The organism is Pseudonocardia zijingensis (genome assembly GCF_042657305.1).
In the GTDB taxonomy this organism is placed as follows: domain Bacteria; phylum Actinomycetota; class Actinomycetes; order Mycobacteriales; family Pseudonocardiaceae; genus Pseudonocardia; species Pseudonocardia zijingensis.
In genome coordinates this window covers 1-54,702 of record NZ_JBHSKO010000022.1, presented here as the reverse complement: position 1 = coordinate 54,702, position 54,702 = coordinate 1, and the positions used below count along the sequence as shown (strand labels likewise).

Sequence of the window (54,702 nt, the reverse complement as noted above, 5' to 3'; positions counted from 1 at the left end):
GTGCCGGTGAGCCACCGCGGGGTGGCGCACGAGATCGTGGTGGTGTCCGGCCACGTGGCGCCGGACGACCCGCGCAGCCTGGTCGACTGGCCCGCGCTCGCGCGGCTGCGCGGCACGATCGTGCTGATGATGGCCGTGGAGCGGATCGGCGCCTTCGCCGCGGCGCTGATCGACGGCGGCCGCCCCGCGGACACACCCGTCGCGGTGGTGCAGGACGGCACGATGCGCATCCAGCGCTCGCTGCGCGCCACGCTCGCCACCGTGGCCGACGAGGTGCGCGCGCAGGGGATCAACCCGCCCGCCGTGGTCGTGGTGGGACCGGTGGCGGGCCTGGGCGAGGGCGTCACCGGTTGATCGTCCCGGTTTGATCGTCAGGGCCGCATCATGACGAACGTGCCCGAGAGGTGGGTGCCCGCGTCGCTGCACAGGTAGGCGCACAGCCCGACGAGGTCCTCGGGCTGCCCGACCCGGCCGCCCGGGTACGTGGCCGCCACCCGGGCGATGTGGTCGGCGCCCGCCACCTCGCGCATGCCGGGGGTGTCGGTGAGCCCGGGCGCCACGGCGACCGTCCGGATGCCCTGGTCGGCGAGCTCCTGGTGCACGACGTTGCTGAGGATGTTCATGCCCGCCTTGCTCGCGCCGTACGCCGAGGCGCCCGCCAGCGACTGCACCGCGCCCTTGCTGGACATGTAGACGATCCGGCCGCCCCCGCCGCGGATCATCAGGGGGGCCGCGTGCCTGGTGACGAGGAACGCGCTGACGAGGTTGGTCTCGAGCAGCGACCGGAACTCGGCCGCGTCCATGTCGAGGACGGGCCGGCCGGTGACCATCGCGCCGGCGTTGTTGATCAACCCGTCCAGTCGGCCCCAGTGCGCGTCGACGCGGGCGACGGCGGCGGCGACCTGTTCCTCGTCGGTCACGTCGGCCACCACCGCGAGTGCGCGACCGGCGCCGCGGCGGCGGGTGATCTCGCCGGCCACCTCCTCGGCGGTGGCCGCGTTGCGGGTCAGGACCACGACCCGGGCGCCGAGGTCGGCCAGCCCGACGGCCACCGCGCGGCCGATGCCGCGCGCCGCGCCGGTGACCATGACGATGCGATCGGAGATGTCGAGTGGGTGCGTCACGGCGGCGACGCTAGGTCCGCCGATCACCGGCCGGGTATCCGTGCGACGTGCACCCGGATCCGCCTGCGCAGCCGTACCGTCGGGGCATGGGTACGCAGACCGGCAACCGGCTGGGGGAGTTCCTGCGCGCCCGCCGCGAGCAGGTGCAGCCGGGCGATCACGGGATGCCCGCGCCGCTCGACCGCCGCACCCCGGGCCTGCGGCGCGAGGACGTGGCCGCGCTCGCGGGCGTGAGCACCGGCTACTACGTCCGCCTCGAGCAGGGCCGGGAGCGCAACCCGTCGCCGCAGACGATCGACGCGCTGGCCGACGCGCTCCGCCTGGACGCCGATGCGCGCAGCTACCTGCACGGCCTCGTCCGGCCCGCTCCGGCGCTGCCCCGCCGCCGGGCCGACGACCGGGTCGGCGCCGGGCTGGTGGCCCTGATCGATAGCTGGCACGACACGCCGGCCCTGATCATGAACCGCTGGACCGACGTGCTGGCCGCCAACCCGCTCGCCCGCGGGCTCTACTCGTGGATCCTCGACTCCGGCGAGCGGAACCTCGTGCGGGCGGTGTTCCTCGACCCGGCGGCCCGCGACTTCTACCCCGACTGGGAGTACGCGGCGGCCAACGTGGTGGGGAACCTGCGGCTGCGCGCCGACGGCGACCTCGACGACCCCCGGCTCACCGCGCTGGTCGGGGAGCTCAGCCTGAAGAGCGCGGAGTTCGCCCGGCTGTGGTCGCGCCACGACGTGCGGCGCAAGCGCGGCCAGGTCAAGACGGTGCGCCACCCGGTGGTCGGGGAGCTCGAGCTCGACGTCCAGCCCCTCACGGTCGACGAGTCGCCCGGCCACCAGCTGGTGGTCTACCGCGCCGAGCCGGGCAGCCGGACGGCGGAGGCGCTGGCGCTGCTCGGGTCGCTGGTGGCCCACCCGGCCGCGCCGGGCGTGCGACAGTGAGCGCGTGGCCGAACCGTCGCTGCTCGACCTGACCGTCCGCGAGCTGCTCGACTCCGTCGCCGCCCGCACCCCCGCACCCGGGGGAGGCGGGGTGGCCGCGATCGTCACGGCCATGGCCGCCGGGCTCACCGCGATGGCCGCCCGGTTCGGCGACGGCGCGGTGGCCGGGCGCGCCGACGAGCTGCGCGCCACCGCGGCCCCACTGGCCGACGCCGACGCCGCCGCCTACGGGGCCTTCCTGGAGGCCACCCGCCTGCCGCGCGACGACCCGGGCCGCGCCGAGGCCGTCGCGCGCACGCGGACGGAGACGATCGCGGTGCCCGCCCGGATCGCGGACGTCGCGGCAGAGGTCGCCGGGCTCGCCGCCGACCTCGTCCTCAACGGCAACCCGCACCTGCGCGGCGACGCGGCCGCGGCCGTGCACCTCGCCGCCGCGGCCGCGGCGACGGCGGCCGAGCTGCTGGCCGCCAACGTCAAGGGCGAGCAGGGGGTCGCCGAGCGTGACCGCGCCCGGGAGCTGGCCGAGGCAGCCCGGGTGCTCGCGGCGCAGGTCGACCTGAGCTGAGCCGCGGGCGCGGCGGCGTCGCAATCCTCACGCCGCATTGACCGGCGCGCCCGGCGTGTGCTGCAGTTCTCTGCGACGGCAGTGCAGGAAGCCGGTGCGAGTCCGGCGCGGTCCCGCCACTGTCACCGGGGAGCACCCCGGGAGCCAGACACTCGCTGCCGTCACGACTCCACCGAGCAGAGGGCGCGGACCCTCGGGAGGAAACGCTGATGACGCAGCCCGTGCTGCTGCTGTCCACCGCCGACACGGAGCTGCTGGCCGCTCGCGGCTCGGGCGCGCTCTACCGCACGGCGAACCCCGCGCGCGTCGATCCCGAGGGTTTACCGGCCCTGCTCGACGGCGTCGCCGTCGTCGTGCTGCGGCTGCTCGGCGGGCGCCGGGCCTGGCCGGAGGGGGTCGACGCGCTCGTGGCGTCCGGCCTGCCGGTGGTGCTGCTCGGCGGCGAGGCGGCCCCGGACGCGGAGCTGATGGCGGCCTCGACGGTGCCCGCGGGCGTGGCGTCGGAGGCGCTCGCCTACCTGGCTGCGGGCGGCACCGCGAACCTGCGGGAGCTGCACCGCTTCCTGTCCGACACGGTGCTGCTCACCGGGGAGGGCTTCGAGCCGCCAGCCGCCACGCCGGAGTTCGGCGTGCACGGCGCGCGCGAGCAGCACCCCGACCGGCCGACCGTCGGCGTGGTCTTCTACCGCGCGCACGAGCTGTCCGGGAACACCGCGTTCGTCGACGTCCTGTGCGAGGCGATCGAGGCGCGCGGGGCCAACGCGCTGCCGGTGTTCTGCGGGTCGCTGCGCGGGGCGCAGCCCGACCTGATGGCGCTGCTCGGCCGCGCCGACGCCCTGGTCGCCACCGTGCTCGCCGCCGGGGGCACGGTCGCGGCCGACGCCGCCGCCGGGGGCGAGGAGGACGCCTGGGACGCGGGCGCGCTCGCCACCCTCGACGTGCCGGTCCTGCAGGGCCTGTGCCTCACCACCTCGCGCGCCACCTGGGCGGAGTCGGACGCGGCGCTCTCGCCGATGGACGCGGCGATGCAGGTCGCGATCCCCGAGTTCGACGGCCGGCTGATCACGGTGCCGTTCTCGTTCAAGGAGGCACTGCCGGCTCCTGAGGGGCCGGGCGACGACATCCCGGTGTACGTCGCCGACCCCGAGCGGGCCGCCCGCCTGGCCGGGCTCGCGGTGCGCCACGCACGCTTGCACGCCACCCCGGTGGCCGAGCGGAAGCTGGCGGTGGTGCTCTCGTCGTACCCCACCAAGCACTCGAGGGTGGGCAACGCGGTCGGGCTGGACACGCCCGCGTCGGCCGTCGTGCTGCTGCGCGCGCTGCGCGAGGCCGGCTACGCCGTCGGCGACTTCCCCGAGGACTCCGACGAGCTGATCCACTCGCTCATCGCCGCGGGCGGGCACGACGTCGAGTGGCTCACCGAGGAGCAGTTGCGCGCGGCCCCGGCCCGCGTCCCGCTCGCGGACTACCGGCGCTGGTTCGACGCCCTGCCCACCGAGCTGACCGGTGGGATGCGGGAGCACTGGGGCGAGCCGCCGGGGTCGCTGTACGTCGACGGGGACGAGATCGTCCTGGCGTCGCTGCGGTTCGGCAACGTGGTGCTGATGATCCAGCCGCCGCGCGGGTTCGGGGAGAACCCGGTGGCGATCTACCACGACCCCGACCTGCCCCCGTCGCACCACTACCTGGCCGCCTACCGCTGGCTCGAGCACGAGTTCGGCGCCGACGCCGTGGTGCACCTGGGCAAGCACGGCACCCTCGAATGGCTGCCCGGCAAGGGGCTCGGCCTCGCCGCCGAGGACGCCCCCGACGCCGTGCTCGGCGAGCTGCCCCTCGTGTACCCGTTCATCGTCAACGACCCCGGCGAGGGCACCCAGGCCAAGCGCCGCGGGCACGCCGTGGTCGTCGACCACCTGGTGCCGCCGATGGCCCGCGCCGACACCTACGGCGAGATGGCCAAGCTCGAGCAGCTCCTCGACGAGTACGCCACCGTGCAGGCGATGGATCCGGCGAAGCTGCCCGCCCTGCGCACGCAGATCTGGGAGGTCGTCACCGCCGCCCAGCTGCACCACGACCTGCACGTCGACGCCGCGCCCGGCGAGGACGACTTCGACGACTTCATCCTCCACATCGACGGCTACCTCTGCGAGGTCAAGGACGTCCAGATCCGCGACGGCCTGCACATCCTCGGCGGGCCGCCGCGGGACGAGGCCCAGGTGAACCTGGTGCTGTCGATCCTGCGGGCCAGCCAGGTCTGGGGTGGGCGGACGGCCCTTCCCGGCTTGCGCGCGGCGCTGGCGGAGTGGGCGGGCCTCGACGAGCAGGCGCTCCTCGCAGCCCCCGGCTCCCCGGTTCAGGAAAGCCACATTCAAGGCCGCTCCGGCCCTGAATGTGGCTTTCCTGAACTCCGGGACCGCCTCCTCGCCGTCGCCCCCGGGCCTGCCGTGACCGGGGCCGATCTCGTCGACGTCCTCGAAGGGGTCGCGCGGGCCCTCGTCGTCGGGGTGCAGGAGCGCGGGTGGCGCGAGCCCGGTGCCGTGTGCGCCGCGTTGCTGGGGGAGGAGATCCCCGACGTCGTGGCGGTGCTGGACTTCGGCTGCCGGGAGGTCGTGCCGCGGCTGGAGCGCACCACCGACGAGGTCACAGCCGTGCTGCACGCGCTCGACGGCGGTTACGTGCCGGCCGGGCCGTCCGGTTCGCCGACGCGCGGGCTGGTGAACGTGCTGCCGACCGGCCGGAACTTCTACTCCGTCGACCCGAAGGCCATCCCGTCGCGCAGCGCGTGGGAGGTCGGCACCGCGCTGGCGGAGTCGCTCGTGGCGCGCCACCTCGCCGACACCGGCGCGTACCCGCAGTCGGTGGGCCTCACGGTCTGGGGCACGAGCGCCATGCGCACGCAGGGCGACGACCTCGCCGAGGTGCTCGCGCTGATCGGGTGCCGCCCGGTGTGGGACGACGCCTCGCGGCGGGTCACCGGGTTCGAGATCGTGCCGCTGGAAGAGCTGGGCCGCCCGCGCATCGACGTCACCGTGCGCATCTCCGGGTTCTTCCGCGACGCGTTCCCGCACGTCATCACGCTGCTCGACGACGCGATCCGCGCCGTGGCCGAGCTCGACGAGCCGGCGGAGCAGAACTACCTGCGCGCCCACGTCGAGGAGGACACGGCGGAGCACGGCGACCGGCGCCGGGCCACGTCGCGGATCTTCGGCTCGAAGCCGGGCGCGTACGGGGCCGGGTTGCTGCCGCTGATCGACGCCCGCAACTGGCGCAGCGACGCCGACCTCGCCGAGGTCTACGCCGTGTGGGGCGGCTACGCCTACGGTCGCGGGCTGGACGGGCGCGAGGCGCGGGCCGACATGGAGTCCTCGTTCCGCCGGATCGCGGTGGCGGCGAAGAACCAGGACACCCGCGAGCACGACATCGTCGACTCCGACGACTACTTCCAGTACCACGGCGGGATGGTGGCGATGGTGCGCGCGCTCACCGGGCGCTCGCCCGCCGCGTACGTCGGCGACTCGGCGGTGCCGCAGGCGGTGAAGACGCGCACGCTGGCCGAGGAGACCAAGCGCGTCTTCCGGGCGCGTGTGGTGAACCCCAAGTGGGTGGCCGCGATGCAGCGCCACGGCTACAAGGGCGCGTTCGAGCTCGCGGCCACCGTCGACTACCTGTTCGGCTATGACGCCACCGCGGGCGTGGTCGACGACTGGATGTACGGGCAGCTCGCCGAGAGCTACGTGTTCGACGAGGCCAACCGCGCGTTCATGGAGAAGTCGAACCCGTGGGCGCTGCGCGGGATCACCGAGCGGCTGCTCGAGGCGGCCGACCGGGGGATGTGGGCGAAGCCCGACGACGCCGTGCTCGACCGGCTCCGCCAGACCTACCTCGACCTCGAAGGGGATCTGGAGGGCCAGGAGTGAACGGCACGTTGGTCGGGGTCGGGGTCGGCCCCGGCGACCCGGAGCTCGTCACCGTCAAGGCCGCGAACCTGCTCGCGAAGGCCGACGTCGTCTTCGTGCCGGTCGCCGACTCGGGGGAGACCGGTCGCGCCGAGCAGACGGTCCTCTACTACGCGGAGGCCTGGCGGGTGGAGCGCGTGGTGTTCGCGCTGCACGACCGCGAGCACACGCAGCGCCGGGAACGCGCCTGGGACGCGGCCGCGGCGCAGGTGGCGGCCTGGTTCGCCGCCCACCCGGGCGGCACCGCCGTGTTCGCGACGATCGGCGACCCGTGCGTCTACTCGACGTTCAGCTACCTCGCCGCGTCCGTGCGGGGCGTGCTGGGTGAGCTTGACGTGCAGCTCGTCCCCGGGATCACGGCCATGCAGGACCTCGCGGCGCGCTCCGGGACACCACTGGTGGAGGGCCGCGAACCGCTCGCCCTGTTCCCGATGACGGCGGGCCCGGAGCGGTTCCGCGAGGCCCTCGAACGCGGCGACGCCGTGGCCGCCTACAAGTTCGGCCGGATGCTGCCCGAGACCCTCGCCGCGCTGCGCGCGACCGGCCGGCTGGACGAGGCCGTCTACGGGGCCGGGCTCGGCCTTCCCGAGGAGGACATCCGCCCCGCCGCCGACCTGGATCCGGAGGAGCAGGGCCCCTACCTGGCGACCCTGATCGTCCCCCCGAAACGCCCTGCCCGAGGCCATGGCCTCCGCTGATGAGGCCGTGAGTGGAAACGAGGGCTACAGCACTCGTATCCACTCACGACCCTTCTACGAGGTCCTGCACTCGCGGCGGGACGTGCGGACGGGCTTCCGGCCCGATCCCGTCGACGACGCCGTGCTCACCCGCGTGCTGGAGGCCGCGCACGCGGCGCCTTCGGTCGGCTTCTCCCAGCCGTGGGACTTCCTCGTGCTGCGCGACCGCGCCCTCCGCGAACGGGTGCACGCCCACGTGGCGGCGGCCCGCGCGGAGTACGCCGCGGCGCTGCCCGCGGCCCGGGCGGCGGCCTTCCGCGACGTGAAGGTCGAGGCGATCCTCGACACCCCGCTCAACATCGCGGTGACCTGCGATCCCACCCGCGGCGGCCGGCACGTCCTCGGCCGCCGCACCCAGCCGCGCACCGCGCCGTACTCGGTGGTGGGCGCCGTGCAGAACCTCTGGCTCGCCGCGCGGGCGGAGGGCCTCGGCGTCGGCTGGGTCAGCTTCGGTGACGAGCGGGAGCTGGCCGCGCTGCTGGGCCTGCCGCCGCACCTGGAGCTGGTGGCCTACCTGTGCGTCGGGCACGTCGACGACTTCCCGGACGAGCCGGAGCTCGCCACCGCGGGGTGGGCGCGTCGCCGCCCGCTGCACTGGGCCGTCCACCACGACACCTACGGCCGCCGCGGCCTGCCGGGGGAGGAACCGATGGACCTGCTCGCCGAGACCGTCGCCGCGATCGGCCCGGCCGACGAGGCGGCACGCGCCGCCGCCGTCGAGCGGCTGGACCGGATGACGAAGCCGCGCGGGGCGCTTGGCCGGGTCGAGGACCTCGCCGTGACGCTCGCCGGGATCGCCGGCGCCTGCCCGCCGCCGGTGCCCGAACCCGCCGCGGTGGCCGTGTTCGCCGCCGACCACGGGGTGCACGCGCAGGGCGTGTCGCCGTGGCCGCAGGAGGTCACGGCGCAGATGGTGGCGAACTTCCTCGGCGGGGGAGCGGTGGTCAATGCGTTCGCGCGGCGGCTGGGCGTCGAGGTGTGCGTGGTGGACGTGGGCGTCGCCTCGCCCCTGGACCCCGCACCGGGCCTGCTCGCACGGCGGGTGGCCGACGGCAGCGCCGATCTCGCCACCGGCCCCGCGCTCACGCGCGAGCAGGCGCGGGCGGCCGTCGAGGTGGGGGTGGAGACGGCCCGCGACCTCGTGGCGGCGGGCAACCGCTGCCTCGTCACGGGCGACATGGGCATCGCCAACACCACCGCCGCCGCAGCGCTGATCGGTGCGTTCACCGGCGCCGACGCGGCCGAGGTCACCGGCCGCGGCACCGGCATCGACGATGCCACCCTCGCGCGCAAGGCGTCCGTGGTGGCGGCTGCACTCGCGCGGCACCGGCCCGACCCGGCCGACCCGCTCGGCGTGCTCGCCGCCGTGGGCGGGCTGGAGCACGCCGCGCTGGCCGGGTTCGTGCTCGGCGCTGCCGCGTTGCGGGTGCCCGTGCTGCTGGACGGGGTGAACGCCGGTGCCGCCGCTCTCGCGGCGGCCGCGTTCGCGCCGTACGCCCGCGGCTTCTGGGTGGCCGGGCACCGCTCGGCGGAGCCGGGGCACACCCGCGCGCTCGCCCACCTGCAGCTGGACCCGCTGCTCGACCTCGGCATGCGCCTGGGCGAGGGCACCGGTGCGCTCCTGGCCCTGCCGCTGCTGCAGAGCGCGGCCCAGGCCCTGCAGGACGTCGCGACGTTCGACGCCGCCGGCGTGACGGAGAAGCCGGGCTGACGCCGGCTCAGGGGCGCGGGGCCACCGTGGGCCCGCCGGGGGCGGCGGACGCGTCGGCGGCCTTGCGCCGCACCGCGGGCCACGACACGCGCACGAGCTGCACGGCCAGCGCGGCCACCACCGCCACGTGGAAGGCGAGCACCATCCGCTGGAGGATGCCGCCGACGTCGACGGGGCCGTACACGCCGGGCACGAGGTCGTTGAGCCTGCTGGCGACGTAGGCCCCGGCGAGCACGGCGGCGGCGATCGACAGCGTGCGCACCGTGGACACCACGGGCCGCCACTGCGGGTGCTCGGCGAGCCGGGACGCGGCGGCGAGGCCGGCGAACGACAGCAGCGCGAGGATGCCGGCGCCGGCGAACTGGTGCACCCAGCCGCCGAAGGTCATGATCCGCGGGGCGTCGTCGGCGGGGAAGACCGCGGCGAGCACGAGGCACACCGCCCACACCGCGAGCAGCACCGTGGGCCGGCCTGCCATCCGCACCCCGGAGCGGGCCATCCCGATCAGCAGGGCCAGGGTGCCGACGGCGAGCGCCACCGCGGCGGAGAAGAACAGCTGCTCGCCGCCCTCGACGAAGGCGTAGTAGCTCAGCGGCACCGAGATCGGGTTGACCTCGCGGAAGTGGGTGACCCCGAGGTAGACCATGATGATCGTCGAGCGGGCGAGTGCGAGCAGCGCGATCACCGCGAACACCAGCGGCGCCACCACACCCCACCGGCTCGTCCGCTGCACGCCCCCCATGCTGGCCCCCCGTCCGCAGATCCCCGATCATGCGAACGCGGCGCGCCGGGTGATCTGTTCCCGGAGGTCAGGCCACGGGGCCCACCGTGGCGGGCGCGGTGGTCTCGAGCGCCTCCACGAGGTGGTCCACGGTGATGGAGCCGTGGTAGATCTCGCCGTTGACGAAGAGCGTGGGCGTGCCGCGGACACCGCTGCGCACCCCGGAGTTGAAGTCGGCCTCGACGCGGTCCTCCACGAACCGGGTGGCAGGCCACAGCACCTTCTCCGGCGGGATGCCGAGCTCCTCGGCGTAGCGGCGCAGGTCCTCCTGCCGAAGCCGGGGCTCGTCACCGGAGTAGAGCTTGGCGTGCATCGGCCAGAACTGCCCCTTGAGCGCCGCACCCTCCGCGGCGACGGCGGCGGACAGCGCGAACGGGTGCAGCTCGGCCAGTGGGAAGTGCCGGAACACGAACACGAGCCGGTCGCCGAGCCGCTGCCGGACCTCCTCGATCACCGGGTAGGCGCGCCTGCAGTACGGGCACTCGAAGTCGCCGTACTCCACGAGGGTGAACTCGGCACCGAGGATGCCCTGGAGGTGGTCGTAGCTGCCGATCCGGGGTTCGAGCGGCAATGTGGCCTCCCTGACGTGCGCATCGGGGCGATCGCCGCCGATGGCAGGATCACGTCGTGACGGTGACAACGATAGCCGAGCGCGGTGACCTCAGTCGGGCTGCGCGCGACTTCCTGCGCACCGAGTCCGGCTCGGCGGTGCTGCTGCTCACCGCCGCGGTGCTGGCGCTGGCATGGGCGAACCTCTTCTCCGGCTACGAGAGTTTCTGGCACACCGAGTTCGCCCTGACCTTCGGGTCCATGGAGCTCTCGATGGACCTGCGGCACTGGGTCAACGACGGGCTCATGGTGCTGTTCTTCTTCAGCGTCGGGCTGGAGATCTCGCGGGAGATGGTGCTCGGCGAGCTGCGCGGGGCCCGGGCGCTCGCCGCGCCCGCGATCGCCGCGCTCGGCGGGCTCACCGTGCCTGCGCTGCTCTTCCTGGCGTTCAACGCGGGTGGCCCGGCCGCCGGGGCGTGGGGGATCGCGATCTCCACCGACACCGCGGTCGTGATCGGTGTGCTCGCGCTCGTCGGCCCGCGGTGCCCCGACCAGCTGCGGGTGTTCCTGCTCGCGCTCGCGATCGTCGACGACATCGGGGCCGTCGCGGCGATCGCGATCTTCTACACCGACGACGTGCAGGTCACGTCGCTGGTGGTGTCGGTCGTGCTGTTCGCGGCGCTGCTCGGCCTGCGCTTCGCGCCGTTCTGGCGCACCCCGATCTACGTGTTCATCGGCGTGGTCATGTGGCTCGCGGTGCTGGACTCCGGCGTGCACCCCAGCGTGGTCGGCGTCGTGATGGGCCTGCTGGTCAACGCCTACGCGCCGCGCCTGCGCGACGTGATGCGCGCGCAGGTGCTGGGCAGCAGCTTCCTGCTCGACCCCAGCCCCGAGCGGGCGATGGCCGCGCAGGCGGCCGTCACGGAGGCGGTGTCGCCGAACGAGCGGCTGCAGCTGCGCATCCAGCCGTGGAGCAGCTACGTGATCGTGCCGCTCTTCGTGCTCGCGAACGCCGGCGTCGTGCTCACCGGCGAGACCCTCGCCACGGCGTTCACCTCCCCGCTCACCTGGGGCATCATCATCGGCCTCACCGTCGGGAAGCTCGTGGGCGTCACGGCGGGCACGTGGGTGGCGCTGCGCACCGGGCTCGGGCGCGTGCCGGACACGCTGCGCTGGGGCCAGCTGATCGGCGGCGCAGGCCTCGCCGGCATCGGGTTCACCGTGGCGCTCTTCGTCACCGAACTGGCCCTCGAGGACGAGCAGCTCGTGACCGACGCGAAGATCGGCATCCTGGCGGGCTCGATCCTCGCGGCGCTGATCGGCTGGCTGATCTTCCGGCTGGCCGGGGAGCGGGGCGGCCAGTGCGCGCCCAGCGGCCTCCCGGTGCTCCCGCCGCGCCCCTGGCGCCCGCCCGCCTGAGCGGGAGGGGCCGTTCGGGCGCTGTCGGGGCCCGGGGCCCGGCGGGACCCTCGAGGCCCAGCCGCGCGCCGCGCGGGCAGCCGTCGGAGGTGGGCACCGGCATGGCATCGATCGCGGTCAACGGAACGAACCTCTACTACGAACGGCGCGGGACCGGGCCCCCGGTGCTGTTCGTCTCCGGTGCCACCGGCGACGCCGGGCACTGGACGGCCGTCGCCGGCCTCCTGGCCGACGAGTACACCGTGCTCACCTACGACCGGCGGGCCAACTCCCGCAGCCCACGCCCGGCGGGCTGGACCGCGACGTCGGTCGACGAGCAGGCCGACGACGCGGCCGCGCTGCTCACGGCGCTCGACCTCGCCCCGGCCGTGGCGTACGGCAACAGCTCGGGAGCCGTGATCGTGACGAACCTCGTGCTGCGCCACCCCGCGGTGCTGCGGGGCGCGATCCTCCGCGAGCCCTCCTTCCTCGGGATCACGCCGGCGTCGCGCGAGGTGGCAGGCACGGTGCGGCGGGTCGTCGGCGAGGGGATGGCCGCGGGCGGACCGCCCGTGGCCACCGAGAGGTTCCTGCGCTGGGCCACCGGGGACGCTGCCTTCGAGGGCCTGGACCCCGAGCTGCGCGACCGCATGCTCGGCAACGGGGACGTCCTCTTCGGCGTGGAGCTCGAAGGATTCGCCGCGTACCTCCCGACGCCTGAGCAACTGGCCGGGGTGGGGGTGCCGTGCGTCGTCGCGGCCGGCGTCGACAACCGCGATCCCACTGCGGCGAACCACTGGCTCCACGAGACGTCGCAGTGGCTGGCGGACTGCGTGGACGTCCCGCTGGTCGAGACGCCCGGGGCGCACTCGCCGCAGGTCACGCATCCGCGGGCGCTCGCGGAGGCGCTCCGCCCGATCTTGGGCAAGCTCGCCGCCCGCCCGTGATCAGGCGAGGCTCGCCAGCGGGTCGGCCCTCCTGAGCGCGGGGTCGTCCTCGGCGAACGTGCGGGCCCGGCCGGGGCCGGTGCTGCGCGTCTCGAACCTGATCGTGACGCGGCCGTGGCCCGCGCCCTGCACCCACCCGTGCCCGTGGTCGGCGTGGGCGACGTCGTCGCCGGGGCGCCACGGGCGGTCCGGCGCGGGCTCGGGCTCGTCCACCGGCGCGGCGGGCTCGGGCACCTCGTCGGGCGCGGCCTCGGCCTGGGTGAGCGGTTCGAAGAGGGCGGGTGGGGGGTCGTCGGTGAGCCCGGCGAGGGACACCCCGATCAGCCGGACGCCGCCCTCGGGCACGGCGGTGCGGGCGAGGCGCTGCGCGACCGCGGTGAGGGTGCCGAGGTCGGTGCTCGCGAACCCGGCCGTCTCCGAGCGGCTCGACGTGGTGAAGTCGGCGCTGCGCACCTTGACCGTGACGGTGCGCGCCGCCCGCCCGGACGCCACCAACCTGCGGTGGGCGGCCTCGGTCATCCGGGCGACGGCGTCGTGCACGGCGGCCATCGCGGTGAGGTCGGTGTCGAACGTGGTCTCGGCGCTGACCTGCTTGGCGGCGCCGCGCGGCGCGACCGGGCGCTCGTCGATGCCGCGCGCGAGCCGGTGCAGCTCGGTGCCGATGGCGGTGCCGAGCAGGCCGTGGACCTCGCGGAGGTCCATGGCGGCGAGCTCGCCGATCGTGTGCACGCCCAGCTTGCGCAGCCCGGCCTCGGCCACCGGGCCGACTCCCCACAGCGCCCGTACCGGCAGCGGCGCGAGCACGGCGCGCTCCTCCTCGGGGGGGACGACGCGCAGCCCGTCGGGTTTCGCCAGCTCGGAGGCGATCTTGGCGAGCTGCTTGCCCGAGCCGGCGCCCACCGACGCCGGCAGCCCGGTGGTCGCCCGGACGTCGGCGCGCAGGCGCACGCCGAACCGCTCCACCTCCGCGGCCGAGGCGCCGGCCAGGGCGGGCGGCTCGAGGAACGCCTCGTCGATCGAGACCGGCTCCAGCACCGGGGACGCGTCGGCGAGCACGGCCATCACCCGCGAGCTGAGCTCCTTGTACAGCGGGAACCGGGCCGGCAGCACCACCGCGTGCGGGCACAGGCGCCGGGCCTGGCCCATCGGCATGGCCGACCGCGCGCCGAAGACCCGGGCCTGGTAGCTGGCCCCGGCCACGACCGCCCGCGGCCCCAGGCCCCCGACCAGCACCGGGCGCTCCCGCAGGGTGGGACGGGTGAGTTGTTCGGACGCGGCGAAGAACGCGTCCATGTCCAGATGCAGGACCCAGCGCGCACCCACGTGACCCATTCTTCCTGGACGCACCGACGGTTCCGGCCGTACCGTCCTGGAGACGTGGCCACCGCAGAGATCAGCCGAGAGACCGCGAGCACCGAGATCACCAGCGTCGAGGAGCTGGAGGCCGTTGTCGGCCACCCCCTCCCCGCCGTCGCGCAGAAGGTCCGCCCGTCGCTCGACGCGATCGACCGGCTGTGGCTCGAGCACTCACCGCTCTGCCTCATCGGCACCAGCGACGTGGACGGAAGCCTCGACGTCTCCCCGAAGGGCGACCCGGCGGGCCGCCTCGCCCACGTGATCGACCACTCCACGATCGCGATCGCCGAACGCCCCGGCAACCGGCGCGTCGACGGGTACCGCAACATCCTGCGCAACCCGCACGTCGGCCTGATCTTCCTGGTGCCCGGGCGCGGCGACACGCTGCGGGTGAACGGGCGGGCGCGGCTGCTGCGCGACGCCCCGTACTTCGACGAGCTGGTGGTGAAGGGGCACCGGCCGCTCCTCGCCCTCGAGGTGGCGATCGACGAGGTCTTCTACCACTGCGCGAAGGCGTTCATGCGCTCGAAGCTGTGGGAGCCCGAGACCTGGGACCCGAAGGCGATCCCGTCGACGGCGCAGATCTCGAAGGCCCTCGTCAACAAGGACACCCCGCTGGAGGAGCTCGAGCGCTACTACGGGGCCGCCTACGAGGAGAAGCTCTACAAGGCCTGACCGGCCAGAAGCGCGTCCCCCCGCTGCTCGGCGATCGAGGGCCGGGCGCCGGTGCCTGCCACCGCGGCGTGGTACCCGGCGGCCGGACGGAGGTCGGCGAGCCACAGCGGGTGGGCGGGCGCGTCCTCCCCGGTCCAGTCGAGCACGCCCGGCGGGCCGAGGGTGATCGCCGACATCGGTGTGGCCAGGCCGGTGCCCACGACCTTGAGCAGGGCCTCCTTGCGCGTCCACAGCGCGAAGAAGGCGTCGGCGTCGGTCACCGTCTCGCGGGGGGACCGGACGTGCTCGGCCATCGCCGTCAGGTCGGCGAGCTCGCGGACCTGCTCGACGTCGAGCCCGACCGGCCCGCCGGGGTGCACGGCGACGCCGACGAGGTCGCCCGCGTGCGTCAGGGAGAACCCGGGGCCGCCGGGCAGCACCGGCTTGCCGTGCTGCTCCCCGCAACGGCAGGTGCGGTCGAACACGAGATCGGCCGCGGGCGCGCCGACGCTCTCCCCGAGCACGAGCCGCACGAGGGCGTGCGCCGCGAGGTAGCGGGCCTGGTCGGCGGGGCGGCGGAAGCGGTCGAGCCGCCTGCGCTCGTGGACGTCGAGCAGGCGGACCAGCCCGGGGGCGCTCGCGGGCGCCACCGGCGCCGCCCACCACACGACCGCGGTCGGGGACCCGGTGCCGGTCATGCGCGGACCTCCCGGGGGTGAACGATCTACGGACCGACGGTAGCGCGCCGGCAGCCGCGGGTCAGGCGCGGCGTGCGGCCCAGACGCTGCGCTCGGTGCGCAGCGCGAGGTCGTCGCGGCTCAGGAGGCTGCCCGGTCCGTCGGTGTCGAGCAGCCGGCGCCAGGCGGCCAGGTCGTCGGCCGGGAGCGCGTCGGCGACGGCGTCGCGCATGCGCCGCAGACCCTGCAGCGCGTACCGGCCGACCGCATCGGAGCGGGAGCGCCCGACGTGCGCGGTGATCGTGCGCTCGCCGGCGAGCGTGAACCCGGCGGCGCGCAGCCGCGGGCCCCAGTCGGCGCCCCGGTGGGGCATGTGCGCGGCCGAGCGGCGGTCGCCCTCGGCGTGCAGGCGAACCTCGAGGCCGGGCCGCTCCTCCGGCACCTCGTCGGGCAGGAACCGGGGGAAGCCGGCGAGCTCCACGAGGGCGAGCAGCCCGCCGGGGACGAGTGCGTCGTGGACCCGGCGAAGCGCGCGGTCGGGATCGGCGAGGTGGTGCACCGACGCCGAGGCCCACACCAGGTCGGGGGTGCCGAGGTCCGGCCACGCGGCGTCGAGGTCGGCCTGCGCGGTGTGCACGCGGTCGGCCACCCCGTTGGCGCGGGCCTTCTCCTGCAACCGGTGCAGGTGCTCGGGCGAGGCGTCCACCGCGGTGACGTGCGCCTCGGGGAAATGCGCGAGCAGGGCGAAGGTGCCGGCGCCCGTGCCGGCGCCCAGGTCCACGATCCGCCGCGGCGCCCGCGTGACGGGGAGCCAGGCGATGACCGACGCGGTGTGCTCGGCGAGCACCTCCGCGTCGAGGTCGAGGATCTCGGTCTGGACGTGTTCGTGCGGGGTGTGGGTCATGCCGTCAGGCTAGGTCGGCCCTGCCCCTCGGGCACACGATCTTGCCAATCCGGCACGAAGGTGGCCGGTCGCGCTGCGGGCCGGGCAGCTCAGCGGTGCCCGCGCCGCGCGTCGCGGTCGAAGATCCCGAGGATCTCGCACGGCCCGCCCGCGGTGCCGATCGCGTGCGGCAGCATCGTGGGGAACTCGGCGGCCTGGTTGGTCTCCACGCGCAGCCTGCGGTTGCCCAGCAGCAGCACGGCGGTGCCGGACAGCACCACCAGCCACTCGCGGCCGGGGTGGGCGCGCAGGCGCGACGGGTTGTCCGGCGGCGGGTCGGTCAGCCGTTGGCGGATCACGGCCATGCCCGGATCCGCGCGCACCGGCCAGCGCATCTGCGCGTGCGCCGCGTCGATGGCCGGGTGCGAGATCACGTCGTCGGTGTCGGTCTCGACGAGCTGGTCGAGCGAGGTGTCGAGGGCGCGCGCGATGTCGACGAGCTGGTCGAGGGCGAGGCGGCGGCGGCCGGTCTCGATCCGGCTCAGCGAGGACGGGCTGATCCGCGCCCGGCGAGCCAGCTCCTCCAGCGACCAGCCCTGGGCCACGCGGATGGCCCGGATCCGGGCGCGTACCAGGCGGTCCAGGTCACCGTCATCGTCGTGCGTCACGGACAGGAGACTATGCCCGCCGAGCAAGCGGACGACCGAGCAGCAGGACGCGAGCGCGCCTCACCATGCAGCACTCGTGCTGCTCGGCCGTCCGCCCGGGTGGATCACCCGGTGCGCCGCACCGGGATGATCCGGCGGCCCTGCGCGGCGCGGGCGCGTCCCGAGGAGCCGGCGTGGACCGCTCCACTCGGGCCGTTCTTGCCCGCGCGGCCGCGGCGGGCCGCCCGGTTGGCCGGCGCAGCGGCGTCGGCCGGGTTCGGTGCGCCGACCACGGCGGCGCGGAACGGGGACGGGAAGGACTTGTCGGGCACGGTGCCTCCTGCAGATGACGGGGCCGGCGCGCAGCGGAGCCGAGACGGCGTCGGGACGTGGGTCCGGCGCCGGCCGGGTGGGCTGGGACGGGGCGGCGGGGCGGGAAGCCCGGCCGCGGGTGCCGCGGTGGCCGCGGTCGTCGCTACAGGCGCATGCGAAGGACGATAAGCCGGTGCCGCGGGGCGCGCCACGGAATTACGGCGCCCGTTCGGGCCCGGCCTAGTCTCGGCCGGTGACCACCATCGACACCGTCGTGGTCGGGGGCGGGATCGCGGGCGCCTCGATCGCGTACGAGCTCGCCGCCACCCGCTCCGTCCTCCTCGTCGAGAGCGAGACCGCGCTCGCCCGCCACTCGACGGCCCGCTCCGCCGCCACCTACGTGCCGGGCCACGGCCCCGCGCCGGTGCGTGCGCTGATCGCCGCGAGCGGCCCCCGGCTGGCGCGGATCGAGTCCGAGCTGGACGCCCCGCCGCTGCTCGCGCCGCGCGGCCTCCTGCACGTCGCGTTCGACCCCGCGGGCGAGACCGAGCTGGCCGCCACGCTCGCCGAGCAGGCGGGGGAGCCGGGAGGGCCGGTCGCGATCGACCCGGCGGAGGCGCAGCGCCGGTGCCCCGCCCTGCGTCCGGGTGCGGTGCGCGCGGCGGCCTACGTGGAGGGCGCGGCCGACATCGACGCCGAGGCGCTGCACCAGGCGTACGTCCGCGGGCTGCTGGGCCGCGGCGGGCGGGTCGAGGCGGGTGCGCCGGTCACCGGCGTGCGCCGCGACGGGTCCGGGTGGCAGGTGCGCACCGGTCGCGACGGCGACCCGATCGCGGCCGCCGAGGTGGTGGACGCCGCCGGCGCGTGGGCGGACGAGGTGGCCGGGCTGGCCGGCGTCCCGCCGATCGGGCTCACCCCCTGCCGCCGCACGATCGCGCTGGCCCGGGTGCCCGACCCGGCCCGGCTGCGGGGGCCGAACGGCGCGCGGCTGCCGATGGTCGTGGGCGCCCCCGAGAGCTTCTACTTCAAGCAGGAGGGCGACGGGCTGCTGGTCAGCCCGGCCGACGAGACCCCCGTCCCACCGCACGACGTGCGCCCCGACGAGCTCGACGTCGCCCTCGCCCTGGAGCGGGTGGAGGCGGTGACCGGACTCGGGCTGCGTTCGGTGCGCACGGCGTGGGCCGGCCTGCGGTCGTTCGTGCCCGACCGGCTGCCGGTGATCGGGGAGTGGCCCGACCACCCCGGCTTCTGGTTCTGCGCCGGCCAGGGCGGCTCGGGGATCGAGACGGCCCCCGCACTCGCGGCCTTCGCGGCGGCCGTGGTGACGGGCGGGCCGATGCCGCAGGACGTCCCCCTCACCCGCGACGCATTTGCCCCCGCCCGGCTCCTCGCCCGCTGACACACCAGGAGTGGTGCTCGCACACCGACTGCAACCGGTGTGCGAGCACCACAACCGGTGTGCGAGCGCTCCGAGGCGCGTGGGGGAGGCGTCGTGGTCGCCGGTCCGAGCCGTACACGGCGGTGGTGGCGAGTGCAGTCGTGTGCTGTTCGCGCCCGGCATCGGGTGATCAGCAGTACGTGGGGGTCGTGGGTCCCGCGCTGGTGTGCGGCTCGACCGTTGGGATTTCCGGTGGCCCGGTCCTGGGGCGCGTGATGCACGCGAGCCGTACCTGGTGGTAGCGGGCACGAGGCTGGACCCGGTCCGAGGCAGATGATCAGCACGAGTCGTACGTGGTGGTCGTGGTGGGTGCCCTGGTGTACGGCTGGTGCTGGTCTCTGGGTCCGAGAAGTACATGGGTGTTGTGGGGACCGCGGTGCTGTGCTGCTCGGCTCGAGAAGGCTGCTCAGCGGGACCGGTCGCTGGAGTTCCGGTCCGCGGCGCCGAGTCGTACACGGTGGTCGTGGTCAAGCGCTGTGGTGTGCTGCTCGGCTCCACGGGGCGGCGGCGTCCGCCGCCGTGGCGTTCTGATGATCAGCCCGGGCGTGCGTGCGGCGCGCGAGTCGTACTCGGTGGTCGTGATTGGTGCCCTGGTGTGCGGCTGGTGCGGATCTTCGGAGGTGAGCAGTACCGGAGTGTTGTGGGGGCAGCGGTGGTGTGCTGATGATCGACCTCGGGTGCTGCTGCGCGAGTCGTACTGGGCGATCGTGGTGAGTGCGGTGGTGTGCTGCTCGGCTCAGCGCGGCCGGCGGCGTCGGCCGCCGTGGCGTTCTGATGATCAGCCTGAGGGTGCGTCCTGTGCGCGAGCCGTACACAGGGGTGGTGGTGGGTGCGCTGGTGTGCGGCTGGCGCTGATCGCCGGGTCCGAGGAGTACGTGGGCGTTGTGGTGGGTGCCGTGGTGTACTGCTCGCCGCTCCGGGCGGGGCGGGCGCACCCCCGAGATCGCCCGGCCGTACGGTCCCCGTCATGACGAGCGCGCTCTTCGACCCGCTGTTCGGGGCCGACCGCGTGGCCGCCCGGCTCGACGACGCCTCCTGGGTGGCGGCGCTCGTCGCCGTCGAGGTGGCGCTCGCGCGGGCGGCCGCGGAGCACGGTGTCGTGCCTGCCGCCGACGCCGAGCGGATCGAGGCGGCCGCGGCCACGCTCCGGGTGGATCCGGCGACGTTGGGCCGGGCCTCCGTCGAGGGTGGCAACCCGGTGATCCCGCTGGTCCGGATGTTGCGGGCGGCGGCGGGGGAGGCGGGGCGTTCGGTGCACCCGGGCGCCACGAGCCAGGACGTGATGGACACGGCGGCGGTGCTGCTCGTCGGGTGGGCCGGTGAGGTGGTGCTCGACGACCTGCGCGGCGCGGCCGACGCGGCGGCCGACCTCGCCCGCCGCCACCGGGACACGCCCATGATCGCGCGCACGCTCGGCCAGCAGGCGCTGCCGACCACGTTCGGGCTGGTCGCGGCCGGGTGGTGCGCGGGGCTGGACCGGGCCCGGGTGCGCCTGGCCGAGGTGATCGGGGCGCTGCCCGTGCAGCTGGGCGGGCCGGTCGGCACGCTTTCGGCGTTGCACCCGCACGGCCCGGCGGTGGCCGCGTCGCTGGCCCGCGCGCTGCGATTGGCGGACGCCGCGCCGTGGCACACCGAGCGCACCCGGATCGGGGAGCTGGCGGGCGCGCTCGCCGTCGCCGCGGGCGCGTGCGCGAAGCCGGCCACCGACGTCGTGCAGCTGGCGGGCACGGAGCTGGGTGAGGTGTCGGAGGCGGCGCCGGGCGACTCGTCGTCGATGCCGCACAAGCGCAACCCGATCGCGGCGGTCACCGCGCGCGGCGCGGCCCGCCGGGCGCCGGGACTGGCGGCCGTGCTGCTGGGGGCGGGCGATCACGAGCACCAGCGCGCCACCGGCCCGTGGCACGCCGAGTGGCAGGCGATCGGCGAGCTCCTGCGGGCCACCGGCGGGGCGGCCGCGCGGCTGCGCGCGTCGCTGGAGGGGCTCGGGGTGCACCCGGACCGGATGGCGGCGAACCTCGCGCTCACCGCGCAGGGCGAGGGGTCGCCCGGCCACGCGGGGGAGCTGGTGGACCGGATGCTCGCCGAGCGTCCCTGATCGGCGTCTCTGCTCGGACGGTCGGGGGGAGCGGGCAGACTGCGCTCATGGTCGAGCGCGTGCTGTCGGTCCGGGAGATCAACCGGGCGGTGCTGGCCCGCCAGCTGCTCCTGGAGCGCGCGTCGCTCACGCCCGAGGAGGCCGTCGAGCGGGTGGCCGGGTTGCAGACGCAGTACGCGCCGTCGGGCTACGTCGGGCTGTGGTCGCGGCTGGCCGACTTCCGCCGCGACGTGCTCACCGACGCCCTGGTGTCAGGCCGGGTCGTGCAGGCGTGGGTGATGCGCTGCACCATCCACATGGTTTCGCCGGCCGACTACTGGCCGTTCACGGAGGCGGTGCGGGAGGCCCGCCGGGAGTGGTGGCGCCGTGCTCACCGCATCTCGGGGTCGGTCGACATGCCGGCGATCGCCGCGCAGGTCCGCGAGCACCTCGCCGACGGGCCGCTCAAGCAGGCCGAGATCCAGCAGCGGCTCGCCGCGGCGGGTCATCCCCGCGAGGTGTGGCCGGGTGTGCAGTTGTGGGTCGACCTGGTGCGGGTGCCGCCCGCCGGCACGTGGCACACCCCGCGGGCCCACGTGTACGGGCTGGCCGAGCACACGGTGCCGATCCCGGAGCCCGCCCCCGCCCCCGAGGAGGGCGCCGAGCTCCTCGTGGCCCGCTACCTGCAGGGTTTCGGGCCGGCGGCTCCCGGCGACGTCGCGTCGTTCTGCGGCTGGACGGTCACCGCCACGCGCGCGGTGCTGGCCCGGATGTCCCTGTGCCGGTACCGCACGGAGACCGGTGGTGAGCTGGTGGACGTGCCGGGGGCGCCCCTGCCGCCCGCCGAGACGCCGGCTCCCGTGCGGTTCCTCGGGCAGTGGGACGCCAACCTGCTGGTGCACGCCCGGCGCGCGCAGATCCTGCCGGAGGAGCACCGGCCGCGGGTGTTCGGGCGGAGCATGCCGCAGTCGGTGCCCACGTTCCTGGTCGACGGGCAGGTGGCGGGCACGTGGCGTTACGCCGCGGCCGAGGTGCACTGGGAGCCGTTCCACCCGCTCTCCCGCGAGGTGGAGCGGGAGGTGGAGGCGGAGGCCGCCCGGCTCGCCGAGTTCCACGTCGACGGATCGGGCTGATGGGCGGCGATGGCGCGCAGATCGGCGTAGTGCCGTTCCTGGTCGCGGTCGCGGTAGGCGCCGGGGTACGCGGCGGCCGGGTCGCCCGGGCGCAGGATCGACAGGGCCACGACGGCGGCGACGAGGGCGAGGACGATGATCGCGGTGGTCATGGCAGTAATTTTGCTAGCGGCAACATGCTGCCGACAGTGGCGGAACTGACTCCCTGAGCAAAAATCCTGCCACTATGCTGTCGGCATGCTGTCCACCGTCGCCGCGCTGGTGATCCCCCCGGTCACCCCGTTCGAGTTAGGCACGATCTGCGAGGTGTTCGGCATCGACCGCACCGAGGACGGGGTGCCGCCGATCGAGCTGCGGATCTGCGGTGAGAAGGCCGGGGAACCGATCCGCACGTCGGTCGGCGTCGACATGGTGCCCTCCCACGGTCTCGACGGTCTGGCCGGCGCCGACCTGGTGGCGATCTCGGCCACCCGGGCCCGGGAGTTCTCCGACGAGCTGCTCGACGCGGTGCGCGCGGCCGCGGCGGCCGGCAGCACGCTGCTGAGCGTGTGCTCGGGGGCGTTCGTGCTCGGCGCGGCGGGCCTGCTCGACGACCGCCCGTGCACCACGCACTGGGACAACGCGCAGGAGCTGGCCGAGCGCCACCCCCGCGCCCGGATCGACCCGGACGTGCTGTTCGTCGACGACGGCAACCTGGTCACCAGCGCGGGCACGGCCGCGGGCATCGACGCCTGCCTGCACCTGGTGCGCCGGGAGCTGGGCAGCGCCGCGGTCAACCTGATCGCACGGCGGATGGTGGTGCCGCCGCAGCGCGACGGCGGGCAGCGCCAGTACATCGAGCAGCCGGTGCCGGTGTGCCGGGCCGACGGGCTGGCCCCGGTGCTGGACTGGGTGCTCGAGCACCTCGAGGTCGAGCACTCGGTGGCCGACCTCGCGCGGCGGGCCCGGATGTCGGAGCGCAGCTTCGCGCGGCGGTTCGTGGCCGAGACCGGCACCACGCCGCACAAGTGGCTCACGTTGCAGCGGGTGCTGCGCGCCCAGCGGCTGCTGGAGGACACCGACCTGGGCATCGACGACATCGCGGGGCGGTGCGGGTTCGGCAGCGCCGCGCTGCTGCGCCACCACTTCCGCAAGGTGGTGGGGGTGGCGCCGGCCGACTTCCGCCGCACCTTCGCCGCCCGCAACGCTCTCGCCGGAAGCTGATCCCCGCCCCCCGCACGTACTAGTCTCAGGTCGTGGGCGAGGACGGCGACGACACCCCCGGGAACGCCGTGCTCGCCGCCCGCGACGGCGACGGCGTGCTCACCCTCACCCTCAACCGCCCGCAGCGGCGCAACGGTTGGGCCGAGGACATGCAGCAGGCGTACGTCCACCAGCTCTCCGCGGCGGCCGCCGACGAGGGGGTCCGTGCCGTGGTGATCACCGGTGCCGGGAGCACGTTCTGCCCCGGGGCCGACATGTCCCGGCTCGGCCGGCTGGGGGAGGAGGGCGCGCGGCTGCCCCACCACCCGGTCGACGTGCAGCGCACCTTCCCCAAGCCGCTGATCGCCGCGATCAACGGTGCGTGCGCGGGCATCGGGCTGGTGCAGGCGCTGTTCTGCCACGTGCGGTTCGCCGCCGACACCGCCCGGTTCTCCACCGCGTTCGCCCGGCGCGGGCTCGTGGCCGAGTACGGCATCGCGTGGACGCTCACGCGTCTCGTCGGGCAGGAACGCGCGCTCGACCTGCTGCTCTCGGCGCGCACGTTCGACGCCGCCGAGGCGCGCGAGCTGGGGCTGGTGAGCCGCGTCGTCCCGCGCGACGACGTGCTCGCGGCCGCGCAGGCGTATGCGTGCGACCTCGCGCTGCACTGCAGCCCGCGGGCGATGGCGGTGATCGCGGCCCAGGTGCGCGAGGCCCAGGACACGACGTTCGACGAGGCCCTGCAGGCCTCCTACGCGCACGTCGACCGCTTCGTGGGCTCGGCTGACCTGCGGGAGGGGGTGGCTTCCTTCGTCGAGCGGCGTCCGCCCCGGTTCCCGCCGCTCGGCTCGTTCCCGGACTGACACTCCTCCACCACCACAGGAGATGACGCACATGCAGCAGCGACAGGCCCGGGTCGCGGTGATCGGAGCGGGCCCGTCCGGGCTGTACGCCGCCGCCGCGCTGCTGGCCTCCGGCGGTCCGATCGGCATCGACGTGCTCGACCGGCTGCCGGCGCCCTACGGCCTCGTCCGCTACGGGGTGGCGCCCGACCACGTGAAGATGAAGTCGGTCATCCGCGTGTTGCAGAAGCCGTTCGACCCGGCGCAGATCGAGTTCCTGGGCGGGGTGCACATCGGCGAGGGCGGCGTGCCGCTCGACGTCGTGCGGCAGCACTTCCACGCGATCGTCCACGCCACCGGCAGCTCCGTGGACCGGGCGCTCGGCGTCCCTGGCGAGGAACTGGCCGGTTCACTGGGTTCGGGCGCGTTCGTCAGCTGGTACTGCGGCCACCCCGACCACACCGGGCTGCAGCCGCCGCTCGACCACCCGGGCGTCGCCGTGGTCGGCGCGGGCAACGTCGCTCTCGACGTGGCCCGCGTGCTGGCGAAGACGGCCGACGAGATGGCCGCGACCGACGTCCCCGACCCCGTGCTCGACGCGCTGCGCTCCAGCGCGGTGCGCGACATCCACGTGCTGATCCGGCGCGGGCCCCAGCACATCCGCTTCACCCCGGCGGAGCTGCGCCAGATCGGCGAGCTCGCGGGCGCCGACGTGCTCGTGCACGACGAGGGGCTGCTCGCGGCGGGCATCGAGGAGCCGGAGGACCGGCGGCACCGCCAGATGCTCGACATGCTCGCCGAGTGGTCGGCCCGCGAGCCCACGGGCAAGCCGCGCCGGATCCACCTGCGTTTCCTGCGCTCCCCGGTGCGGATCATCGGAACGGGCGGCCGCGTCAGCGGCGTGGAGGTCGAGCGCAACACGATCCGCGACGGCCGGGTGGTCGGCACGGGCGAGCACGAGACCCTCGACGTCGGACTGGTGGTGCGGGCGATCGGCTACGACGCGCAGCCGATCCCCGGGCTGCCGTTCGACCCCGCCACGGGCACCGTGCCCAACGTGGGCGGCCGGGTGGTGCGCGACGGCGAGCCGGTGCCCGGCGCGTACGTCACGGGGTGGATCAAGCGCGGCCCCACCGGCGTGATCGGCACCAACAAAGCCGACGCCGTGGAGACGGTGGCCGCGCTGCTCGAGGACCTGCCCGGGCTGCCCGACCCCGCGTACCCCGACCCCGCCGACTTCCGAGCGGCGCTCACCGCGCACGGGGTGCGCCCGGTGGACTGGACGGCGTGGCTGCGCGTCGACGCGGAGGAGGTGCGCCGCGGCGGCCTGCGGGGCGCGGAGCGCGTGAAGGTCGCGGAGCTCGCCGAGATGCTGGACGCCGCCCACGGGGCCACTGCCGACCCGTGAGCGGCGTGCGCCGGCGTGGTTCAGCAGGGCTCGACGGAGACGACCGCCGGCACGGCGCCGAGGCGGTCGGCGAAGGTGGCGCACTCGGCGGCGGTGAGCGAGACGGTGCAGGTCACCGAGCTGTACGGGACGCCGTCCCGGACCTCGACGGCGAAGTCGCGCACGGGGAAACCGCACGCGCAGAGCGCCGTGCCGATGTCGAGGACGCCCTGCATACCGCCGGTGGTCACGATCTCGTGGCGGCGCTGGAGACGCGGCGTCCAGGTGGTGCGGGCGGAGTGGTCGAGAACGGTCATTGTTCGGCTCCGGGGTTCCACGGACGGTGGCTGCCGAGCCAGGCCTCGATGGGGGAGCGGGCGCGCCGGCAGCCTGGCTCAGCCGACGCGCGGCAGTACCGCCGCGGCGAGGGTGAGGGCGATGCGCATGGGTCAAGGGTAACGCGTGTCACGTCCTCGTCACCCACCGGCCCGGCGTGTCGGTCGGCGTGTTCTCCCACCCGTGAGCGGATACGAGTGCTGCAGCACTCGTATCCACTCACGACCCGCCGGAGGCGGGCGCACTACGCCGGGGCGAAGCCCGCCCATGCGCCGAGGGTGAAGCCGCCGCCGTCGCGCCGGACCTCCACCGCCCCGGCGCCGCCGAAGTGCCCGGGGACGACGAGCTCCCGTTCGTCGGCCGCCCGTTCGAGGATCCGGCGGCGGCTGGCGACGGCCCGCTCGGGTTCGTAGCAGGCGCTGCTGTTGCAGCAGGGATCGACGATCTGCACCGGGCTGTGCATCAGGTCCCCGACGAACACGGCCCGGTCGCCTCCCGACTCGAGCCGCACCACGCAGGAGCCGGGGGTGTGGCCGGGAGCGGGCTCGAGGACGAGGTTGTCGTCGATGCGGTGCTCCCCGTCCCACAGCACGGCCTGTCCCGCGCGGTGGATCGGCGCGATGCTGTCGGCGTAGACCAGGCGGTCGACCTCCTTCAGGCCCGTGCCGGTCGTGTTGGCGGGGCCGTAGTGGGCGTCGTCGGCGGCGGGGATGAGGTACTGGGCGCGGGGGAACGTCGGGACCCAATCGCCGTCGGCGTCGCGGGTGTTCCAGCCGACGTGGTCGACGTGGAGGTGGGTGTTGACGACCGTGTCGACGTCCTCCGGGTGGACGCCGGCCCGGGCCAGGCGGTCGAGGAGATCGCTCTCCTGCAGGTGGAAGTGCCCTTCCATGCCCGGTCGCACGCGCATGCTGCCGGCGAGGGTGTCGATCACGACGGTCCGCCCGCCGCTGCGCAGCACCCACGTCTGGAGGGCGGTGACCGTCTTGCCGGACTCCGGCTCCCAGTGGTCGGGCGCCAGCCAGTCGGCGTTGCGCTCCCACACCTCGGGGGCAGCGCCCGGGAGGAACTCGGCGGTGGGCAGGAACGCGCCGTGGCGCTCGATGATCCGCAGGACCTCGACGGCGCCGAGCGTGGTGCGCTGCACGGTGTCGCTCTCGTTCATACCCGCGACGCTAGGGAGCGCCGTCGAGCTCTCCAATGCGCAGACTGATCAAGAAGATAAGAGTGCAGCTCACACCTGAGCCGGGCGGTACGTTCGGCGCCGTGGACGTGGTGAGCGACGTGATCTCCGCGGTGCACCTGGGCCACCCCTGGTCGCACCGGGTACGGACGGGCGGGGACTGGTGTGCCCGCGTGGAGCCGTACGAGGGCGCGGGCTTCTACGTCGTCATGAGGGGCGGCTTCTGGTTGCTGCCCGACGGCGGGGCGCCTGTCGTCCTCGGTGCCGGCGACGCGGTGCTGCTCCCGCACGGCACGGGCCACGTGGTCGCGGACGTCCCGCTCGACGCGGCGCGCGCGGAGCGGGCGGTTCCGTTCGCCGAGGCCGGATCGCGGGACGGTCCGGACGGCGCGGAGCTGCTCTGCGGGACGTACTGGCTGGACTGCAGCCGCATGCACCCGCTGATGACGGAGCTGCCGCCGGTCGTGCACCTGCCGCGCCGGGTGGGGGAGCACGCCGAGCTCCACGCGGCGATCGATCTGCTCGCCGGCGAGCTGGACGAACGCAGGCCCGGTGCCTGCCTGGCGCTGCCGAACCTGCTCGACTTGCTGCTCGTCTACATGATCCGCGCCTGGATGGCCGAGGCCACCTGCGGATCCTGGCCGGGGGCACTGGGTGATCCGGTCACGGCCGCGGCGTTGCGGGCGGTCCACTCCGACCCCGCCGCCCCCTGGACGAACGAGCGCCTGGCGGCGGAGGCGGGTGTCTCGCGCCCCACGCTGGTGCGCCGGTTCAGCGCGCGGGTGGGCCGGGCGCCGATGGCGTACGTGACGTGGTGGCGGCTGAACCGGGCCGCCGGGCTGCTCCGCGACACCGCAGACACCCTCGCCGTGATCGCCGGGCGCGTCGGGTACGGCAGCCCGTACGCGTTCTCGCACGCCTTCGAGCGCGAGTTCGGCCTGACGCCAGGGCGGTTCCGCGCCGGGGTGGTGGCCCGGGCCGGCCACCCGCGTCAGCGCACGAGCCTGCCCAGCAGCGCCGCGGAGGCGACGATCCCGAGCAGGGCCGCACCGACGAGCACGCCGAAGTCGGTCCACAGGTCGGCGGGGGCGTCGACGAGCAGGCCGCGCAGGGCGTTGACCAGGTAGGTCAGCGGGTTGATCCGGCTGAGCACCTGCAGCCACGTGGGCATGATCTCGATGGGGTAGAGGGCGTTGGAGGCGAAGAAGAGCGGCATCGTCATGAGCTGGCCGATGCCCATCAGCCGGTCGCGGGTCTGCGCCACGCCGGCGATCGCCATGGACAGGCACGAGAAGAAGCCCGCGCTGAGCATGAGGGCCGCGGCGGCGGCGATCCACTTGAGCGGGTTGAGGGTGATGCCGACGCCGAGGAGCAGCGCCACCGGCACGAGGACGACCACGGGGGCGAGCCCGCGCAGCCCGGCCGCGAACGCCTTGGCGGTGACGATCGCCGCCCGCGGCGTGGGCGTGACCATCACCTTCGTGAGGATCCCGGCGTCGCGCTCCCAGATGATGTGGATCCCGAAGAAGATCGCGACGAAGAGCGCCGACTGGGCGAGGATCCCGGGGGTGAGGTAGTCCAGGTAGGACAGGTCGCCGGTGGGGATCGCGCGGATCCGGCTGAAGATCTGCCCGAAGACGAGCAGCCACAGCACGGGCTGCACCATGCGCGTGATGAGCTCGGTGTTGTCGCTGCGCAGCTTCTGCACCTCGACGACGCCGAGCGCCGCGGTGCGCGTGGCGAACAGCCGGACGGGTTCAGCCCAGCTTGCGCGCGGTCGTGCGGCTGCGACGGACATCCCTCACCCCCTCGCCTGCCTGGTCGTCGTCGAGGCCGGCGCCCGCGTGGCGGCGGAAGACGTCCTCGAGCGTGGCGTCCGGGCCGATCTCGGCGCGCAGCGCGGCCGGGGAGTCGACGGCTTGCAACCGGCCGCGGTGCATGAGCGCCACGGTGTCGCACAGCTCGTCGGCCTCGTCCATGTAGTGCGTGGTGAGCAGGACGGTCATGCCGTACTCGGCGCGCATCTGGCGCACCCGTTCCCACACGCTGGCGCGGGCGATGGGGTCGAGGCCCACCGTGGGCTCGTCGAGGACGAGCAGCGCGGGCCGGTTGACGAGGGCCTGCGCCAGCTCGAGCCGGCGGATCATCCCGCCGGAGTAGGTGCCGGCGCGGCGGTCGGCCACGGCGAGGAGGTCCATGGCCTCCAGCGCTTCATCGATGCGGGTGGCGCGCTCGGCGCGGGGCACGTCGAACAGCCGCGCGAACCACATGACGTTCTGCCGCCCGGTGAGGGCGGCCTCGATGGACAGCTGCTGCGGGACGTACCCGAGGTGCCTGCGGACGTCGGTGGCGCGGCGCCGGACGTCGAGCCCGAAGACCCGCACGGTGCCCTCCTGCGGCGGGAGCAGGGTGTTGAGCACGCGGATCGTGGTGGTCTTGCCCGCGCCGTTGGGCCCGAGCAGGCCGAACACCTCGCCGGCCTCGATCCGCAGGTCGAGGTGGTCGACGGCCACGGTGTCGCCGAAGCGGTGCACCAGCCCCGCGCACTCGACGGCGGGGGCGCTCACCGGGCCCGCTCCAGGTTGCGCAGCTCGTCGGCGAGCGCCTCCAGCGCGTCGATGCCGGCGGCGAGGTCGGCGACCTGGTGCGGGGTGAGCCGGTCGAGCGCCTCGTGCAGGACCCCGCGCCTGCGGGCCCGGGCGGAGTCGAGGGCGTCCTGGGCCTGCGGGGTGAGGGTGAGCCGGCCGACCCGGCGGTCGCGCGGGTCGGTCTCGCGCACGAGCAGTCCGGCGGCCACGAGCTGCGTGACGATCGTGGAGACGCTGTTGGGGGCCAGGCCCAGCTCGTCGGCGACCTCGGCGACGGACCCGCCCGCCCGCTTGCCGACCATCGCGAGGACCTCGCGTTGCGAGGTGGAGATCTCGCGGGACGTGCCGGTGGTGACGACCGGCCCGGCGAGGCGGCGCAGCAGCCTGCGCACGGCGCCGACGGCGGGCATCAGCGTGTCGGCCACCACCTCGGCGGTGGGTGCGGTGGGCGGGGCGACCATGTGCCCAGCATATACCTCTGATTCAGAGCAAGTCTGCTCCAGATGCACCGTGCGCCTGTGATAGATAGATTGGTATGACCACCGTCGCCGTCACCGGCAGCAGCGGGAAGCTCGGCCGTCACGTGGTGCGCCACCTGCAGGAACACGGCTATCGCGTCGTGGCGCTCGACCGCGTGCCCGATCGGGACACGGCGGCCGCGGTGTCGGTGCGCGTCGACCTCACCGACCACGGCCAGGTGCTCGAGGCCCTCACCGCGGTGGACGACCGCCACGACGGCGTCGACGCGGTCGTGCACCTCGCGGCGATCCCCGCGCCGGGCCTCACCACGAACGCCGCGACGTTCTCGAACAACATCACCGCCACCTACAACGTGTTCGCCGCGGCGCGCGCGGCGGGCGTCCGCAACGTCGTGTGGGCCTCCAGCGAGACCGTGCTGGGGCTGCCGTTCGACGTGCCGCCGCCTTACATCCCGGTGGACGAGGAGTACCCGGTGCGGCCGGAGAGCACCTACTCGCTGGTGAAGAGCCTCGAGGAGGAGATGGCGCGGCACTTCTGCCGGTGGGTGCCGGACATGAAGATGATCGGGCTGCGGTTCTCCAACGTGATGGACCCCCAGGACTACGAGCGCTTCCCCGCCTTCGACGCCGATCCGCTCGCGCGCAAGTGGAACCTGTGGGGCTACATCGACGGCCGCGACGGCGCCCAGGCCGTGCGCCGGGCGCTGGAGCACGAGGCCACGGGCGTGGACGTGTTCGTGATCGCGAACGCCGACACGGTGATGTCGCGGCGCAGCGCCGACCTCGCCGCCGAGGTCTACCCGGGCGTGCCCGTCACGAAGGAGCTCGGCGAGCACGAGACGATGCTGTCGATCGACAAGGCACGCCGGGTGCTGGGCTACGAGCCGCAGTTCAGCTGGCGCGGGTAGCGGTCGAGCAGCGTCGGGGTGAAGTGCCGCCACGCCACGGCGGTGAGCACGATCATCCCGACGAAGGCGATCCAGAACGGCGTGGTGATGCCGAGTGCGCGGGCCACGAGCCCGCCGCCGACCGCGCCCACGGCCGAGCCGCCCACCGAGAACAGGTAGTACCCGCTGTTGACGCGCCCGCGCAGCGCGTCGGGCACCACGCGCTGGCGCCAGGCCACGGAGAGGATGCCCCACAGGCTCGCGTGCGCGCCGAAGACGACCATGGTGGTGACGGCGACCCACGGCGCGCGGGCGAGCGCCAGCGACAGGTGGGTGCAGGTCTCGATCACCAGGCCGGTGCGCAGCAGCAGCGCCGTGCCGAAGCGGGCCTGCAGCCGCGCCGCCACGAGCGTGCCCGCGAGCCCGCCCACCGCGCCCGACGCGAGCAGCAGCCCGAACCCGATCTCGGTGAGCCCGAGCCGCTCGCGCGCGTAGAGCACGAGCAGCGAGAACGCGGCGAACAGGGTGACGTTCATGAAGCACAGGCAGACCGCCAGCATCCGCAGCACCGGGTGGCCCAGCAGGGTGCGCATCCCGGTGGCGAGGTCGTGGCGCACCGGGCGGGGCGGCCCGGCGGGCTCCGGGCGGAACGGGCCGCGCAGCGTGGCCATGAGCACCGCGGCCACGAGGAACGTGGCGGCGTTCAGCCCGAACGGCAGCGCCGCGGCCGCCACGAACATCGCCGCACCCAGGGGCGGTGCGAGGAGCTGGTTGACGACGAGGTGCACGCCCATCAGTCGTGCGTTGGCCCGCGGCAGCTCCTCGGCCGGCACGACGGCGGGCAGCAGCGCGGAGCTCGCGTTGTCGGCGAGCGTCTCCATCGTGCCCACCACGAAGAACGCGGCGTAGACGAGGGCGACCGTCGCCACGCCGGTGGCGACGGCACCGGCGAGCCCGCCGATGATCGTGGCCCGGACCAGGTTGACCAGCACGACGAGCCGGCGCCGGTCGAGCCGGTCGACGTAGACGCCTGCGGGAAGCGCGAAGAGCAGCCACGGCAGCTGCTGCACGAACACCGCACCCGCGATGAGCGCCGGGTCGGAGGTGAGGGACGCCAGCAGCAGCGGGCCCGCGGCGAGTGCGACGCCGTCGCCGGCGTTCGAGGCGGCGGAGGCCGCCCACAGTCGCGCGAACCCCGCCGCCACGCCGTCAGCGTGACAGCGGGGTCAAGCGGATATCAGCGGTGGGCGCGGCGGCGGTAGGTCACCTGGCGCGACCCGACGCCGGCGAAGTAGAGGGCGAGGCAGAACAGGCCCGCGGTGACGAGCAGGCTGCTCGTGATCATCTGGATGGAGGTGCCGAGGAGTTCGAAGAGGAGGGCGAGGCCGAAGAGCACGGCGGAGGCGACGGCGAGCATTCTGGCTCCTTCTGAAGGTCAGTTGGCATGCTGTTCCCGCTTCTGCGCGTGCTCAACCGGTGACCCCGCGGCGAAACGAGCCACGGCGCCGGCCACGGCGCGTGTGAAACGGTCCATGGCGACGCGGTCGAGATGAGCGAGCCGGTCGTGGCGCGTGTGGTAGTTCGGATCGAACCGTTCACCGGCCCGCCCTCCCCAACGGCTGGCCTGTCTCCGGGTCTTTTTCCACCGGTCGCCCGCCATGACACCGCCAGTCGGGACACCGGCGGCGATGAACGGCGCGTAGTCCGACTCGCGGTCCAGCGTGATCGTCTTCGCGACGATCCCGACGGCTGCGAGGTGCTCGACCAGGACACACGCCACTTGTGCGGAACCGGGCGGACCTGCCTTCGCGGCCGTCTTGCCCTCCCCGCCCAGCACGAAGTAGCCGGCGTTCGGCGAGGCGATCATGTCGAGGTTGACGTAGAGCAGGATCCGTTTGCGGTCGCGGCGCGGCAGCGACTTCACATAGTGCGTCGAGCCCTTGAGATCGTCCTCTTCCGAACCCCAGAAGGCGAACCGCACTGCATTCCGGATCGGAGGCGTGCTGCCGAGCCGGGTTGCGATTTCCAGCAGGCCGCCGACACCCGAACCGTTGTCGTTGACCCCTGGCCCCTTCCGCACCGAATCCAGGTGCGCACCGACCATGACGACGCGCCCCGGATCGCCGCTCCGGGTCTGCGCGACGACGTTGCGGCAGGTGCGATCGCCGGATCGTGGGCGCCTCCGCTTCGGTAGCGGGTATGTCGGGGTGCTCACCGCGTAGCCCGCGGCGCGCAGGACCGCGGCCACGTACTCCACGCTCGCGTCGTAGCCCGGTCCCGGGGACGCGCGGTGGCCACCGTTCTCGTCGGCGATCCGCTGCAGCGCCGCGAGGTGCGACCACGCTCCGGTGCTGCTGGCGCCCGCCATCATTCGCCGCCGGAGCTCCTCGGAGGGGTCGGGTGCGGGCGCGGCGGAGGCACCCTGCACCAGTTCGAGGCCGAGTCGTGGCCGGGTCTGCTCGCCGCGGCGGTCGCTGTTCCTGGACATCCGGCATTCCTCTCGCGGGGCGGGTTCAGCGGGTGATCGGCTCCGTGGACTCCGCGAACCGCGCCAGCGTGCCGGCGATCGCGTCGGAGAAATCGTCGAGCGCGACCTCGTGAATCCCGTCCGCGCGGTCGCAGGACGAGTGGTAGCAGGGGTCGAAGACCGCACCGGCCCGCCCGCCCCAGCGCTCGGCTTGTGCGGGCGTCTTCACGCCGGCGTCACCGGCGAGTACGCCGCCGGTCGGGATTCCCGCCTCGATGAAAGCCTCGTAGTCGGATCCGCCGTTGTCGAACCGTTGGGCCTCGGCGGTGACACCGGTGGCGGCCAGTTCCTCGATCAGTACCCGGCTCACAGAGTCCGAGCCCGCGGGGCCGGTCTCGGACTCGTCTCCGCGACCTCCCCCCTGCACGAAGTAGCCGGCGTTGGGCGAGGCCACCATGTCCACGTTGACGTAGAGCGCGATCGCGGAGCGATCGCTACGCGAGAGCGAGTCGACGTAGGAAGCGGAGCCGTCGAGATCCAGCTCCTCCGCTCCCCAGAACGCGAAGCGCATCGCGTTGCGAACGGGGGGCGATCCGCCCATGCTGACCGCGATCTCCAGGAGGGCGCCCACACCCGATGCGTTGTCGTTGATCCCCGGGCCCTCGGGGACCGAGTCCAGGTGCGCGCCTATCATCACCACGTGACGCGCGTCCCCGGTGCGGGTCTGCGCCAGCACGTTCCGGACCTCGGCCTCGGTGTCGTCGTCCGAGCGGAGGACGAACGACGGGGTGCTGACCTCGAATCCGGCGTCGCGGAGCACGCCGGCGACGTAGTCGACGCTCGCGTCGTAGCCCGGACCGGGGCTCGCCCGGGTGCCGTCGTTCGTATCGGCGATCCGCTGGAGCGCATCGACGTGGACCAAGGCGCCGTCCACGGTGACGTCGTCGACGAGCTGTGTGCGGAACGCCCCGTCGGCGGACGGCACCGGCACCGACGCGTTCGGCAACGTCTGCCCGGGCGAACTGCAGCTCGTGAGCAGGACTGCGGCGGCGAGGATCGCGGCGCCGCGCAGCCTGGAACGTCCGTACCCCGTGTTCATGCCGGGCCGCCGTTCATACCGTTCGACCGTTGACCCGCGGACGCGCTCGACGGAGCCGGAGATCGTGCCTCCGCGGCAGGGTTGCCCCGCCACCGGGTTCGGGGAGCCAATTCCTCGCCCTTCATCACGAACGCGTCCGCATCGACCACGGCGCCGTCATCCATGCGCACCCCGTAATGGACGAAAGCGGCGACTCCGAGCGTGCAACCGCGTCCGACGCGGATGCGGTCGGACTTGAACGTGCCGTCCTCGAGCGAATGGCACCACAGGGCGCTCCCGGCATTGAGGGTGCAGCCGTCGCCGACCGTCACCAGCGATTTCTCCGGGATGCTGCAACCCTCGTCGTACACCCGTCGGCCCATCCGCGCCCCGAGCAGGCGCCAGATCACCCCGCGGAGGGGAGTGCCGTTGTAGATGTCGAAGAAGCTGGTCGTCGTGAGCTTCCAGAAGCGCTCGTGGCTCCAGAAGTACGGGTCGTAGATCGAGCAGAACTGGGGTTGGAGTCTCCGGAACGCCGTCGATGCGCGCTCGACGAACACGAGTTCGGCCGTGGTCAGCGCGAGGATGACCAGCACGGCGACGGTGAGCCCTGGTGTGCCGACCAGGTGGTAGAGGTCCAGCGCGGCGAGGGCGGTGACGATCCAGAGGAGGGCCATGACCCAGAGCACGAACAGGTGGATGCCGATCGTCACCGTGTTGTGCCGGATCTTGGCCGCGAGACGACGCCGGAGGACGTCGGGCCGGGTCAGGTGGTCGAACCTGCTGTCGCGCTGCACCGACCGGGGGATCTCGAAGCTCGGGGAGCCGAGGAGTCCGACGCCGGTCCGCACCGGTCCGTCCACGGGCACCATGGCCTTCGTGGCGATCAGGCAGTTGTTCCCGGCCCGGCTACCGGCGGGGTAGCAGACGTGGTTGCCGAGGAAGCTCCGCTCGCCGATCACCGCGCGCCGCACGCGGAACGACGTGCTGGTGTAGTCGATGTTCGAGATGGACAGCCCGTCTGAGATCATCGAGCCCGTGCCGACGGTGCACAGGTACGGCGACTCGTGCTTCATGATGAGGCCGAAGTTCGACCCCGTCTGCACCACCGGTTTGAGCTGGTAGCCCAAGGCGCTGAGGTAGCCGGTGACGTAGGCGCTGTCGCCCAGCAGCCGCGTGAACCCGGCGTTCGTGACCAACCCGATCATCTGGCAGAGCCAGTACTGGACGCCGTAGAGCGGGTGGACCGCGTCAGGTCGGACGAAACGGTTGAGCAGCCGGGGAATCGTGAGCACGGCGGCGAGGCCGATCATGAGCCCCCCGACCATCAGCACGATCGAGACGATGCCGACGACCGTGCAGAACGTCGGGTCGGTGATCGAGTGGTGGCCGGGTCCGAGCAGGTCGGCCAGTGGTGGCACGACGACGGGAAGGAGTACCAGGACGGCCACGCCCACCGACCCGCCGAGGACCACCATGGTGAGCAGCCACAGCGTGTAGAGGAATCGGCGGAGCCCGCTGACCCGCCGTGCCTCGACAGCCCGGAAGTCCGTACCGGTCGGCTCTGCGGGGGACCCGTGCCAACGTTCGCCCGGGGGTATCACCTGCCCCGCCAGCAGCGCGGACGCGTGCCCGAGCTGACCGCCGTCGCCCACTTCCGTCTCGATGTCGAGCACGCTCGCCTCGCCGATCACCGCGTCGCGGCCCACCGTCACCGGCCCCGTCCGGATCCGGCCGGCCTCGGCGCGGTGGCAGGTGAACCAGGTGTCCTTGCGGATGACGGTCCCCTCGCCGATGGTCAGCAGGTCGGGGCACGCGGGCACGTACCGGGAGAACACCGCGACGCCGCGCCCGACGCGGGCGCCGAGCGCCCGCAGGTACAGCGGGTACAGGGGCGTCCCGATGAACAGCACGAGCGGGTTGATCCGCACCAACGCCGTCACGTACCAGAACCGCAGGTGCGCCAGGCCCCACAACGGGATCTCCCGGGGGGTCCAGCGGCCGATCAGCAGCCACTTCGCGAGCATCGGCACAATGACGCTGAGCACGAGGAGGGCGACCACCAGCACCGCGGATCGGACCAGCCACTCGGCGATCGTGGGTGGCCCGGTGACCCAGGTGAGGCCGGCCACGAGGACGAGCATCCCGAGGTGGACGGTTGTCAGGGAGATCAGCAACTGCGCCACCCCGAACAGGACGTACCGGGTGGTGCCGGCCAAGGGCCCCACCTCCGCCGGTGCGGTGCCGACCTGCTCGGGCCGCTCTGAGGCGGCCGGGAGCACGGCCGCGAGCGCCGCGACCGTCGGGTTCAGGTAGATGTCCTTCATCGCAGGTGGCTGGAGATCCGTCTCGTTGCGGATCCGGGTGGAGAACTGCGCCATCAGCAGCGAGTTGGCGCCCAGGTCCTCGAAGAAGTTGCTGTCGACGGAAACCCGGTCGACGCCGAGCGTCCGGGCGAGCGCCGCGGCCAGGACCTCCTCGGTGCGCGTCGTCGGCGGGCGGTACTCGCGCTCCGGGCCGGCGGCGATCCGGTTCGTCGGGGGAGGGAGCCGCTTGCGGTCGGCTTTGTCGCTCGTGGTCATCGGGATGACCGGTAGGTGTTCGAGGTAGGCAGGCACCATGTACGGGGGGAGCCGGTCCCGCAGCAGCGCGAGGACGTCCGCGGGGTCCACCTCGTCCGTGTCACGGCGCAGGCTGTAGTAGCCCACGAGCTCCACGGTGCCGGGCACCGGTTCGTAGGTGTCCACCACCGCCTGCGCGATGCCCGGTACCTGCATGAGCACCGACTCGATCTCGGTCAGCTCGATCCGGTACCCCCGGATCTTCACCTGCAGGTCGATCCGCCCCAGGTACTCGATCTCGCCGTCGGCGTTCACCCGGCCCAGGTCGCCGGTGCGGTAGATCCGGCCGGACGGGTTGCGGGGGATGCCGAGGAAGTCCGGCACGAAGGCCTTCGCCGTGAGGTCGTCGCGACCCACGTAACCCCTGGCCAGCCCGATGCCCGCGATGCCGATCTCGCCGACCTCGCCGGGGGGCAGGGCGCGCTGCGGGTCGTCCGGGTCGAGCACCACCACCGAATACGTGGGCAACGGCGTGCCGATCGTCACCGCCCGGTCCGGGTGGGCGATGGTCCACGTCGCGGTCACCGTGGCCTCGGTCGGGCCGTACACGTTGAGGAACCGCCTGCCCTCGCGGTGCCAGCGCACGATCAGGTCGTGGGGGCACGCTTCCCCGGAGACGAGCAGGAACCGCAGTCCGGGCAGGTCCTCGTCGAGGGTGGCGAGGAGCGTCGGCACGCAGCACATCGCGCTGATTCGCCGCTCCGCGAGGAACTCGCGCAGCTCCGGCCCGAGCAGGCTCGGGCCCGGCGGCTTCGGGACGAGGGTGGCTCCCGCCTGCCAGGACACCCAGATCTCCTCCACCGAGAAGTCGAAGGCGATCGTCATGCCCTGGTACATGCGGTCCTGCCGCTCGACGCCGTACACCTGCGCCGCGACCCGGACGAAGTTGCAGATGCTCGCGTGCTCGACCGCCACCCCTTTCGGCCTGCCCGTGGAGCCGGAGGTGTAGATGATGTACGCGAGGTCGTTCTCGCCCGTGGCGCGCTCGTCGGCACCGAGGCGGCCCGAGGCGTACACCTCGATCTCGGTCGAGACGCTGTCGACGCACACGACCCGGGCGCCGACGTCGCTGACCTGCTCGCGCAGCCGCTCGACCGTCAGCACGACCCCCACGCCGGCGTCCGCCACGATGTAGGAGATCCGGTCGGGCGGGAAGCCGGGATCGAGCGGGACGTACGCCGCTCCGGCCTTCAGCACCGCCAGCATCCCGGTGTAGGCCGGCACGGCGCGGTCGACGAGGAGCGCGACGCGGTCACCGCGGCCGACGCCGAGGTGCAGCAGGTAGCGGGCGAGCCGGTTGGCCCGCGCGTCCAGCTCCTGATAGGTCAGCGCCTCGTCGACGGCGTCCACCGCGAGGTGGTGCGCGAGGCCGGCGTCGCGCATCCGGTCGCGCTGCTGCTCGAACAGCTGCTCCAGCCGTTCGCCGGGCCGCCACCGGACGTCCTGGCCGGGGCCCGTGCCCCCGAGGGCCAGGTTCGCGGCGTGCGGCCGGGCCTGGTACCCCGCCGTCATGACACCGATCGCGCCGCGCGGTCCAGGGCGAGCGCGACTGCTGCCGCCTGGTGGAGACCGAACGTCGTGTGCAGCCGCCGGACGGCGCGGTCGACGGCCCGTCTCATCACGTGGAAGGTCACGCGGCTCGGGGTGCTCGTGACGAGCAGCGGTTCGATGTCCTCGGCCTCGAGGGCCTGCAGGGCCCGGGCCATCGTGTCGGGCCGCCTGCCGATCCCCGTGCCGACCAGGCTCACCGAACCCAGCTCGTCCAGCAGGACGATCTGGGCGCCGGTGGCCGACACGGCCTCGAGGACCTCGGGCTCCTCCACCCCGGGTGCCGTCAGGTGGATCTCGGAGCCGTTGCGCACGATCGCGCCGGCGGGGGCCCCGCGTTCCGCGAGCGCTGCCATGATCGTGGCCGGGGACGCCCCGGTCACCGTGTACAGCGCCTCCCGGTCGCGATGGGCGATGCCGGTGATCTCGAATGACTCGAACACAGCGCCCTCCTGGAGCCACGTGCCGGGCTCGTTCGTGAAGCTGGACCTCACGTGGACGTCGACGTCGTGGGCGGCGGCGAGCTCGACAGCTCGGGGCTGCAGCACCGACGCACCGGCCGCGGCCAGCTGGAGCATCTCGTCACGGCTGATCGCCGCCAGGGGGCGCGCACCGGGCACGACCCGCGGGTCGGCGGTGAACACCGCCGGGACGTCGGTGAAGATCTCGCACTCGTGCAGCCCGAGACCGGCCGCGATCGCGACCGCGCTGGCGTCGGAGCCACCCCGGCCGAGCGTCGTGACGTCGCCCGCCGGGGAGATCCCCTGGTAGCCCGTCACCAGCACGATCGCGCCGGTCGCCAGCTCCTGGCGGATCCGCTCCGGCCGGACCTCCCGCAGCCGGGCGTTGCCGTGGGCGCCGTCGGTGAGGATCCCCGCCTGCGGGCCGGTGAGCGAGACCGCCCGCGCACCCGCGTCCTGCACGGCCATCGCGGCGAGCGCGCACGAGATGTTCTCGCCCACCGACAGCAGTGCGTCGAGTTCCCGCAGTTGCGGGCGTCCCGACACCGAGTACGCCATCGCGTTGAGCTCGTCGGTGGATCCACCCATCGCGGACAGGACCACCACCAGCTGGTGCCCGGCCCGGTGCGCGGCCACCAGCCGCTCGGCGACGGCGCGCAGCCGGTCGGTGCCCGCCAGGGACGTGCCGCCGAACTTCCACACGAACAGCCGTTGCGCGGCCATCGTCAGTCCCCGACCGCGGCGGTGCTCTGCTCGAGCGACCAGATCCGTTCCTCGGCGCAGCAGCGCTCGATCGCGGCCACGAGGATCGAGCACGCGATGTCGACGGTCTCGGCCGTCACGTTGAGCGGGGGCAGCATGCGCACGACGCAGTCGTCGCGACCGCCGAGCTCGACGATGAGGCCCTCCGCGAGCGCTTCCGCCTGCACGCGGGCGGCCAGGCCGGGCGGACCCCCGGTGGGCGGGGCCGCGAGTTCGACGCCCCACATCAGGCCGACGCCGCGGACGTCGCGCACCCACGGCCGGCCGCGCAGCACGTCCAGGTGCGCGCGGATCTGCGCGCCCCGCCGCCGGACGTTGGCCAGCACGTCGTCGCGGCGGATGATGCGCACGGCCTCCGCCCCGGCGGCGAACGCCAGCTGGTTGCCCCGGAACGTGCCGGTGTGGGCGCCCGGCGCCCACGTGTCCAGGCGGTCGTCGTACATGATGATCGCGACCGGTTGGCCGATCCCGCTCAGCGCCTTCGACGCGACGATCACGTCGGGCTCGATGCCGTACTGCTCGAAGGCGAACCAGGTGCCGGTGCGGCCGCACCCGGTCTGCACCTCGTCGACCACCAGCGGGATGTCGAGCCTGCGGGTCAACTGCCGCAGCCGGCGGATGAAGTCGTGGTCGGCCGGGACGACCCCGCCCTCGCCCTGCACCAGCTCGACGATCACGGCCGCGGGGAGCGGCATCCCCGAGTTCGGGTTGTCGAGCGACTGCTCGAGGAAGCCGATGCAGTTCGTGGCGCAGGTGCTGCGGCTGAGCCCCATCGGACAGTGCGTGCAGTCCGAGTACGGGAAGAAGTGCACGCCCGGCACCCCGTTGCCGATCGGCCGCTTGTTCGCGACGACGCCGGTGACGGCCATGCCGAGGTGGCTGGTGCCGTGGAACCCGCCTTGGAAGGACACGACGTCCGACCTGCCGGTGGCGGTCTTGCACAGCTTGATCGCCGCGTCGACGGCGTTGACCCCTGTGGGCCCGCAGAAGTGCACCCGGGTCCGGTTGCGCATCGTCGGCGGCAACATCGACAGCTGGGCGTCGGTGAAGGCGTCCTTCGCCCGCGTCGGCAGGTCGAGCCCGTGCGCGATGCGGCCGAGCTGCTCGGTCACGGCCCGGACCAGCTCGGGGTGGCCGTGCCCGAGCGAGAGCACACCCGCCCCGCTCAGGAAGTCGATGAAGACGTTGCCGTCGAGATCACGGACGAAGCTGCCCCACGCCTCGTCGATCGCGATCGGGAAGTGCCGCGGGTAGACCCGGGCGTTGGACTCGCGCCGGCTCTGCCGGGCGAGCAGTTCGGCGGAGCGCGGCCCGGGGAGCGGGCCGGTGACGTGGGGGTGGACCGGCAGGTCGTGGTGCCCCCGTGTGGCCGTCGTGCGGCTCCTGTCCATGATCGCTCCCTCCGCGCCCCTGGAACAGGCTAGCACCAATTTGACTCAATATTGATGCCAATCTACTCTTGTCCGTCTGAGAGGTCGAGCAGCGGGGCCCGCCGGCAATAGGATCTCCACGTGACCGAGGCGGCAGAGGCGAGCGGCGAGGGATGGGACTCCGTCGCGGAGGCGATCCGGAACCGCATGGCCGAGACGCGCATGACGCAGCTGGACATCGCCTCGCGTGCCCGGCTGTCGCTCACGACCGTCCGCGAGCTGCAGCACAACCTCAATCCGCGTCGCCGCCGACCGCAGACCCTCGCAGCCGTGTCGGAGGCTCTGGGGTGGCCTCCCGACTACCTCGCCACGGTGCTGCGAGGCGATCGGCCGACACCGCACGCGGACGAGGCGGGGGATCCGATCCTCCAGGCGATCGACCACCTGGGGCTGGAGATCCGGGAGCTGCGTGATCGCGTCGAGCAGATCGAGCGTCAGCTAGCTCCCGAAGACGCGACGCCCTGACCTCCGCGATCGTCTCGAGGACTCCGTCCATGTCCGCGGCGAGTCGGCGAAGTGCCTGACGAGGGTGGTCGTGGTTGCTCGAGTCCCTCGGCCGGCGTCCTTCCATTGCTTCCCCTCCCAACCGGGTCGGCGTCCCTCCGCGCGCGTCCTGACCCGGAATACGGGACTGCCAGCGCAGCGGTGCCGACCCCGCCCCCGTCGGAGATTCGCCACACCCGAACCTTCGCTGCTGTCGCGGCTGGGGTTCGGTCTTCGTCGTCGGGCCTCCGACGAGCGTTTCGTGCATGACGGTGCATCACCCGCACGGTCCCGACCACCGCGCGACAAGCGCTCCCCCTACGCGGATAGGGGGACGAATCCGGGCTGTGAACTGGCCCAGCAGGCGCAACGGCGCGGAATGGGGTGCGGCATTCCTCCGATGACGTCCGGTAGTCGTGACGAGAGCCGACTCGTCCAGTGTGTCCAGCGCCGCCATGTCGACCGGGGGGACGCAGGCGCAGGTCTGCCCGATGGGAGCACACCGCGCGGCCCCTGTTGCCCTCGATGGGCCATCCGCAGGACAGCCGAACGAGGCGCGGGCAGCGTCACGCCCGGCGCAGCTCCTCCGTCGCGGGCGCGAAGAGCGCGTCGTCGTGCTCGTAGGGGGTGTAGAAGGTGAAGCGGTCGACCAGCCCGCCGAAGCGGGCGAGGATCGCGGCGCCCAGCCGGTCCGGCTCGGCCACCACGGCGAACACGTCGAGGACCTCGTCGTCGATCAGCTCGCCCATGCGCTGCCAGCGGTCGTCGTCGGTGCCGCGGGAGAGCCGGTTGAGCTCGGCACCCAGCTCGCCCCACCCGTGCAGGTCGAGCACGGGGCGGTAGGCGGGGGTGCTGCCGTAGAAGGCGATCTGCTCACGCACGCCCCGCGCGGCGGCGGCCATCTCCTCCTCGGTGCGGCCGGTGACGACCATCCCGGAGAACGACACGGTGAACCCGTCGCGGCTGCGCCCGCCGGCGGCGAGCCCCTCCGCGAGCACCGGGAGGGTGTGCTCGCGCAGGTAGCGGGCGGTCGTGAACGGGTGGGGGAGCAGCCCGTCGCACACCTCGCCCGCCACGTGCGTCATCCGGTCGCCGACGGCCGCGAGGTGCACCGCGGGCGGCCCGTACGGGTTGGGACCGGGCGAGAAGAACGGCGTCATGAGCGTGTGGGAGTAGAACTCCCCGCGGAACGCGAGCCGCTCGCCGGTGGCCCACGCGTCCCAGATCGCGCGCATGGCCTGCACGTACTCGCGCATCCGCGGGGCCGGGCGGCTCCACGGCATCCCGAAGCGGCGCTCGATGTGCGGCCGGACCTGGCTGCCCAGTCCGAGCAGGAACCGCCCCCCGGAGTGCAGCTGCAGGTCGTTGGCGACGTAGGCCGTGCTCATCGGGTTGCGGGCGAAGGCGACGGCGATAGCGGTGCCGACGGACACCCGGGAGGTGTGCTCGGCCACCGGCATCAGCGGCAGGAACGGGTCGTGCTGGCCCTCGTAGCTCCACAGCCCGTCGATCCCGGCGGCCTCCCGCTCCCGCGCCTCGGCGGCCAGCTCGGCCGGGCTCGTGCCCCGCAGCATCGCGTCGACCTTCATCGCACCAGTGGATCACGAGCCGACGCGCGGTGCTGCGTGGGTGTGGTGCCGCGCCTGCGTTTGAACGCCGTGCTCAGGCTGAACACGTCGGCGTACCCGACCTTGCGGGCCACGGCGTCCACGGTGTCGTCGGACTCGCGCAGGAGGTCGGCGGCCAGCGCGATCCGCCAGTCGCCGAGGTAGGTCATGGGCGGAGTGCCCACACGCTCGGCGAAGCGGCGGGCGAGGGCCGCCCGCGAGACGCCGGTGGCGCCGGCGAGCGCGGCCACGGTCCACGGGCGGGCGGGGTCGGCGTGCAGCAGCCGCAGCGCCTCGTCGACCACCGGGTCGCCCGCGCCCCGATACCACGGCGGGCGCGTCCCGGCGCGGTCGAACCAGCTGCGCAGCGCGGAGACCAGCACGAGGTCCAGCACCCGGTCGAGCACGACCTGCTGCCCGGGCAGGTCGCGGTCGACCTGGTCGGCGAGCAGCGCGGGCCCGGGGTCCGGGCACTCACCCGCGCGGAGCACCAGCACCGGCGGCAGCCACCGCAGGAGCCGCTCGCTGATCCCGCCCGCACGGTCGTAGGCCGCGCTGAGCAGCAGCGCCGAACCGTCGGCGCGCTCGCCGCAGGTGCGCACGTCGAGGGCGATGCGCGCCTCGGTGCCGTCGGCGCGGCGGCAGTAGTCGGGGGTGGAGACCTCGTGGCCCGGCGGCGTCGCCGGATCGTCGGCCACCACGTGCGGGGCCGCGCCCGCGACGATCGCGAGGTCGCCCGCACCGATCCGCACCGGCGCCGCGTCCGCCGCGACGACCCACGCCTCGCCGCGCAGCATCGTGGTGAGCGTGAGTGGCGCGCCGGTGGCGAACCGGAGCGCCCAGGGGGGTTCCAGGACGGCCTGGCCGAAGAGCGCGCCCCGGGCCCGCACACCGTCGAGCAGGTCGGTGAGGGCGTCCACGAGCGTCCAACCTAGACGCTGGGACAACGAATCGCGACTCTCAGCCATGGCTCGTCTCGCCGCGCCACGGTGAACTGTGCGCATGAACGCGACTCTGGTGATCGGCGGCACCGGCACGACCGGCCGCCGCGTGGCGGCCGGCCTGCGCGAACAGGGGGTGGCGGTCCGGGTCGGGGGCCGCCGCGCGCCCGTGCCGTTCGAGTGGACCGACCCCGCCACCTGGGACCGCGCGCTCGACGGGGTGGGCGCGGTGTACGTCGTGCCGCTGGACGGCGCCACCCTGACCGGACCCCTCGTCGAACGCGCCGTGCGGCACGGCGTGGAGCGGGTCGTGCTCCTGTCGGCGCGCGGCATCGACGCACCCGAGTTCGCCGCGGCCGACGCCCCGCTGGCCCGCACCCACCTGTTCGGCGAACGGGCGGTGCGAGAGAGCGGGGTGACGTGGACGATCCTGCGGCCCACGTGGTTCGCCCAGAACTTCAGCGAGGGGTTCTTCCGCGACGCGGTCCGCGCGGCGGAGATCCGGCTGCCGGCGGGGGAGGGCGCGGCGGCGTTCGTGGACGCCGGGGACATCGCCGCCGTGGCCGTCGCCGCCCTCACCGGGGACGGGCACGGCGGGCAGGTGTACGAGCTGTCCGGCCCGCGCCCCCTCACGATGGCCGAGGCCGCGGCCGAGATCGGGGCGGCGACGGGCCGGGACGTGCGCTACGTCCCCGTGGAGCCGGACGCGTTCGTGGCCGAGCTCGTGACGGCCGGCTGGCCGCCCGCCGACGCCGCCGACCACGCCGCCGCGGTGGCCGCCCTGCGCGACGGGCTCGACGCCCCCGTGTCCGACGGCGTCCGGCGCGCGCTGGGCCGGCAACCCCGCAGCTTCGCCGAGTTCGTGGCCGCAGCGGACTGGCCGGGCTGAGAGCTACCTCCCGGCGGTGCAGTCGGCCAGGGCGGCCTCGACGTCCTGGTGCACGAGCCACTGCTGCTGCAGCCCCAGCAGCGACACCACCCGCCACGCAGCGCCGGGCCGGGGGCAGACGACGTGGGCCGATCCGCCACGTGCTTCGAGCGCACCCACCGCCCGCTCGACGCAATGCACCCCGGCCGCGGCGAAGAACTGCACCCCCGTGAGGTCGACGAGGACCGACGGGGACCCGATGGCGAGCGCACGCTCCAGCGCCTCGGTGAGGGCGTCACGCGTGCCCGTGTCGACCTCACCGGCCACCCGCACGGCGACGAACCCGTCGCCCGGGCAACCGTTGACCTCGGCCACGAACACTCGAATCGGCCCCTTCTCCTCCACTGTGCACTCTCCTGGGCAACCCAGAGTGACCCCACGCCCACGTCAGGTCAATACCGCGGTTGCGGGAAGATCGCCTCCAACCGGTGACCTCGACGGACGGTCGAACACGCAGCGCAACGGCGGTGGGAATCCCACCTCCGTCGTTCCCGGTGCCACGATCGGTCATCGGCCGGACACGGAGGGCGCATGGGGGCGAAGCGGAACGGGGCGTCGATCAGGCGGCGCATCCTCGCACGCAGATTGCGGGAGCTGAGGGAAGGAGCCCGGCTCACGCTCGACGAGGCGGCGCCCGCGCTCGACACCTCGGCGAGCCGGCTCAGCCGCATCGAGAACGGGCAGCAGAAGGCCGACGTGCACCTGGTCAAGAGCATGCTCGACCTGTACGACGCCGGTGACCAGTGGGCCGAGATGCTCGAGCTGGCCAGGGAGGCGGCCAAGCCCGGCTGGTACCGGGCCTACGGCCTCGGCGACAACTCCTACGTCGGCTACGAGACCGAGGCGACGCAGGTGCAGGAGTACGCCGCGGGCTTCGTGCCTGGCCTGCTGCAGGTGGCGGACTACAGCCGCGCGCTCTACGACGCCTCGCCGCTACCGCGGTCCGCCGAGGAGCGGGAGCGGGATCTCGCGGTCCGCAGGATCCGGCAGGAGCGGCTCGGCTCCGATGTGGACCCCCTCGAGTTCGTCGCGATCCTCAGCGAGAACGCGCTCCGCAATCCGGTGGGCGGTCGGGCCGTACAGCAGGTCCAGCTCGACCACCTGTTGAAGGCGAGCGAGCTGCCCCGGGTCAGTTTCCAGGTCCTGCCCGACGGTCGGGGAGCTCACCCATCGCTCGAATCCGGCTTCTTCGTCCTCAGCTTCGGCGACCTCGGCGAGCCGGACATGGCCTACGTCGAGCACGCCCTCGGTGCTGCCCACCTCTGGAAGGAGCCAGAGGTCACCCTGGCTAGACTCAAGTTCGACCGGCTCCGCACCCTCGCGCTGGCCCCAGGCGAGTCGCGGGACCTGATCCGTCGGGTCGCCGGTGAGTTGTAGACCCGGAAGGGGGGCCGCCGTGGATCTGGATCGTCTGGCGTGGCGCACGAGCAGCTACAGCGCCGACAACGGGGGCAGCTGCGTCGAGGTCGCGCCCACCCCGATAGGCGCGGCGTGGCGCACGAGCAGCTTCAGCGGTGTGAACGGCAACAGCTGCGTCGAGGTCGCCCCACTGCCCGAGGGCGTGGCCGTCCGCGACACCAAGGACCGCGCCCGCGCCCCCCACCTGCACTCCGCCGCCGCGTGGCGGAGCTTCGTCACCGCCGTCCGGAACCGGGAGTTCGACCGCTCATGACTTCGCGCGTGCCCGAGGACGTCGTCTGGATGCGCAGCAGCACCAGCTCCGGTGACGACGCCGTCGAGATCGCCCGGCTGCCCGACGGCGGGGCCGCGTTGCGCCGCGCGAACGACCCCGACTGCGAGCCGCACGTGTACACGGCCGCGGAGTGGGACGCGTTCGTCAAGGGTGTGGACGCGGGCGAGTTCGACCTGCCCGAGTAGCGGGGTGCGTGTCCTGGCCGGTGCCGCGGCCGTGGTGCTGCTGACCCAGGCCGTGGTGTTCGCGCTCTGGCCCGACGCGCACGCGCTGCTGATCGACCTGCAGGTCTACCGGGCCGGCGGGGAGCACGTGCTCGCCGGGGACCCGCTCTACGCGGGCGGGGTGCTGCTGGACCTGCCGTTCGTGTACCCGCCGTTCGCCGCGGTGCTCTTCGCGCCGCTCGCGCTCCTCCCGCTGGGGCTGCTGAAGCTGCTGTGGACGGCGGCCGGGGTCGGCCTGCTGGGGTACGTGGTGCACCGGTGCGCTCCCGGCGTGGGGTGGCCCGCGGTGGTGCTGATCGCGGTGGTCGCGACGGCGCTGGACCCCGTGCGCACCACCCTCTACCTGGGGCAGATCAACATCGTGCTGCTCGCCCTCGTGGTGGGCGACCTCCTCGGCAGGCCCGGCGGCCGCCTGCGCGGGGTGGGGGTCGGCCTCGCCGCGGCCGTGAAGCTCACCCCGCTGCTGTTCGTCGTGTACCTGGCCGCCACCCGGAGGTGGCGGGCGGCGGCCACGGCGCTCGCCGTGTTCGTCGCGGCGGTCGGGCTCGGGTTCCTGTTCGCGCCCGCCGACTCGGTGGAGTTCTGGCTCCACGGCACGTTCCTCGCCGCCGACCGCATCTCCGACGTCGCCGGCCCGAGCAACCACTCGCTGAACGGCCTGCTCTCCCGGCTCGGTGCCGCCGTGCCCGCGTGGCTCGTGGCCGCCGGTGTGCTCGGGGCCGGGACGCTCGTGGCGGCGGTGCGCGCCCACCGGGCGGGGCACGAGGTGCTCGCCCTCACGGTGTGCGGCCTCGCCTCGGCGGCGCTGGCCCCGTTCGCGTGGTCGCACCACTACGTGTGGGTCGTCCCGCTCGCCGTGCTGCTCGGCGCCCGCGCCGTGCGCGGTGACCGGCGGGCGGCGGCGGGGCTCGCCGGCGTGCTCGCGGCCACCGTCGCCGTGGTGACCGCGCTGCCCGGTCCGGCCGTCGGCCCGATCCCCGCCACGGGGCTCGTCTCGGTGTGGCCGGACGTCTACGTGGTGCTCTTCCTCGTGGTGCTCGCTGCGACAGCTCAGCAGCCGAGGCCGAGCGCGCGGACCTCGTCGGCGGTCACCGGCTCGCCGGGCTCGACGCGCAGCGCCTGAGCGAGTACGAACGCGGCCACGCGGCGCTCGTCCGGCTTCGGGACGGGCAGGGCTGCCCGGCGGGTGTCGTTCGGCCCGACGCTGAGGTGCTCGCGGCCGCGCTCGCGCACCAGGGTCGCCCGCACCGCGAACCCGCTGTCGCCCGGGCGCGGTTCGGCGAGGAGCACGGTCGTGCGGTCGTCGGGCGCGTGCAGCAGGCACTGCACCCCCGCCCGGCGGAGGATCCGGGCGACGAGCTCCATGTCGAGCAAAATGCCTCTTCCGAGAGGTAGCGGCCCCGCGCCCAACCCCCGCCCCCGAGTGCCGGCAAGGTGGCTTTGCTGGCGTAATACGCCAGTAAAGCCACCTTGCCGGCACAAGGGCGGGGCGCGCGCGGGGGCGGCCTCAGGTTGCGGTGGGCAGCTCGCGCTGCGGCCAGCCCAGCAGCCGGGCGCCGAGCACCGCGGCGTGGATCGTGAACCGTTGCGCCGGGTCGGTGGGGTCGTAGCCGGAGAGGCTGGCGATCCGGCTCAGCCGGTAGGTCACCGCGCGGACGGACAGGTGCAGCTTCCGAGCTGTCTCGGTGACCACGCAGCCGGTGGCGAAGTAGGCGTCGAGCGTGGCCAGGAGCGGTTCCGGGCCGCCGCGGGCCCGGGCCAGCGGGGTGACGACGGTCTGCACGAGGTCGGTGATCGCGGGCTGGTCGCGCAGCAGCACCCGGTAGATGAGCAGCTGCTCGGCGTGGATCACCGGGGTGTCGAGGCGCAGGCGCACGGCCATCGTGAGCGCCTCGCGCGCCTCCTCGTAGGACCGGGCGATGCCGTAGCCGCCCGCGTAGGGGCGGCCCACGGTGATGCGCCACGGCCCGCCGCGCGGGGTGCGGCCGAGCTCGGTGCGCATCAGCTCGCCGAGCGTCCGCGTGGGCGACGGGTCGGCGGGCGCCACCACGACGATGTAGCCGTCCTTGGTGGCGATGAGGACGTCGCGGTCGCCGATGCCCTGCACGACGGCGCGTTCGACCTGGCCGAGCGCGGCGTCGGTCTCGGTGAGCCGCCCGGCGGCGGGCGCCGCCAGCGCCACCTGGTGCGGCCGGCCCATGTCCAGGCCGAATGGTTCGGCCCGCTCGACCAGCCCGCCGACGTCGGCGTCGCCGCGCAGCAGGTCCTCGATCAGCTCCCGCCGCAGGGTTTCCTCGCGCTGCACCATCTCGCGGCGCGCGGCCGTGTAGCCCTCGGCGAGGCTCGCCACGGCGCGGTCGACCGCCCGCAGCACCGCCTCCGCGGCCTTGCGCACCACCTCGCTGTCCTGCGAGCGGGCCACGTCGGGCAGCTCCCGCCAGAGCCGCCAGGATGCGGACAGGTACAGCTGCACCGCGTGGCCCGCCGACACCCCGAGCTCGGCGGCGCGCCTGCCGTGCATGCCCACGGCATCGAGCTCGGCCCGTTCCGGCTTGCGGCCGGTGGCGGCGGCGTCGGCGAGGAGCGACAGGTAGTCGCCCAGCAGCTCCACCGGGATCCCGCCCGCCCCGCGGCTCGCCTCGTGCGCCACCCGGCTCAGCCAGGCCGCGTCGTTGCCGCGGATCTCCGTGGTGGCGGACCGGCGCTGTGCCTGTCCCATGCGTCGTGCTCCTCTCGCACACCGTCCTGCCGCGTTGCGGGCGTCGCAGGACGGTGGATCCGAGTCCGGTGACCATACGTCGCCCGGTGCCGGGCCACCCGTTCACCGGCGGTGCAGGCGGGTGAACCAGCGCGCCGCGATCCTGTTCCACGGCACCGGGCGGCGCGGTGCCCCGAGGAACCTGCGGACGGGGGAGCGGGTGTCGGCGGCCCAGACGACCCAGCCGGTCGTGGTGTGGCGCAGCGCGATGTCGGTGATGCGTCTCGGCGGCTCGCCCGGTGCCGTCACCACGGGGCGCCCCAGCACGTCCTGCACGAGGAGCAGCTCGGTGGCGGACCGGCGGCGGGCCGCCCGGATCGGGACGACCCGCAGCCGGACGCGGCGCGCGTGCAGATCGCGGACCGCGCTGACGGGCACGAACCAGCGGTGGCCGCCGGCGTCGGCGATCAGGCCGGTCACCGGCGTGTTCGCGGTGGCGGGGGAGTCGCGGACCACGACGTCGCGGACGTGGCCCAGGTGTTGCTGATCGGGGCCGACGATCGGGCGTCCCCGCAGCTCACGCAGCCACACCACCGGACGAGCGGTCGTGGCGGCGCCGCGCCCGTGCTCGACCGAGACCGACATCGCTCTGCCGCTCCTACCTCGTGATCCGGCTCTCGTGATCCGGCTCTCGTCATCCGCGGAAAAGGGCATGCAGACCTCGGCAAGGGGGTCCGGTCTGCATGCCCTTCCGCCCGTCCTCGGGCACCTCCCACGGTGCCCGGCCCCGACGTTGCCGACAGGGGCCTGTGCCGGTCAACATCACCTGCGCCTCGTTGCCGGTGCCCGGCAACCGACGCTCAGTGTGCGTCGTACGGGACCGCCCGCGCGAGCCGCACCGTCATGACGCCGCCCGGCACCTCGTACCGGCACTCGTCGCCCTCCCGCGCCCCCACGAGCGCGCGGCCGAGCGGGGAGTGCGGCGAGCAGATCTCGACGTCGTGGCGGCCTGCATCCTCCCGTTCGGCGAGCAGGAAGGTCTCCTCGTCCCCGTCGGGGTACGCGACGGTGACCACCATGCCCGGTTCCGCCACCCCGTCGTCGGGCGGGACGTCGCCGATCACCGGGTCCTGCAGCATCTCCTGCAGCTTCCGGATCCGCTGGTCGCGCTCCCGGCGCTCCGCCACGACGTCCTCGTCGGCCGAGGGCACCTCGGCCGCACGCTCCCGGATCAGCCGCAACAGTTCCTCGTTCAGGCGGGCGTACCCGTCCCGGGTCAACCAGACCTGCCGCGTACCGGTCATCGTCGTGCTCCTCGATCGGGGGTGTTCCGGGCGCGCGGAAGACGCCGGCAACCGGCCGGCGCCCGGACGAGAACGAGCACGGCCCGACGGGCCGTGCTCACCGACCACGTTACGACGTCGGCAGCGGTGCCATCGCATTTCCGGTGAACGCTGCCGGGCACCGGAAGCGGGCGGCGGCTGATCTCTGCCGGGGTGCTGACGTCAGCGTTCGCGGCGGAGTTCGGGCAGCTGCGGCTCGGTGCCGTGGACCACCGCGGTGGGGCAGCGGCCGAGCCGCAGCACGGATCGGCTCACGGAACCGCGCACCGCCACGGGCAGGCGCTGCCTGCCCCGGCAGCCGACCACCACCAGAGCGGCGCCGCGGGATTCTGCGGCAACGGCGCGGGCGGGGTCGTCGCGGACGAGCCGGGTGACGACCGCGACGTCGGGGTACCGCGCGTGCCACGGGTGCAGCGCCCGCTCCAGCCTCCGGCGCGCGTTCGCCTCGCCCATCGCCTGCGGGCCGTGGACCCCTTCCAGGTCGGCAGGCGGGTCCGGCGCCCAGGCGTGCACGACGGTGAGCGGCACCCCGCGTTGCCGCGCGGCCTGGAACGCGAACCCGAGCGCCCGGCCGCCCGCCGCGGTGCCGTCGACGCCGACGACCACCCGTGGCGGCGTGCCGGGCCCGGCCTCGGCGCGCGCGGGTCGGACGACGACCACGGGGCAGGTGGCGTGCGCGCTCACCTGCGCCGACACCGACCGGGTGAGGAGGGCGCGCAGCCCGCGCAGGTCGCGACTGCCCAGGACGAGCAGCTGCGCGTGGGCGGCCTCGTCGAGCAGGGCCTGCATCGGCGACGTGCACCGCAGCCGCGTGGTGATCTCGAGCTCGGACGCCACGCTCCGGGCCCGGGTGGCGTGCAGCAACAGCACCGCCTCGCCCGCGGCCCGGGCTGCGCGCAGCCCGTCCATCGGTGACGTGACCCCGTGCGGGTCGGGGAGCACCAGCGGCGTGAACGCGTGCACGATCCGCAGCCGGCACCCCCGCGACGCGGCCTCCGCGGCCGCCCAGTCGACCGCGCCGGCCGCCGAGCCCGTGCGGTCCACCCCGACGACGACGGGAGCCGGCGTCATCACGGCACCACGGCGGGACCGGCGGCGCCGTTGACCCGCACGGGCGGCTGCGGGACGGGCGCGTCCGGTGCGGACTGTTCCGGCGTCGAGCGCTCGAGGAAGCGCAGCAGCTCGACGGGGAAGGGCAGCACGAGGGTGGAGTTCTTCTCCGCGGCGACCTCGACCACGGTCTGCAGGAGCCGCAGCTGCAGCGCCGCCGGGTGCTCGGTCATCACCTCGGCGGCCTGCGCGAGCTTCTGCGAGGCCTGCAGCTCGCCCTCCGCGGTGATCACGCGCGACCGGCGTTCCCGCTCGGCCTCGGCCTGCCGCGACATCGACCGCTTCATCGACTCCGGCAGCACCACGTCCTTGATCTCCACCCGGTCGATGTGCACGCCCCACCCGACGGCCGGGCTGTCGATCATTAGCTCGAGGCCCTGGTTGAGCCGCTCGCGGTTGGACAGCAGGTCGTCCAGCTCGCTCTTGCCGATGATCGAGCGCAGCGCCGCCTGCGCGACCTGGAGGATGGCCGCGCCGTAGTCCTGCACGTCGACCGCCACCCGCACCGGGTCGACCACCCGGTAGTAGACGACGGCGTCGACCCGCACGGTGACGTTGTCCCGGGTGATGCCGTCCTGCGAGGGCACGGGGAGCGTCACGATCTGCATGTTGACCTTCTGCATCCGGTCGGCTCCGGGGACGATCAGGGACAACCCGGGGCCGCGGGTGGCGGGCAACACCCGGCCGAACCGGAAGACGACACCGCGCTCGTACTGCCGCACGATCCGGGCGCTCGAACCGGCGAGCGTCACCACGGCGGCCACGACGGCGATCAGAACGAGGATTGTGATCATCTTGCCCTCCGGCTCTCTCGGCCCGTGAAAAGTATCGTAACACGATGTATCGTGAGGCGATATTGTTCGACGATGCCCGACGGAATCGGTGGGAACGAGTGGTGTCATGTGACCGTGGCGGAGGACGAGCGGGCCGATCCGGCGGCGTTGACCAAGCAGGAGTTCGAGGCGCTCGCCCGGTTCCGCTTCGGGATCCGCCGCTACCTGCGCTTCAGCGAGGAGACCGTGCGCGGCCACGGCCTCACACCGCAGCAGTACCAGTTGCTGCTGGCCCTGAAGGGCTTCCCCGGCCGCGACTGGGCCACGGTGCGGGAGCTGGCCGACGGCCTCCAGCTGCGCCACCACAGCGTCGTCGAGCTGGTCAACCGGGCGCAGGCTGCGGGGCTCGTGGAGCGGGTGCCGCACCCCGACGACGCCCGCGCGGTGCGGGTGCAGCTCACCGCCGAGGGCGAGGAGATCCTCTCCCGCCTCGGCGCCGTGCACCGCGACGAACTGCGCCGCATGCGGGCCACCCTCGCGCTCCCCGTCTGGCACGACGAGAGCTCGTCGCAGTAGCGCCCTTCTTGCGTGACCCCGGCAACGAGACCGGCGAGTTCTCAGCCGGTCGCCGCCCATGTCCGGGCAGCACGGGGGGCGCATCGTGGGTCTGGGGGTCGCCACTGCTGGTCAGCAGTAGATGTGTGGAGGTCGGCATGGTTCTTCCGTCGCCCGTGTGGTCCCGTCCGTCGAAGCGCCCGCTCGCCGCCGTCCGCGCGGAGCTCGAGCGGCAGCGCGCGTTCCGCCTGGAGCAGCTCGCCCAGCTGGGCACCGCCGACGAGGCGGACGGCGCGCTGCGCGAGATCCGCGCCGCCCTGGCCGACGGCGCGCGGAAGGCGCTCGCGGACATCGAGCTCGCGCTGGCGCGGATGGACGAGGGCACCTACGGGCGTTGCCGCGTCTGCGGCGGCGTCATCACACCGGCCGTGCTCACCGCCATCCCCGCCACCACCCTGTGCGAGGCGTGCCACCCCGCCCGGGCGGAGGGAGTGGCGTGATGCTGGACGATCGGGAGCGGGAGGTGCTGGGCGAGCTGCAGCGCCGGTTCACGGCCGAGGACCCGGAGTTCGTCCGTTCCTTCGAGGACGTCGACCGGAGCACGCAGTGGTCGCTGGAGTCGATCTACGCGAAGCCGGCGTGGGTGTTCACGGTGGCGCTGGTCGTGGCGGTCGCGGTGGCCGTGCTGATGATGCTGCTGCAGGCTCCGGCCACCGCGTTCACGTTCGCCGCCGTGGCCACCGGGATCGCGGTGCTCCGCCACCACCGGTGCAAGGACGCCGGTGCCCGCGGCAGCTGACCCCGGCGCACGTACGACGAAGGGCCCCGCCGGAATCCGGCGGGGCCCTTCGTGTGCTGCGGAGCGTGGCGGCCTACTGGCCGCTGATCGCCTCCCGCTCCTCGGAGCGGCTGACCGCCTCCGCGGAAGGCTGCCCGTTGCGGGCGGCCGCCTCGGCCTCGGCCTCCTCCTTGCGGGCGCGCTCGAGCGCTGCGGTCTCCTCCGGCGGGTCCGGGGTGAGCAGCGAGCCGGGGACCGGCGAGCCGCCCAGGCCCAGCTGGTTCATCCGCTTGGGCACCGGGGCGCCTTGGTACTCCAGCGGGATCGCGTGGCCGTGGTCGTCGACACCGCCCAGCGGCTGGTGCACCTCGATGAACTCACCGTGGGGCAGGCGCTTGATGACGCCGGTCTCGATGCCGTGCTCCAGCACCGCCC

General features: G+C 74.0%; 55 protein-coding genes, 2 pseudogenes and 1 riboswitch (1 of these 58 only partly in view). Of the genes and pseudogenes, 27 read left to right on the top strand and 30 right to left on the bottom strand.

Going from position 1 to position 54,702, the window contains the following annotated elements:
• Window positions 1–354 carry the 3' portion of a uroporphyrinogen-III C-methyltransferase gene (gene cobA, locus ACFPL3_RS31580; RefSeq protein ID WP_343943389.1) on the top strand. It extends 864 nt beyond the left edge of the window, so 354 of the gene's 1,218 nt are visible here — the last part of the coding sequence; the start codon falls outside the window, past its left edge; the stop codon is at window positions 352–354.
• Window positions 355–371: 17 nt separating this feature from the next.
• Here the strand turns inward: cobA and ACFPL3_RS31575 are convergent, their stop codons facing one another.
• Entirely contained in the window at window positions 372–1,124 is a 753-nt protein-coding gene (locus ACFPL3_RS31575) for an SDR family NAD(P)-dependent oxidoreductase (RefSeq protein ID WP_343943387.1), read from the bottom strand.
• An 86-nt stretch (window positions 1,125–1,210) separates the two neighbouring features.
• Between ACFPL3_RS31575 and ACFPL3_RS31570 the strand changes: the two genes are divergently transcribed.
• The 5 genes from ACFPL3_RS31570 to cobT all read left to right on the top strand — a co-directional run bounded on the left by ACFPL3_RS31570 (window position 1,211) and on the right by cobT (window position 9,034).
• Complete coding sequence (locus ACFPL3_RS31570) at window positions 1,211–2,065, top strand: helix-turn-helix domain-containing protein (RefSeq protein ID WP_343943388.1); 855 nt, start codon at window positions 1,211–1,213, stop codon at window positions 2,063–2,065.
• A gap of 4 nt (window positions 2,066–2,069) precedes the next feature.
• On the top strand, window positions 2,070–2,630 hold the full coding sequence (locus ACFPL3_RS31565) for a cyclodeaminase/cyclohydrolase family protein (protein ID WP_379589883.1): 561 nt from the start codon (window positions 2,070–2,072) through the stop codon (window positions 2,628–2,630).
• Between the two features lie 62 nt (window positions 2,631–2,692).
• A riboswitch (cobalamin riboswitch) is annotated at window positions 2,693–2,804 on the top strand.
• Between the two features lie 35 nt (window positions 2,805–2,839).
• Window positions 2,840–6,547, top strand: a complete 3,708-nt coding sequence (gene cobN / locus ACFPL3_RS31560; RefSeq protein WP_343941187.1) for a cobaltochelatase subunit CobN — start codon at window positions 2,840–2,842, stop codon at window positions 6,545–6,547.
• A complete protein-coding gene (cobI, locus tag ACFPL3_RS31555; protein ID WP_343941186.1) occupies window positions 6,544–7,284 on the top strand; it encodes a precorrin-2 C(20)-methyltransferase in 741 nt (246 codons plus the stop codon). Before cobN ends, cobI begins: the two co-directional genes overlap by 4 nt.
• A 7-nt stretch (window positions 7,285–7,291) precedes the next feature.
• Entirely contained in the window at window positions 7,292–9,034 is a 1,743-nt protein-coding gene (gene cobT / locus ACFPL3_RS31550) for a nicotinate-nucleotide--dimethylbenzimidazole phosphoribosyltransferase (RefSeq protein WP_343941185.1), read from the top strand.
• A 7-nt stretch (window positions 9,035–9,041) separates the two neighbouring features.
• Here the strand turns inward: cobT and ACFPL3_RS31545 are convergent, their stop codons facing one another.
• Window positions 9,042–9,767, bottom strand: a complete 726-nt coding sequence (locus ACFPL3_RS31545) for a DUF998 domain-containing protein (RefSeq protein ID WP_343941184.1) — start codon at window positions 9,765–9,767, stop codon at window positions 9,042–9,044.
• Window positions 9,768–9,843: 76 nt separating this feature from the next.
• On the bottom strand, window positions 9,844–10,386 hold the full coding sequence (locus ACFPL3_RS31540; RefSeq protein ID WP_343941183.1) for a DsbA family protein: 543 nt from the start codon (window positions 10,384–10,386) through the stop codon (window positions 9,844–9,846).
• 56 nt (window positions 10,387–10,442) lie between these two features.
• On the opposite strand from ACFPL3_RS31540, the gene nhaA reads away from it, so the two are divergent.
• On the top strand, window positions 10,443–11,783 hold the full coding sequence (nhaA, locus tag ACFPL3_RS31535; protein ID WP_343941182.1) for a Na+/H+ antiporter NhaA: 1,341 nt from the start codon (window positions 10,443–10,445) through the stop codon (window positions 11,781–11,783).
• Between the two features lie 101 nt (window positions 11,784–11,884).
• Entirely contained in the window at window positions 11,885–12,709 is an 825-nt protein-coding gene (locus ACFPL3_RS31530; RefSeq protein WP_343941181.1) for an alpha/beta fold hydrolase, read from the top strand.
• Here the strand turns inward: ACFPL3_RS31530 and ACFPL3_RS31525 are convergent, their stop codons facing one another.
• Window positions 12,710–14,032 (bottom strand): DNA polymerase IV, encoded by a 1,323-nt coding sequence (locus tag ACFPL3_RS31525; RefSeq protein ID WP_343941180.1) that lies wholly within the window; start codon window positions 14,030–14,032, stop codon window positions 12,710–12,712.
• A gap of 54 nt (window positions 14,033–14,086) precedes the next feature.
• Here ACFPL3_RS31525 and ACFPL3_RS31520 point away from each other — a divergent pair, with 54 nt between their 5' ends.
• Window positions 14,087–14,740, top strand: coding sequence for a pyridoxamine 5'-phosphate oxidase family protein (locus tag ACFPL3_RS31520; protein WP_343941179.1), 654 nt, complete (start codon window positions 14,087–14,089; stop codon window positions 14,738–14,740).
• On the opposite strand, the gene ACFPL3_RS31515 is transcribed toward ACFPL3_RS31520, so the two are convergent.
• The 4 genes from ACFPL3_RS31515 to ACFPL3_RS31500 all read right to left on the bottom strand — a co-directional run bounded on the left by ACFPL3_RS31515 (window position 14,728) and on the right by ACFPL3_RS31500 (window position 17,258).
• Window positions 14,728–15,417 carry a 4'-phosphopantetheinyl transferase family protein gene (locus ACFPL3_RS31515; RefSeq protein ID WP_343941178.1) on the bottom strand — a complete coding sequence of 230 codons (690 nt, stop codon included), beginning with the start codon at window positions 15,415–15,417 and terminating at the stop codon, window positions 14,728–14,730. The genes ACFPL3_RS31520 and ACFPL3_RS31515 overlap by 13 nt on opposite strands.
• Window positions 15,418–15,478: 61 nt before the next feature.
• Window positions 15,479–16,300, bottom strand: a complete 822-nt coding sequence (locus tag ACFPL3_RS31510; RefSeq protein ID WP_343941177.1) for a class I SAM-dependent methyltransferase — start codon at window positions 16,298–16,300, stop codon at window positions 15,479–15,481.
• An 89-nt stretch (window positions 16,301–16,389) separates the two neighbouring features.
• On the bottom strand, window positions 16,390–16,947 hold the full coding sequence (locus tag ACFPL3_RS31505) for a helix-turn-helix domain-containing protein (RefSeq protein ID WP_343941176.1): 558 nt from the start codon (window positions 16,945–16,947) through the stop codon (window positions 16,390–16,392).
• A 104-nt stretch (window positions 16,948–17,051) separates the two neighbouring features.
• A complete protein-coding gene (locus tag ACFPL3_RS31500) occupies window positions 17,052–17,258 on the bottom strand; it encodes a hypothetical protein (protein ID WP_343941175.1) in 207 nt (68 codons plus the stop codon).
• Window positions 17,259–17,491: 233 nt separating this feature from the next.
• On the opposite strand from ACFPL3_RS31500, the gene ACFPL3_RS31495 reads away from it, so the two are divergent.
• From ACFPL3_RS31495 to ACFPL3_RS31465, 7 genes are all read left to right on the top strand, one after another.
• Window positions 17,492–18,637: an NAD(P)/FAD-dependent oxidoreductase gene (locus ACFPL3_RS31495; protein WP_379589874.1), complete on the top strand. Its 1,146-nt coding sequence runs from the start codon at window positions 17,492–17,494 to the stop codon at window positions 18,635–18,637.
• 1,006 nt (window positions 18,638–19,643) lie between these two features.
• Complete coding sequence (locus ACFPL3_RS31490) at window positions 19,644–20,771, top strand: lyase family protein (protein WP_379589872.1); 1,128 nt, start codon at window positions 19,644–19,646, stop codon at window positions 20,769–20,771.
• 47 nt (window positions 20,772–20,818) lie between these two features.
• A complete protein-coding gene (locus tag ACFPL3_RS31485) occupies window positions 20,819–21,883 on the top strand; it encodes a winged helix DNA-binding domain-containing protein (RefSeq protein WP_343941171.1) in 1,065 nt (354 codons plus the stop codon).
• Window positions 21,883–22,092: a hypothetical protein gene (locus ACFPL3_RS31480; RefSeq protein WP_343941170.1), complete on the top strand. Its 210-nt coding sequence runs from the start codon at window positions 21,883–21,885 to the stop codon at window positions 22,090–22,092. The genes ACFPL3_RS31485 and ACFPL3_RS31480 overlap by 1 nt, the downstream gene beginning before the upstream one ends.
• Window positions 22,093–22,120: 28 nt before the next feature.
• Window positions 22,121–23,086: a GlxA family transcriptional regulator gene (locus ACFPL3_RS31475; protein ID WP_343941169.1), complete on the top strand. Its 966-nt coding sequence runs from the start codon at window positions 22,121–22,123 to the stop codon at window positions 23,084–23,086.
• Window positions 23,087–23,118: 32 nt separating this feature from the next.
• Window positions 23,119–23,928 (top strand): enoyl-CoA hydratase-related protein, encoded by an 810-nt coding sequence (locus ACFPL3_RS31470; RefSeq protein ID WP_343941168.1) that lies wholly within the window; start codon window positions 23,119–23,121, stop codon window positions 23,926–23,928.
• A gap of 31 nt (window positions 23,929–23,959) precedes the next feature.
• On the top strand, window positions 23,960–25,315 hold the full coding sequence (locus ACFPL3_RS31465) for an FAD-dependent oxidoreductase (RefSeq protein WP_343941167.1): 1,356 nt from the start codon (window positions 23,960–23,962) through the stop codon (window positions 25,313–25,315).
• Window positions 25,316–25,335: 20 nt separating this feature from the next.
• Here ACFPL3_RS31465 and ACFPL3_RS31460 read toward each other — a convergent pair whose 3' ends face one another.
• Together ACFPL3_RS31460 and ACFPL3_RS31455 are read right to left on the bottom strand one after the other, a co-directional pair.
• A complete protein-coding gene (locus ACFPL3_RS31460; RefSeq protein WP_343941166.1) occupies window positions 25,336–25,611 on the bottom strand; it encodes a hypothetical protein in 276 nt (91 codons plus the stop codon).
• Between the two features lie 263 nt (window positions 25,612–25,874).
• Window positions 25,875–26,795 carry an MBL fold metallo-hydrolase gene (locus tag ACFPL3_RS31455; protein ID WP_343941165.1) on the bottom strand — a complete coding sequence of 307 codons (921 nt, stop codon included), beginning with the start codon at window positions 26,793–26,795 and terminating at the stop codon, window positions 25,875–25,877.
• Between the two features lie 35 nt (window positions 26,796–26,830).
• On the opposite strand from ACFPL3_RS31455, the pseudogene ACFPL3_RS31450 reads away from it, so the two are divergent.
• Window positions 26,831–27,763: pseudogene (locus tag ACFPL3_RS31450) on the top strand (AraC family transcriptional regulator); the annotation flags it as partial.
• Between the two features lie 41 nt (window positions 27,764–27,804).
• Here the strand turns inward: ACFPL3_RS31450 and ACFPL3_RS31445 are convergent.
• From ACFPL3_RS31445 to ACFPL3_RS31435, 3 genes are read right to left on the bottom strand one after another with little or no spacing between them, the layout of a single operon-like run.
• The gene (locus ACFPL3_RS31445) at window positions 27,805–28,611 is read right to left on the bottom strand and encodes an ABC transporter permease (RefSeq protein ID WP_343941164.1); all 807 of its coding nucleotides are present in this window, start codon (window positions 28,609–28,611) and stop codon (window positions 27,805–27,807) included.
• Window positions 28,571–29,380, bottom strand: coding sequence for an ABC transporter ATP-binding protein (locus tag ACFPL3_RS31440; RefSeq protein WP_343941163.1), 810 nt, complete (start codon window positions 29,378–29,380; stop codon window positions 28,571–28,573). Before ACFPL3_RS31440 ends, ACFPL3_RS31445 begins: the two co-directional genes overlap by 41 nt.
• Window positions 29,377–29,862, bottom strand: coding sequence for a MarR family winged helix-turn-helix transcriptional regulator (locus ACFPL3_RS31435; protein ID WP_343941162.1), 486 nt, complete (start codon window positions 29,860–29,862; stop codon window positions 29,377–29,379). Before ACFPL3_RS31435 ends, ACFPL3_RS31440 begins: the two co-directional genes overlap by 4 nt.
• A 74-nt stretch (window positions 29,863–29,936) precedes the next feature.
• Here ACFPL3_RS31435 and ACFPL3_RS31430 point away from each other — a divergent pair, with 74 nt between their 5' ends.
• Window positions 29,937–30,788 carry an NAD-dependent epimerase/dehydratase family protein gene (locus tag ACFPL3_RS31430; RefSeq protein WP_343941161.1) on the top strand — a complete coding sequence of 284 codons (852 nt, stop codon included), beginning with the start codon at window positions 29,937–29,939 and terminating at the stop codon, window positions 30,786–30,788.
• Here ACFPL3_RS31430 and ACFPL3_RS31425 read toward each other — a convergent pair.
• Genes ACFPL3_RS31425 through ACFPL3_RS31395 form a run of 7 tightly spaced genes read right to left on the bottom strand, consistent with a single transcriptional unit; the run spans window position 30,758 to window position 41,095 of the window.
• Entirely contained in the window at window positions 30,758–31,972 is a 1,215-nt protein-coding gene (locus ACFPL3_RS31425) for an MFS transporter (protein ID WP_343941160.1), read from the bottom strand. The genes ACFPL3_RS31430 and ACFPL3_RS31425 overlap by 31 nt on opposite strands.
• A gap of 32 nt (window positions 31,973–32,004) precedes the next feature.
• Complete coding sequence (locus ACFPL3_RS31420; protein ID WP_343941159.1) at window positions 32,005–32,184, bottom strand: hypothetical protein; 180 nt, start codon at window positions 32,182–32,184, stop codon at window positions 32,005–32,007.
• Window positions 32,185–32,202: 18 nt separating this feature from the next.
• Window positions 32,203–33,255: a M28 family peptidase gene (locus ACFPL3_RS31415; RefSeq protein ID WP_343941158.1), complete on the bottom strand. Its 1,053-nt coding sequence runs from the start codon at window positions 33,253–33,255 to the stop codon at window positions 32,203–32,205.
• A 25-nt stretch (window positions 33,256–33,280) separates the two neighbouring features.
• Window positions 33,281–34,333: a M28 family peptidase gene (locus ACFPL3_RS31410; protein ID WP_343941157.1), complete on the bottom strand. Its 1,053-nt coding sequence runs from the start codon at window positions 34,331–34,333 to the stop codon at window positions 33,281–33,283.
• The gene (locus ACFPL3_RS31405; protein WP_343941156.1) at window positions 34,330–38,445 is read right to left on the bottom strand and encodes a Pls/PosA family non-ribosomal peptide synthetase; all 4,116 of its coding nucleotides are present in this window, start codon (window positions 38,443–38,445) and stop codon (window positions 34,330–34,332) included. Before ACFPL3_RS31405 ends, ACFPL3_RS31410 begins: the two co-directional genes overlap by 4 nt.
• A complete protein-coding gene (locus ACFPL3_RS31400; RefSeq protein WP_343941155.1) occupies window positions 38,442–39,665 on the bottom strand; it encodes an aspartate kinase in 1,224 nt (407 codons plus the stop codon). Before ACFPL3_RS31400 ends, ACFPL3_RS31405 begins: the two co-directional genes overlap by 4 nt.
• 2 nt (window positions 39,666–39,667) lie before the next feature.
• The gene (locus ACFPL3_RS31395; RefSeq protein WP_343941154.1) at window positions 39,668–41,095 is read right to left on the bottom strand and encodes an aspartate aminotransferase family protein; all 1,428 of its coding nucleotides are present in this window, start codon (window positions 41,093–41,095) and stop codon (window positions 39,668–39,670) included.
• 120 nt (window positions 41,096–41,215) lie between these two features.
• Between ACFPL3_RS31395 and ACFPL3_RS31390 the strand changes: the two genes are divergently transcribed.
• The gene (locus ACFPL3_RS31390) at window positions 41,216–41,599 is read left to right on the top strand and encodes an XRE family transcriptional regulator (RefSeq protein WP_379589865.1); all 384 of its coding nucleotides are present in this window, start codon (window positions 41,216–41,218) and stop codon (window positions 41,597–41,599) included.
• A gap of 584 nt (window positions 41,600–42,183) precedes the next feature.
• Here ACFPL3_RS31390 and ACFPL3_RS31385 read toward each other — a convergent pair.
• On the bottom strand, window positions 42,184–43,206 hold the full coding sequence (locus ACFPL3_RS31385) for an LLM class F420-dependent oxidoreductase (RefSeq protein ID WP_343941152.1): 1,023 nt from the start codon (window positions 43,204–43,206) through the stop codon (window positions 42,184–42,186).
• Entirely contained in the window at window positions 43,203–44,144 is a 942-nt protein-coding gene (locus tag ACFPL3_RS31380; protein ID WP_343941151.1) for an AraC family transcriptional regulator, read from the bottom strand. The genes ACFPL3_RS31385 and ACFPL3_RS31380 overlap by 4 nt, the downstream gene beginning before the upstream one ends.
• A gap of 82 nt (window positions 44,145–44,226) precedes the next feature.
• Between ACFPL3_RS31380 and ACFPL3_RS31375 the strand changes: the two genes are divergently transcribed.
• Window positions 44,227–45,054, top strand: a complete 828-nt coding sequence (locus ACFPL3_RS31375; RefSeq protein WP_343941150.1) for an NAD(P)H-binding protein — start codon at window positions 44,227–44,229, stop codon at window positions 45,052–45,054.
• A 3-nt stretch (window positions 45,055–45,057) separates the two neighbouring features.
• Here the strand turns inward: ACFPL3_RS31375 and ACFPL3_RS31370 are convergent, their stop codons facing one another.
• Window positions 45,058–45,438, bottom strand: coding sequence for an STAS domain-containing protein (locus ACFPL3_RS31370; protein WP_343941149.1), 381 nt, complete (start codon window positions 45,436–45,438; stop codon window positions 45,058–45,060).
• Window positions 45,439–45,624: 186 nt separating this feature from the next.
• Between ACFPL3_RS31370 and ACFPL3_RS31365 the strand changes: the two genes are divergently transcribed.
• The 4 genes from ACFPL3_RS31365 to ACFPL3_RS31350 are packed head-to-tail and all read left to right on the top strand — an operon-like array spanning window position 45,625 to window position 48,133.
• Window positions 45,625–46,470 carry a helix-turn-helix domain-containing protein gene (locus ACFPL3_RS31365; RefSeq protein ID WP_343941148.1) on the top strand — a complete coding sequence of 282 codons (846 nt, stop codon included), beginning with the start codon at window positions 45,625–45,627 and terminating at the stop codon, window positions 46,468–46,470.
• Between the two features lie 19 nt (window positions 46,471–46,489).
• The gene (locus ACFPL3_RS31360) at window positions 46,490–46,765 is read left to right on the top strand and encodes a DUF397 domain-containing protein (RefSeq protein ID WP_343941147.1); all 276 of its coding nucleotides are present in this window, start codon (window positions 46,490–46,492) and stop codon (window positions 46,763–46,765) included.
• On the top strand, window positions 46,762–46,971 hold the full coding sequence (locus ACFPL3_RS31355) for a DUF397 domain-containing protein (RefSeq protein ID WP_343941146.1): 210 nt from the start codon (window positions 46,762–46,764) through the stop codon (window positions 46,969–46,971). Before ACFPL3_RS31360 ends, ACFPL3_RS31355 begins: the two co-directional genes overlap by 4 nt.
• 4 nt (window positions 46,972–46,975) lie before the next feature.
• Entirely contained in the window at window positions 46,976–48,133 is a 1,158-nt protein-coding gene (locus ACFPL3_RS31350; protein WP_343941145.1) for a glycosyltransferase 87 family protein, read from the top strand.
• Here the strand turns inward: ACFPL3_RS31350 and ACFPL3_RS31345 are convergent.
• The 6 genes from ACFPL3_RS31345 to ACFPL3_RS31320 form a co-directional block, all read right to left on the bottom strand.
• Window positions 48,061–48,375, bottom strand: a complete 315-nt coding sequence (locus tag ACFPL3_RS31345; RefSeq protein WP_343941144.1) for a hypothetical protein — start codon at window positions 48,373–48,375, stop codon at window positions 48,061–48,063. The two genes, ACFPL3_RS31350 and ACFPL3_RS31345, sit on opposite strands and share 73 nt — an antisense overlap.
• Window positions 48,376–48,517: 142 nt before the next feature.
• Complete coding sequence (locus tag ACFPL3_RS31340) at window positions 48,518–49,729, bottom strand: PucR family transcriptional regulator (protein ID WP_343941143.1); 1,212 nt, start codon at window positions 49,727–49,729, stop codon at window positions 48,518–48,520.
• Between the two features lie 102 nt (window positions 49,730–49,831).
• Window positions 49,832–50,353, bottom strand: a complete 522-nt coding sequence (locus tag ACFPL3_RS31335) for a hypothetical protein (protein ID WP_343941142.1) — start codon at window positions 50,351–50,353, stop codon at window positions 49,832–49,834.
• A 215-nt stretch (window positions 50,354–50,568) separates the two neighbouring features.
• A complete protein-coding gene (locus ACFPL3_RS31330; RefSeq protein WP_343941141.1) occupies window positions 50,569–51,012 on the bottom strand; it encodes a GreA/GreB family elongation factor in 444 nt (147 codons plus the stop codon).
• A 201-nt stretch (window positions 51,013–51,213) separates the two neighbouring features.
• On the bottom strand, window positions 51,214–52,122 hold the full coding sequence (locus ACFPL3_RS31325; RefSeq protein WP_343941140.1) for a universal stress protein: 909 nt from the start codon (window positions 52,120–52,122) through the stop codon (window positions 51,214–51,216).
• Window positions 52,122–52,952 (bottom strand): slipin family protein, encoded by an 831-nt coding sequence (locus ACFPL3_RS31320; RefSeq protein WP_379589935.1) that lies wholly within the window; start codon window positions 52,950–52,952, stop codon window positions 52,122–52,124. Before ACFPL3_RS31320 ends, ACFPL3_RS31325 begins: the two co-directional genes overlap by 1 nt.
• 75 nt (window positions 52,953–53,027) lie before the next feature.
• On the opposite strand from ACFPL3_RS31320, the gene ACFPL3_RS31315 reads away from it, so the two are divergent.
• The 3 genes from ACFPL3_RS31315 (at window position 53,028) to ACFPL3_RS31305 (ending at window position 54,288) form a co-directional block, all read left to right on the top strand.
• Window positions 53,028–53,510, top strand: coding sequence for a MarR family winged helix-turn-helix transcriptional regulator (locus tag ACFPL3_RS31315; protein WP_343941138.1), 483 nt, complete (start codon window positions 53,028–53,030; stop codon window positions 53,508–53,510).
• A 137-nt stretch (window positions 53,511–53,647) separates the two neighbouring features.
• On the top strand, window positions 53,648–53,989 hold the full coding sequence (locus ACFPL3_RS31310; protein WP_343941137.1) for a TraR/DksA family transcriptional regulator: 342 nt from the start codon (window positions 53,648–53,650) through the stop codon (window positions 53,987–53,989).
• A complete protein-coding gene (locus ACFPL3_RS31305) occupies window positions 53,989–54,288 on the top strand; it encodes a DUF3040 domain-containing protein (RefSeq protein ID WP_343941136.1) in 300 nt (99 codons plus the stop codon). The genes ACFPL3_RS31310 and ACFPL3_RS31305 overlap by 1 nt, the downstream gene beginning before the upstream one ends.
• A gap of 73 nt (window positions 54,289–54,361) precedes the next feature.
• On the opposite strand, the pseudogene ACFPL3_RS31300 reads toward ACFPL3_RS31305, so the two are convergent.
• Window positions 54,362–54,702, bottom strand: a pseudogene (locus ACFPL3_RS31300) (cytochrome bc1 complex cytochrome b subunit); the annotation flags it as partial.

Bases quoted from the DNA above. Each gene is read 5' to 3' on its own strand.
- ACFPL3_RS31465 (WP_343941167.1), top strand. From the start codon at position 23,960: ATGCAGCAGCGACAGGCCCGGGTCGCGGTGATCGGAGCGGGCCCGTCC.
- ACFPL3_RS31365 (WP_343941148.1), top strand. From the start codon at position 45,625: ATGGGGGCGAAGCGGAACGGGGCGTCGATCAGGCGGCGCATCCTCGCA.
- ACFPL3_RS31515 (WP_343941178.1), bottom strand. From the start codon at position 15,417: ATGACCGGCACCGGGTCCCCGACCGCGGTCGTGTGGTGGGCGGCGCCG.
- ACFPL3_RS31485 (WP_343941171.1), top strand. From the start codon at position 20,819: ATGGTCGAGCGCGTGCTGTCGGTCCGGGAGATCAACCGGGCGGTGCTG.
- ACFPL3_RS31345 (WP_343941144.1), bottom strand. From the start codon at position 48,375: ATGGAGCTCGTCGCCCGGATCCTCCGCCGGGCGGGGGTGCAGTGCCTG.
- ACFPL3_RS31325 (WP_343941140.1), bottom strand. From the start codon at position 52,122: ATGACGCCGGCTCCCGTCGTCGTCGGGGTGGACCGCACGGGCTCGGCG.
- ACFPL3_RS31385 (WP_343941152.1), bottom strand. From the start codon at position 43,206: ATGAAGGTCGACGCGATGCTGCGGGGCACGAGCCCGGCCGAGCTGGCC.
- ACFPL3_RS31355 (WP_343941146.1), top strand. From the start codon at position 46,762: ATGACTTCGCGCGTGCCCGAGGACGTCGTCTGGATGCGCAGCAGCACC.
- ACFPL3_RS31335 (WP_343941142.1), bottom strand. From the start codon at position 50,353: ATGTCGGTCTCGGTCGAGCACGGGCGCGGCGCCGCCACGACCGCTCGT.
- ACFPL3_RS31455 (WP_343941165.1), bottom strand. From the start codon at position 26,795: ATGAACGAGAGCGACACCGTGCAGCGCACCACGCTCGGCGCCGTCGAG.
- ACFPL3_RS31420 (WP_343941159.1), bottom strand. From the start codon at position 32,184: ATGCTCGCCGTCGCCTCCGCCGTGCTCTTCGGCCTCGCCCTCCTCTTC.
- ACFPL3_RS31445 (WP_343941164.1), bottom strand. From the start codon at position 28,611: ATGTCCGTCGCAGCCGCACGACCGCGCGCAAGCTGGGCTGAACCCGTC.
- ACFPL3_RS31330 (WP_343941141.1), bottom strand. From the start codon at position 51,012: ATGACCGGTACGCGGCAGGTCTGGTTGACCCGGGACGGGTACGCCCGC.
- ACFPL3_RS31530 (WP_343941181.1), top strand. From the start codon at position 11,885: ATGGCATCGATCGCGGTCAACGGAACGAACCTCTACTACGAACGGCGC.
- ACFPL3_RS31400 (WP_343941155.1), bottom strand. From the start codon at position 39,665: ATGGCCGCGCAACGGCTGTTCGTGTGGAAGTTCGGCGGCACGTCCCTG.
- ACFPL3_RS31510 (WP_343941177.1), bottom strand. From the start codon at position 16,300: ATGACCCACACCCCGCACGAACACGTCCAGACCGAGATCCTCGACCTC.
- ACFPL3_RS31415 (WP_343941158.1), bottom strand. From the start codon at position 33,255: ATGTCCAGGAACAGCGACCGCCGCGGCGAGCAGACCCGGCCACGACTC.
- ACFPL3_RS31410 (WP_343941157.1), bottom strand. From the start codon at position 34,333: ATGAACACGGGGTACGGACGTTCCAGGCTGCGCGGCGCCGCGATCCTC.
- ACFPL3_RS31435 (WP_343941162.1), bottom strand. From the start codon at position 29,862: ATGGTCGCCCCGCCCACCGCACCCACCGCCGAGGTGGTGGCCGACACG.
- ACFPL3_RS31570 (WP_343943388.1), top strand. From the start codon at position 1,211: ATGGGTACGCAGACCGGCAACCGGCTGGGGGAGTTCCTGCGCGCCCGC.
- ACFPL3_RS31315 (WP_343941138.1), top strand. From the start codon at position 53,028: ATGCCCGACGGAATCGGTGGGAACGAGTGGTGTCATGTGACCGTGGCG.
- ACFPL3_RS31375 (WP_343941150.1), top strand. From the start codon at position 44,227: ATGAACGCGACTCTGGTGATCGGCGGCACCGGCACGACCGGCCGCCGC.
- ACFPL3_RS31310 (WP_343941137.1), top strand. From the start codon at position 53,648: ATGGTTCTTCCGTCGCCCGTGTGGTCCCGTCCGTCGAAGCGCCCGCTC.
- ACFPL3_RS31490 (WP_379589872.1), top strand. From the start codon at position 19,644: ATGACGAGCGCGCTCTTCGACCCGCTGTTCGGGGCCGACCGCGTGGCC.
- ACFPL3_RS31340 (WP_343941143.1), bottom strand. From the start codon at position 49,729: ATGGGACAGGCACAGCGCCGGTCCGCCACCACGGAGATCCGCGGCAAC.
- ACFPL3_RS31305 (WP_343941136.1), top strand. From the start codon at position 53,989: ATGCTGGACGATCGGGAGCGGGAGGTGCTGGGCGAGCTGCAGCGCCGG.
- ACFPL3_RS31475 (WP_343941169.1), top strand. From the start codon at position 22,121: ATGCTGTCCACCGTCGCCGCGCTGGTGATCCCCCCGGTCACCCCGTTC.
- ACFPL3_RS31460 (WP_343941166.1), bottom strand. From the start codon at position 25,611: ATGACCGTTCTCGACCACTCCGCCCGCACCACCTGGACGCCGCGTCTC.
- ACFPL3_RS31430 (WP_343941161.1), top strand. From the start codon at position 29,937: ATGACCACCGTCGCCGTCACCGGCAGCAGCGGGAAGCTCGGCCGTCAC.
- ACFPL3_RS31395 (WP_343941154.1), bottom strand. From the start codon at position 41,095: ATGGACAGGAGCCGCACGACGGCCACACGGGGGCACCACGACCTGCCG.
- ACFPL3_RS31405 (WP_343941156.1), bottom strand. From the start codon at position 38,445: ATGACGGCGGGGTACCAGGCCCGGCCGCACGCCGCGAACCTGGCCCTC.
- ACFPL3_RS31480 (WP_343941170.1), top strand. From the start codon at position 21,883: ATGGGCGGCGATGGCGCGCAGATCGGCGTAGTGCCGTTCCTGGTCGCG.
- cobN (WP_343941187.1), top strand. From the start codon at position 2,840: ATGACGCAGCCCGTGCTGCTGCTGTCCACCGCCGACACGGAGCTGCTG.